This is a genomic window from Pseudomonas sp. GW821-FHT11G12 (genome assembly GCF_058808055.1).
Genome location: NZ_JBXARH010000007.1, coordinates 171,958 through 229,628 on the forward strand (window position 1 = coordinate 171,958; position 57,671 = coordinate 229,628).

A 57,671-nucleotide genomic window follows, 5' to 3' on the forward strand; every position below is an offset into this window, starting at 1 on the left:
CGGGGCCGTCGAGGTCGTCGTACTGGCCGCTGTCCACCGCCCAGAAGAAGATGTAGACGGCGATGGCCACGATCAGCAGCGCGGCCGGGATCATCACGTAGAGAGCTGGCATCTGTACTCCATGCCCGCGCGGCTCAGGCCGGCAGCGGGCGGGTTTCTGACGAGGCGCTGACGGCCGGCGTACTCGGCAGGCGAGTCAGGCGCAGGGCGTTGAGCACCACGGTCAGCGAACTGATCGACATGCCGACGGCGGCCCACACCGGAGTGATCCAGCCGAGGGCGGCGAACGGCAACATGAGGCCATTGTACAGCGCGGCCCACAACAGGTTCTCGATGATCACCCGCCGTGTGCGGCGGGCGAGCGAGAAGGCTTGCACCAAGGCGTCGAGGCGGTTGGACAGCAGCACCGCGTCGGCACTGGTTTTCGCAAGATCAGTGGCCGAGCCCATCGCCACGCTGATGTCCGCAGCGGCCAGCACCGGCACGTCGTTGACCCCGTCGCCGAGCATCAACACCTTGCGACCGGCCTTGTGCAGTTGTTGCAGCACTTGCAGCTTGTCGTCCGGGCGCAAACCGCCCCGGGCCTCGTCGATGCCCAGTTCGGCTGCGACACTGGCGACCATCGGCGAACTGTCGCCCGACAACAGCAGCGTGTGCCAGCCGCGCGCCTTGCACGCAGCGAGCAGGGCCGGGGCGTCGGCGCGCAGGCGATCATCAAGGACGAACCAGGCCAGCGGCCCCTGATCGTCACCGAGCAACAACCATTGGCCCGGTTCATCGGGCATCGACGGCACAGGCGCGCCGCTCAGATCGCAGACAAAATCGGCCTGACCGATACGCAAGCGCTGTGTTCCGACCAATCCTTCAAGCCCCAGCCCCGGCGTGCTGTGAACTTCTTCGGCGGCCAGCGGCGCCCGGCCAAAAGCCCGGGCAATCGGGTGTTCCGAGCGGTTTTCCAGCGCGGCGGCCAGGCTCAGGCATTGATCGCTGTCGAGGGTGCCGAGAGGGCGTATCGAACGCAGCACCAGACGCCCCTCGGTGAGGGTGCCGGTCTTGTCGAAGATCACCGTGTCGATCTGGTTCAGGCCTTCCAGCACATGACCGCGCGTCAGCAGCAGGCCGAGTTTGTGCAGGGTGCCAGTGGCGGCGGTGAGGGCGGTCGGCGTTGCCAGCGACAACGCGCACGGGCAAGTGGCGACCAGCATCGCGAGGACGATCCAGAACGCCCGCGACGAATCCAGCTCCCACCACAGCAGACCGATGGCGGCTGCTGCGATCAACGACAGCAACAGGAACCACTGCGCGGCACGGTCGGCGATTTCCGCCAGCCGAGGTTTTTCCGCCTGGGCGCGATCCAGCAGGCGGACGATGGCTGACAGCCGCGTGTCTTGGCCGAGCGCCTGCACTTCAACGGTCAGCGCACCTTCCACATTCAGCGTGCCGGCGGTGACTGCATCGCCCAATGTGCGCGGCTGTGGCAGGTATTCGCCGGTCAGCAGCGACTCATCAATACTCGACTGGCCGTCGAGGATCTTGCCGTCCGCCGGCAGCACAGAACCCGGTTGAACCAGCACCCGGTCACCGAGGCGCAGTTCGCTGAGCAGGATGCGTTCGCTCTGGCCGGCGTCGTCAAGGCGCAGGCATGAGGCCGGCAACAGATTGACCAGTTGTGCGGTGGCGGCGGCGGTGCGTTCCCGGGCGCGGCGTTCCAGATAGCGCCCGGCCAACAGGAACAGGGCGAACATGCCCACCGCGTCGAAATACAGCTCGCCGACCCCGGTGATCGAGGTCCAGATCCCGGCGACATAAGCCGCACCGATCGCCAGCGATACCGAGACGTCCATGGTCAGATGACGGGTGCGCAAGTCGCGCATGGCACCTTTGAAAAACGGCGCGCAGCTGTAGAACACAATCGGCGTGGTGAGGAACAGCGCGACCCAGCGCAAGATGGTGTGCAATTCCGGGCTGAGGTCGATGTTGAATTCCGGCCATGTCGCCATGGTCGCCATCATCGCCTGAAACCACAGCAGCCCGGCAACACCGAGCTGACGCAGGGCGAGGCGGTTTTCGTTGGCCAGTTGTTCGCTGGCGCGGTCAGCCTGATACGGGTGCGCGGCGTAGCCGATGTGGCGCAGTTCGCCGAGGATCTGGCTCAGCGGCAATTGCCCGTCAGCCCAGCGTACGTGCAAGCGATGGTTGGACAGGTTCAACCGCGCCTCGGCCACGGCGGGCAGCGTGCGCAGGTGTTTCTCGATCAGCCAGCCGCACGCGGCACAACTGATGCCTTCCATCAACAACGTGGTCTCGGCCAGTTCACCTTCGTGGCGGACGAAGGGTTGTTGCACGTCGGCGCGGTCGTACAGCGCCAACTCGTCGACCAGTTGCACCGGCAGTGCTTCAGGGTTGGCCGAGGCTTCGCTGCGGTGCTGGTAATAACTTTCCAGCCCGCCAGCGACGATGGCTTCGGCCACGGCCTGACAGCCGGGGCAGCAGAACTCGCGGGACTCCCCGAGCACGACGGCGGTGAAGCGGCTGCCCGAAGGGACGGGCAGGGCGCAGTGGTAGCAGGGGATGGGGGTGGTCATGGCATTGTCGAAGGGGTGAGCCCTTTTTTTCGGGTTGTCCGCTTGCCCTCACCCCAGCCCTCTCCCGGAGGGAGAGGGAGCCGATCGGTGGAGGCCGGATTAATGGGTTCAGTCAGCGTTATCGTCACTGGCATACATCGATTATGCAAACACCCGAGATCAGTGCCCTCTCCAGGGAGAGGGAGCCGATCGGTATAGGCCGGAAAAATGTGTTCAGTCAGCGCTATCGGCACTGGTGTACATCGAATTTATAAACACCCGAGATCAGTTCCCTCTCCTGGGGGAGAGGGCTAGGGTGAGGGGGCACTTGCAGGCTGTTTACTTCTTCAAATCCTCAGCACCCTGCAGCGGTTCATCACCCAGCAACAGATCCTTGTCATGGCTGACTACTTCTTCTTCAAACATCCGCCACACGTGATCGTCCTGCGAACCCAGCAGTTCCACAAAGCGCCGGCCTTCGATCTTGTCGCTCAACTGGCCAATGTAGCGGCCGGTTTCGGTTTCACTGCGGGTCAGGACAATCTTGCGATCCTTGTCCGGCTGGGTCGGCGAGATCAGGTTCAGTTCCAGGGTTTTCGGCTGGCTGTCGCCGCTCAGGCGCAGGTCGACTTCGCCGGTCACATCATCCAGGTGCACGGCAGCGCGCATCTTCAGGTTCTGCGCCAGCAGCTCACGATCCAGCGAACGGTTGATGCCTTTGCCGGCCTCGTAGTAGTTGTCGTTGACCAGGTTGTCCGGGTTGTTAACCGCAATGGTCACCATGGACAGCGTCAGGGTCACCGAACAGGCCAGAATCCCGATGATGATCCATGGCCAGAGATGCTTGTACCAAGGGCTTGCGGCGTTTGCTGCGGGCATGTTCAGTTCTCTCAACGATTTTGTGGGCCGATGAACCGGCTCTTGGCTTCTACGTGGACGCTGTCGTCATCGGCATCCTTGAGGATGAATTTCACCTCGTTGGTGCTCGACGGCAGTTGTTCGGGCGCGCTCGACAGCTCGACCGGCATGCTGAAGATTTCCCCGGCCGGCACCTTGATCTCGCGTTTGCCTTGCAGGCGCAGATCCGGCAATCCGGCGGCTTCCAGCACGTAGGTGTGGTCGCGCTGATCCTTGTTCATGATCTTCAGGCTGTAGACGTTTTCGATCCGGCCTTCAGCGTTTTCACGGTACAGCACGCGGTCCTTGCTGACGTCGAAGCCTACCAGCGAACGCATGAAGAAGGCCGTCACCAGCAGACTGATCATCGCCAGCAGCACCACGGCATAACCGATCAGACGTGGTCGCAGTTTATGGGTCTTCTGGCCGGACAGGTTGTGTTCGGTGGTGTAGCTGATCAGCCCGCGCGGGTAATCCATTTTGTCCATGATGCTGTCACAGGCGTCGATGCACGCGGCGCAGCCGATGCACTCGATCTGCAGGCCGTCGCGGATGTCGATGCCGGTCGGGCAAACCTGGACGCACATGGTGCAGTCGATGCAGTCGCCCAGGCCCTGAGCCTTGTAGTCGACGCCTTTCTTGCGCGGGCCACGGCTTTCGCCGCGACGCGGGTCGTAGGAGACGATCAGGGTGTCCTTGTCGAACATCACGCTCTGGAAGCGCGCATACGGACACATGTAGATGCACACCTGCTCACGCAGCCAACCGGCGTTGCCGTACGTGGCGAGGGTGAAGAAACCGACCCAGAAATACGACCAGCCATCGGCCTGGCCGGTGAAGAACTCGAACACCAGTTCGCGGATCGGCGAGAAGTAGCCGACAAAGGTCATGCCGGTGACGAAACCGATCAGCAGCCACAGTGCGTGCTTGGAGAATTTGCGCAGGAACTTGTTGGCGCTCATCGGCGCCTTGTCGAGCTTGATGCGCTGGTTGCGGTCGCCTTCGGTGACCTTCTCGCACCACATGAAAATCCACGTCCACACGCTTTGCGGGCAGGTGTAGCCACACCAGACCCGGCCGGCATACACCGTGATGAAGAACAGGCCGAACGCGGCAATGATCAGCAGGCCCGAGAGCAGAATGAAGTCCTGCGGCCAGAAGGTCGCACCGAAGATGAAGAACTTGCGTTCCGGCAGGTTCCACCACACCGCCTGATGGCTGCCCCAGTTCAGCCAGACCGTTCCGAAATACAGCAGGAACAGCGCCGCGCCGCCCATCATCCGCAGATTGCGGAACAGGCCGGTGAAAGCACGGGTGTAGATTTTTTCTCGAGAGGCGTAAAGGTCGACGCTGTTGTTCGCGTTCTTGTTGGGGGGCGTGACGTCGTGTACCGGAATCTGATTACTCATCATTGCATCCCACGGCAGTGGAAAAATGCCTCGGTCGATACGTGCCGGCCGGGGTCAAAAAGGGGTGTTGCGGTGGCGCAATGATACGCCTGTCATGCCGACGAACGGGTGCGACCTTTGGTCGCGTTGGGGAAAAATCTTGAATGGTGTAGCGAATGTAACAAAGCATGATGCAGATCAATTGACTATAGACGATGGCTGCTGCTGAGATCGCGACGGCTTTCTGTAGAAGCGCAGGCATTGCCGTCGCTTTTATCAGTCGGTCACGGCAAGCGGCCGCCGCCAAGGCTGTCGATCCCGCCGGTGCTGCGTTTTCTGTCGGCGCCGGCTTCGCTCACGACGGATCGCGCTTGTCGTCTCAGGTTGGCGCTGTCGTTCGCATCATTTTGTGACGTTTGTTCGCCAGCCTGGATCGTCTGATCAGTTTCCAGATTCTGATGTTGTTCTGTCATTGCATAGCTTCCTTGCCAGATGAGTCGTGAAGTCTTCATGTACAGCACAACGGCTGCAGGGGGACGTTATCGCTTGCCAGCAAATGTGCCCATCGAATTTCAATTGCGAGATGTGAAGCTGCGATGCTTCCTGCTGAGGTACGGGCCTTTCAGTCCCACGGATTGATGAGCGCAACGCCACTGGATTCAAAATCGGCGACGTTGCGGGTGACCACCGTCAGCCCATGGACCAATGCCGTCGCGGCGATCAAGGCATCGCTTTCATTGGCCTGATCCGGCACATGAAGGCGGGCGCAGCGTAGGGCGACGGCGGCATCGACTGGCAGGATTCGCGCATCGAAGGCCGGCATCACATGACGCTTGAGCCAGGTGCGCAGGACTTTTCCCTGAATCGGGTCGCGTCGCTCCATGCGAAGAACGCCGGTCTCCAGTTCCTTCAAGGTAATGGCCGAAATAAACATACGAGGGGCAATGACAGATCTGGCCCAGGCGACAACGTTTTTGTCGGCCTGGGGTTTGCGCAGTTCAGAAATCACATTGGTGTCGAGCAAATACATTCAGGACAGATCCACGGGGCGGTGAGTGATCACGGCACGCTCGGTTTCGAACTCGATGTCTGCCGCTTCCGGCATGACCAGCAGATCGACGATGCTCGCGTTGAGGCCGGTGAGTTTTTCGTACTCCTCAATGCTTAGCAGTACGTGGGCGGGCTTGCCACGATCAGTGATGATTACCGGCCCGTTGCGCGTGGCTTTTTTGGCACTGCTTGTGTCCTGATTGAATTCGCGGCTGGAAATGGTGGTGATGGCCATCATTGCGACCTCTCCTGAAGAAGATTTGTAGCAACGTTACTACCGCGTGCGATCCCCCACAACCTGGAAAGCCTGTCGAGCGCAACCACTGGTCGGCCCATCAAAGGCCAGAGACAAAAAGGCCCCGCCAATTCTCATTGGCGGGGCCTTTTTTTGCTTCAAGCGTTGGCCTTACTGCGCCTCGGCTTCCGCTGGTTTTTCACCATGGGACAGGCTGTAAACATACGCCGCCAGCAGGTGAACCTTGTCGTTGCCTTGCAGTTGTTCCTGGGCAGGCATCTGGCCCTGACGGCCGTAACGGATGGTCTGCTGCAGTTGCGCGAAGCTCGAACCGTAGATGAACGCGGCCGGGTGAGTCAGGTTGGGTGCGCCCATTGCTGGCGTGCCTTTGCCTTCCGGACCGTGGCAGGCCACGCAGTTGGTCGCGAACAGTTTCTGGCCGGCAACCGGGTCAGCCTTGGTGCCTTCCGGCAGCTTGCGGCCATCGAGGTTGGTCAGCACGAATGCCGCCACGTCGGCCACGCCTTGCTCACCGATCACTTCAGCCCAGGCTGGCATCACGGCGTGACGACCGCCCATGATGGTGGTCTTGATGGTTTCCGGCTCGCCGCCCCAGCGCCAGTCGGCGTCGGTCAGGTTAGGGAAACCATAAGCGCCCTTGGCGTCGGAACCGTGGCAGACCGAGCAGTTGGAGGCGAACAGACGGCCGCCCATCTTCAGGGCTTGCGGATCCTTGGCCACTTCTTCAATCGGCATGGCGGCGAACTTGGCGAAGATCGGACCGAACTTGGCGTCCGAACGAGCCATTTCCTTTTCCCACTCGTGAACGCCGGTCCAGCCGGTCTGACCGTTGGCGAACGCGGTCTGCTTGTCGTTATCGAGGTAGTTGTAGCCCGGCAGCAGACCTTTCCAGTTGCCCAGGCCCGGGTACAGCACCAGATAACCCAGAGCGAACACGATGGTGCCCACGAACAGCATGAACCACCATTTCGGCAGCGGGTTGTCGTACTCCTCGATCCCGTCGAAGGAGTGGCCGACCGTCTCGTCGGTCTGCTCGGCGCGCTGACCCTTGCGGGTCGACAGCAACAGCCAGGTCAGGGAAAAGATCGTACCGAGACTGAGGACTGTGACGTACAGACTCCAGAATGTAGTCATTCTTTGTTACTCCTAGAAGCTTGCTCGACGTGCTTGATGGCTTCGGGATCATCCGCGAAGGGCAGCAAGGTCGCGTCTTCAAACTCCGACTTGCGCTTGGGGCTGAACACCCACAACGCCAGACCGATGAAGGCAACCATCACGACAACGGTGCCCAGGCCTCGAATCATCCCGATATCCATCTAGATCACCGTTTGCTTTTGATGATGGTGCCCAGGCCTTGCAGATAGGCCACCAGCGCGTCCATTTCGGTTTTACCCTTCACAGCGTCTTTTGCACCGGCAATGTCTTCGTCGGTGTAAGGGACGCCGAGCGTGCGCAACACTTCCATTTTCTTGGCCGTGTCTTTGCCGTCGAGCTTGTTTTCCACGAGGAACGGGTAAGCCGGCATTTTCGACTCAGGCACAACGTTGCGCGGGTTGTACAAGTGCGCACGCTGCCAGTCGTCGGAGTAACGACCGCCGACACGGGCCAGGTCCGGGCCGGTACGCTTGGAACCCCACAGGAACGGGTGATCCCAGACGCTTTCACCGGCGACCGAGTAGTGGCCGTAGCGTTCGGTTTCGGCACGGAACGGACGGATCATCTGCGAGTGGCAGCCGACACAGCCGTTGGCGATGTAAACGTCGCGGCCTTCCAGTTCAAGGGCGGTGCGCGGCTTCATGCCTTCGACCGGCTTGTTGGTGACGTCCTGGAAAAACAGCGGAACGATTTGGGTCAGGCCACCGACGCTGACGGCGATGACCATGAAGAAGGCCAGCAGGCCAATATTCTTCTCGACAGCTTCATGCTTCATCAGTGAGCTCCAACTACGGCGATCTTGGCGGCGGCTTCAGCTTCAGCCGGGTCCGAGGCGCGAACGGTGCGCCACACGTTGTAGGCCATCAGGAACATGCCGCTGGCGAAGAACGCACCGCCCAGGGCACGAACGATGTAGCCAGGGTGGCTGGCCTGCAGCGCTTCAACGAACGAGTAGGTGAGGGTGCCGTCGTCGTTGATTGCACGCCACATCAGGCCTTGAGTGATGCCGTTGACCCACATCGAAGCGATGTACAGCACGGTACCGATGGTCGCGAGCCAGAAGTGCGCGTTGATCAGGCCGACGCTGTGCATCTGCGCGCGGCCGAACAGTTTCGGGATCATGTGGTAGATCGCGCCGATCGAGATCATCGCTACCCAGCCCAGAGCGCCGGCGTGTACGTGGCCGATGGTCCAGTCGGTGTAGTGCGAGAGCGAGTTGACGGTCTTGATCGCCATCATCGGACCTTCGAAGGTCGACATGCCGTAGAACGCCAAGGAGACCACGAGGAAACGCAGGATCGGGTCGGTGCGCAGCTTATGCCAGGCGCCCGACAGGGTCATCATGCCGTTGATCATGCCGCCCCAGCTTGGTGCCAGCAGGATGATCGACATCGCCATGCCCAGCGATTGGGCCCAGTCCGGCAGCGCGGTGTAGTGCAGGTGGTGCGGGCCGGCCCAGATGTACAGGGTGATCAGTGCCCAGAAGTGCACGATCGACAGGCGATAGGAGTAGATCGGACGTTCGGCCTGTTTCGGCACGAAGTAGTACATCATCCCCAGGAAGCCGGTGGTCAGGAAGAAACCCACGGCGTTGTGGCCGTACCACCACTGGATCATCGCGTCGGTCGCACCGGCGTAGGCCGAGTAGGACTTGAAGAAGCTGACCGGCAGCGAGGCGTGGTTGACGATGTGCAGCATCGCGGTCACGACGATGAACGCGCCGTAGAACCAGTTACCCACGTAGATGTGCTTGGTCTTGCGCTTGGTGATGGTGCCGAAGAACACCAGACCGTAGGTGACCCAGACAATGGCCAGCAGAATGGCGAGGGGCCATTCCAGTTCCGCGTATTCCTTGGTGGTGGTGTAACCCAGCGGCAAGGTAATGATCGCGCCGACGATGACCGCTTGCCATCCCCAGAAGGTGAAGGCCGCGAGGCTGTCGGAAATCAGTCGCGTCTGGCAGGTTCGCTGCACGACATAGTAGGAAGTGGCAAACAGTGCACAACCACCGAAGGCGAAAATCACCAGGTTTGTGTGCAACGGGCGCAGGCGTCCAAAGCTCGTCCACGGCAGGCCGAAGTTCAACTCCGGCCAGACCAGTTGCGAGGCAATGAAGACACCGAGCCCCATGCCAAGGATCCCCCAGACCACCGTCATGATGGCGAACTGGCGGACTACCTTATAGTTATAAGCAGTCGGACTGATTGCTGTGCTCATTCTAAGGTTCCACGGTTTGGGTGTTTTATTAGGATTAAAATCGGCCGCAAGTATGTAGAAAGCAGGGGGTCAATGCAACGCGCCATGACCTGGGTCAATGCTTTCCAACGCTGATTCTGCGGCCTTTCCATGCGCCGCGTAAGGACAAAATTGCCCTCGGGCAAAATGTCGCAGCGGACGAAAAAAGCGAGGGGTCCCGGTCGGATGTAACGGGGTGTGTTCGAACGCTCGGTTCGGGTGACGGACGGTAATCGGCACGACAGCCGGTATCTACCGGCCTTTGCGGCCATGTCAGTCAGCCGATTCGTTCAACGCCTCGCTCAGGGTCGACCTGGAACCGGCACGGGCCAGTCCGCATCGAGCAAGCGTAGACCCGAATCCGGGTAACCGAAAGGAGAGGGGGTGAAGGGGTGCGACAATGCGTCGCAAAGGGACTGGAAACTGCCGCACTGGAAACGTGCGGCAGTGTTGTACGCAATGATTACTTTTTATTGTCCTCAGTAATCAGTTTTTCTGTATTCAATCCATGGCTCAAGCTGTACACATAAGCCGCCAGCAATTGCACTTTATCGTTACCCAGCAGCTCGTTCTGAGCTGGCATGTGGCCCTGACGACCATGGCGAATGGTCTGTTCAAGTTGGGTCAGGCTGGTGCCATAGATGAATCCGGCCGGGTGCGTCAGATTCGGCGCACCCATGGCTTCAGTGCCCTGGCCGGTTGCCCCATGACAGGCTACGCACATGGTGCTGAACGTTTGCTGTCCTGCTTGCAGGTCGGCCTTGTTGTCCGCCGGCAGTGGCAGCCCGGCCAGTTCGTGACGCACGTACGCCGCGACGTTTTTCACCCCGGCCTCACCGAGCGACTCGCCCCAGGCCGGCATCGCCGCGATCCGGCCACCCATGATGGTGGTCTTGATCGTCTCGGCACTGCCGCCCCAGCGCCAGTCCTGGTCGGCGAGGTTAGGGAAGCCGAAGGCACCCTTGGCGTCCGAGCCGTGGCACACCGAGCAGTTGGAGGCGAACAGACGACCACCCATTTTCAGCGCCTGCGGATCCTTCGCCACTTCTTCCACCGGCATCGCGGCGAATTTGGCGAAGATCGGCCCGAATTTGGCGTCGGCCTTGCTCATTTCCTTTTCCCACTCGTGGACGCCGGTCCAGCCGTCCTCGTAGCCGGGCAGGATGCCTTTCCAGTTGCCCAGACCCGGGTAGAGGATCAGATAGCCCACGGAAAACACCAGCGTGCCGGCGAACAGCATGAACCACCACTGCGGCAGCGGGTTGTCGTACTCCTCGATGCCGTCGAAGCTGTGGCCCATGGTCTGGTCGACGCTGCCCTTAGTCTCGCCCCGACGGGTGCCGACCAGCAGCCAGGTCAGGCCGATCAGGCTGCCGATGGTCAGTACGCAGATCCACGTACTCCAGAAGGTGGTCATGGCCGGGTACTCCTTGTTTCAGATGCTTGGGTTGGGTCGGGTTGCGGCTCGTCGGCAAACGGCAGCAGGCGCGCTTCGGCGAATTCCGGTGTGCGCTTGCGGTTGAACACCCACAGGGTCAGGCCGACGAAGGCCACGAACACCACGACCGTGCCGAGGCCGCGTATCAGCCCCGCGCTCATTTCAAAGACCATGGCTCACCTCTTGCTCTTGATCGCAGTGCCAAGCACCTGCAGGTAGGAGACGAGGGCGTCCATTTCGGTCTTGCCCTTGAGGCTGGCCACCGCACCGCTGATGTCGTCATCGGTGTAGGGCACGCCGAGGGTGCGCATGACCTTGAGCTTGGTTTCGGTGTGGCTGCTGTCGACCGGTTGGGTGACCAGCCATGGGTAGGCCGGCATTTTCGATTCCGGTACGACGTTGCGCGGGTTGTACAAGTGCGCACGGTGCCAGTCATCCGAGTAACGCGCGCCAACCCGGGCCAGGTCCGGACCGGTACGTTTCGAGCCCCACAGGAACGGGTGATCCCACACGCTTTCGCCGGCCACCGAGTAGTGGCCGTAGCGTTCGGTTTCGGCGCGGAACGGACGGATCATCTGCGAGTGGCAGCCGACGCAGCCTTCGCGGATGTAGATGTCGCGGCCTTCCAGTTGCAGCGCGGTGTAGGGCTTCATGCCTTCCACCGGTTTGTTGGTCACGTCCTGGAAGAACAGCGGGACGATCTGGGTCAGGCCGCCGATGCTCACGGCGAACACCATCAGCAGCATCAGCAGGCCGACGTTCTTTTCAATCGTTTCGTGTTTCATGGCGGACTCCTCAGGCCATCTGCGCGGCAGCAACGACGTCAGCAGGCTGCGAGGCCCGCACGGTGCGCCAGGTGTTGTAAGCCATCAGGAACATGCCGCTGAGGAAGATCGCCCCGCCAATCAGCCGCACGACGAAGCCTGGGTGGCTGGCCACCAGGGTTTCGACGAAGGAGTAGGTCAGCGTGCCGTCCTCGTTCACCGCACGCCACATCAGGCCTTGTGCAATGCCGTTGACCCACATCGAAGCGATGTAGAGCACGGTGCCGATGGTCGCGAGCCAGAAGTGCGCGTTGATCAGGCCGATGCTGTGCATCTGCTCTTTGCCGAAGATTTTCGGGATCATGTGGTACAGCGCGCCGATGGAAATCATCGCCACCCAGCCCAGAGCGCCAGCGTGTACGTGGCCGATGGTCCAGTCGGTGTAGTGGGAGAGGGCGTTCACCGTCTTGATCGCCATCATCGGACCTTCGAAGGTCGACATGCCGTAGAACGCCAGCGACACCACCAGGAAGCGCAGGATCGGGTCGCTGCGCAACTTATGCCAGGCGCCCGAGAGGGTCATCATGCCGTTGATCATGCCGCCCCAGCTCGGTGCCAGCAGTACCAGCGACATCACCATGCCCAGCGACTGCGCCCAGTCCGGCAGCGCGGTGTAGTGCAAGTGGTGCGGGCCGGCCCAGATGTACAGGGTGATCAGCGCCCAGAAGTGCACGATCGACAGGCGATACGAATACACCGGACGTTCGGCCTGTTTCGGCACGAAGTAGTACATCATCCCGAGGAAACCGGCGGTGAGGAAAAAGCCTACGGCGTTGTGGCCGTACCACCATTGCACCATCGCGTCGGTCGCGCCGGCGTACACCGAGTAGGACTTGGTGAAACTCACCGGCAACTCAAGGTTGTTGACGATGTGCAGGATCGCCACGGTGATGATGAACGCGCCGAAGAACCAGTTGCCCACATAAATGTGCTTGGTCTTGCGCTGCATGATCGTGCCGAAGAACACGATGGCGTAGGCGACCCAGACGATGGTGATCAGGATGTCGATCGGCCATTCCAGCTCGGCGTATTCCTTGGAGCTGGTGTAACCCAGTGGCAGGCTGATGGCCGCCAGCAGGATCACCAGTTGCCAGCCCCAGAAGCAGAACGCGGCAATTTTCGGCGCGAACAGTTGGGTCTGGCAGGTGCGCTGCACCGAGTAGAACGAACTGGCGAACAAGGCACAGCCGCCGAACGCGAAGATCACCGCGTTGGTGTGCAGCGGGCGCAGGCGTCCGAAGCTGGTCCACGGCAGGTTGAAGTTGAGTTCGGGCCAGACCAATTGAGCCGCGAGAAAAACCCCGAGCCCCATGCCGACGATGCCCCACACCACCGTCATAATGGCGAATTGGCGGACCACCTTGTAGTTGTAGGCGGTACTGATAGAAGTGTTCATGGTTCCCCATCCACGGTTCAGCCGAAGTGAGCGCGCGCAGAAAACGCCGCGAATCCTTCGCCTGGAGTTATAGGCAGACTAAAAGCGAGGCAAGCATGGACAAACAGCACAAGGCCAGTATTGACGGGGATCAATGGGCGCAGTACCTGCGGGATCACGGGTGGCTTTGGGATGCGGCTGTTGGTGAGGCTTCGGTGACGCTCATCCTCGCGCATGGGGCGGGGGCGCCGATGGATAGCGACTGGATGAACGATATGGCTGGGCGCCTTGCTGGGCTGGGGGTGAACGTGTTGCGGTTTGAGTTTCCTTATATGGCGCAGCGGCGGGTTGATGGGGTCAAGCGACCGCCGAATCCCGCGGGGAAATTGCAGGAGTGCTGGCGTGAGGTTTATGGCTTGGTGCGACTTCATGTCGCTGGGGTTTTGGCGGTTGGCGGGAAGTCGATGGGGGGGCGGATGGCCAGTCTGCTTGCCGATGAGCTTGGCGCGGATGCGTTGGTTTGTCTTGGTTATCCGTTTTATGCGGTGGGGAAACCGGAGAAGCCTCGGGTTGAGCATTTGGCTGCTTTGCAGACTCGGACGTTGATTGTTCAGGGGGAGCGGGATGCTCTTGGCAATCGGGACGCTGTCGAGGCTTACGATCTATCGCCGGGTATTGAGGTGTTCTGGTTGGCTTCTGGGGATCATGATTTGAAGCCGCTCAAGGTTTCCGGGTTTACGCATGAGCAGCATTTGGCTTTGGCGGCGGAGAGGGTTGCCGGGTTTCTTCGTTGAGGTTTGGTTTTGGGGTGTATATCCGTTGCTGCGGTTATGGCTGCTTAGGGTTCCGCCCTTACGGCGGGTCACTTTTGGCAAACGCCCCAAAAGTAACCAAAAGGTCTTGCTCCTACGTCCGGCCCGCTCGCTGAGGCTCGGGGTTCCTTCGCTCCGGGATTCATCCGGGGGGCATCGCCTACGGTTTGCTTCGCTGCACCTCCTCTCGATGTGTTTGGCTTCGCCAAACGGTCGCTGCGCTCCCACCCCCGGATAAATCCCTCCACTCAGCCTTCCGACGTCGCCCGTGGATCAAGATCAAAAGCTGCAGCCGAGCTAACGCTCATCCTGTTGAGTGGTTAGGAGCCGATTGAAGTGCTGTTCAAAACCTGAGTTCAACTCGGTATCCCACGTCGGCGTACCTCGCCCAAACACCTCCGTCAGTCCCCTCTCCCTCGGGGAGAGGGCTAGGGTGAGGGGTAAGGATTTCACTGACACACCACAAAAACTGAAAGCCCCCCAGCCCGGAATTTCCAGCGAATAAACACGATCGCGTCACCACGTTTAAAGTACACGAACCGTTACGCCATAAGGGCTACAACACCTTGCGTCGTTGCCTACGCGTACGCCAGAATCCGCCGGCTTACGCGGTTTGGAAAGGGCTATATCGTTTCCCTGTCACTGAAAAACAGTGATCGGGTTTGGTAGCCCGCTTCGAAACCGTCGTATGGCGTCACCATATGCAGTCCCTTGTTTGGGGCTCAGTTTTTTATGGTGGGCATGCGCGGGGCTCCTTTGTGAGCGCCGGGTTTCCCGTTTCGACCGGTCTACCAACCCGCGTATGGCCACCACCCTTCGTTTGGTAGCGAGGGTGATGGCTCCTCAATATTCGAAACTGGAGTTAAATCTATGTTCAAAGCCACACCAAACCCACCAGAAACTGATCCAACCCCTCACGACCCCGAGCTTGAGTCCCAGAAGACAAAAGAAGCCGCCGACCGCGCACTCGACTTTTACCTCGGCCCCGAAATTCCGAAGTACTTCCCACCCAAGGCCCGTCCCATCTACATGGTCGATCCCACGCTCGATGACGAAACACTGCTCGTCGAAGCCAGTGAGTCACTGTCGTCAGCCAACGCCATGGCCGGCAATATCGCCAACTCGGTAAAAGGCCCGGAACGCAAACCGCTGCTGGCGCTGCAACAGCTGATCATGTTGAACGAGCTGCTGGTAAATCGACTGCTGGACAGGCTGCGTTTGCCTCAGTAATCGCGATTAACGCCAATCCAAAACAAAAAACCGGATAGCTCTCACTATCCGGTTTTTTGTTATTAGCCATCCAATCAGCAGTCACATCTAGCTCCCCATCAGCGTTGCACAAGCAATAGGTCACCGAGGTCTTTGGGTTGGTGGTAGATGACCATGGTTAGCCCTGCTTTTGGCTGTGAGCTTCTATATCAGTGAGCAAAAGGGTGCTGGTAGGGGTGAGGGTTTGGCTTACTCGCAGTTTGGGACGGCGAGGGGACTTAGGGGGATCGGCACTTGGAGGGGCATTGAGCCAGTGCGATGATTTACTTAGCTGAGAACTCGCCTGACTGAGAACTATTGGAGTTGGATATGGAAGCGCAAGACGAGATGGTTTGCTACGGATGCATCGGGGATATTCACCTCGAAACTATCATCAAGGCTGAGGGGTTGAGCGGGAAGTGCCTGTATTGCAAAAAAAAACGCAAAGCTATTACGGTCAGCAGATTGGCTGATTTAGTAGAAGGCGTAATTCGTGAATTTCTCAGGCCAACCAATGATTTTGAAAGAGGCGACGATCTGTATTATTACGTCTCAGACCTTCTTGGCTGCCCGGATGAAGACGGTGAATTGGTGAAGGACGTATGTGCGGAACTCACCACATGTTCATTTGCGGAGCTAAAAGACGGAGGTGAGAGCCGTTTTAACGAAGAAGACCTTTTCCTTCCACGTGATAGGAGACCCGTTCAAGCCGAACGAAAGTGGAATGAATTCCGGACTGGCATCATGCACAAAAGCCGGTTTTTCAACCAAGGTGGAAAAGACTTTCTCACTTGGTTATTTGGCAATATCGACTCGTTTGAGACCTACAAGCGGTCAGATCCACTCAATCATGTCGTCCGTACCATTAAAGCTGATGACGATCTGGAGCTTTTTCGAGCCCGCCTCTGCGAGACTCCTGAGGTAACGCAGAAAATAGTCATGGATCCAGCATCACAAATGGCGGCACCACCGCGAGACCGTGCGGCCTCGGGACGAATGAACCCTGAAGGCGTTCCTGTGTTTTATGGGGCGTTTGACCGGGAAACCTGTATCGCGGAACTCAGGCCACCTGTAGGCGGAAGCGTTATCAGTGGTCAGTTTCGCTTAACGCGGGATGTTCGTGTGCTCGATTTTAAGGTTTTAGAAAAAGCGTATGAGCCCGCTTACACCAGTATGTTTGATCCTGATTATCGCCTAAAGCAGGACCGCAAAAAATTCCTCCGAATGCTTCACGAAAAAATTAGCAGTCCCGTTTTACCAAAACAAGAACGAGAGTATCTGACAACTCAAGTGATCGCAGAGTACTTGTCGACGCAGCATTCGCCGGCGATTGACGGTGTCATATTTAAATCGGCCCAGTACGAGGGTGGATTGAATATTGTGCTTTTTTCTCATGTTGTGGCTGTAGAGCTAGCTTTTGCCCCTTTAACACCATCCAGTCACCTGAAATTAAAAACTGCAGGGATTGAATATGTCCCAGGGACACTGATAGAACACCAAATCGGGAGTGTCGTTTTCACTCCCGCTTATGAGGTCGGAATAAAAGATGGCGAGCCCCGCCCTGTCATACTTGAATCCGATGATGACGACGATTGGGACTGGTGAAGAGTACCAAGGAGTTCCCACATCCTGTATTGCGGTAGAAAGGCTTTACAAAGCATTTACTACAATCATTGGATAGCTGGCTGACGAGCAGGAGTCAAAGGAAACATCCTCCCTCCAAAGGGCTTCAGCACTCAGTGGCTTTTACTCGTCATTCAGCACAGACAACACCTTGTATGGTGGGCGACACAAGTCGCCTGCCAGTAAACCAATCACATTTTGCGTATCGCTTCATCTGCTTTGAGAACGAACTCAAATCCGATACCTACCTCTTTCAAAACCTCGGTCACGCGATCAATGAACTGTTCGGCTTGCTCAGGCAGCTCGTACAAGCCGTTGATACGAATTTTCGGTTTTTTACCTTTGGACGGCGGATAGCTTTCGAGTATTTCGCCGCTCTCGATGAGCGCGATGTAGGTGTTGATCTTCTCTTGGAGCAACAACAGGTGCTCGCCTTGTTCGGCTTTGTCGCCCCACTGGAGGTGGTCGGTGATGACGAGTACGACGTTGTCGGGCTCCCACTCGGGTACGGCGATGATGTCGACGACTTTTGTTTCGGTGATAGACATGTCTGCTCCCTCAGAGGATCGATCAGCGTGTAGGGGCTGGATGTTTTGGAGTGGCGCCGCTGTCACTGATTGCGATTTTTGAATCCGCTTTGAGCACGAACTCGAATCCAATACCGGCTTCTTTCAGAGTCTGTGCAACGCGATCGATGAATAACACGCCTTGCTCGGGTAACTCGTATTTGCCTTGAACACGGATAACAGACGATTTGCCGAGTGCTCCGGGGATCTCGGTGTAGATTTCACCGCTTTCGATGAAGGCGATGTAGTTGTTGATTTTCTCCTGCAGCACTAGCAGGTGCTCGCCTTGTTCAGTCTTGTCGCCCCATTCGAGATGGTCAGCGATGCCCAGGATGATCTTGTTGTTGTCCCATTTCGGGATGCCCCACATGTCGATGGTTTTGGGGTCTGTTACGGGCATTTCAGTTCCTAAAAAACAAAAAAGGATAGCTCTCGATGATCGTTTTTTTGTTATCACCCACTCAATCAGCAGTTAAATCGCTCCGCCAACGAGCAATGAGCCTGACGAATTCAGCAACGCCGAATTCTGCTGCTTTGTAACAGCCAACTCGCCAGAGATCACAAATTCATCGAACGCTTTCTGTCCATCAACCACGGCTTGCCGGACATCAAGAAAACTCAGTTCATCGCGAACAGGTTTTCTGTCGTTCTTTCTGGTGGTGGTCATTGGTGTTTCCCGATTTTGAATTCTTAATGAGTGCGAACGATGGGGCCTGCTCCTTTGGTGCACAAGTCAGTCGATTCCGGTTTTGCTGTAGGTCGGGGAGGGCATAAACGCAATTTTGCGAGCGCGTTTAAAGTACACGAACCGTTACGCCATAAGGGCTACAACACCTTGCGTCGTTGCCTACGCGTACGCCAGAATCCGCCGGCTTACGCAGCTTGGAGAGGGCTATATCGTTTCCCTGTCACTGAGAAGTGACTGGGTTTGGTAGCCCGATTCGAGTTGTGGTTATTGCGACACCTTCAATGCTGTCTCTTTTTTGAGGTTCAGCATTTTATGGTGGGCATGCGTGGGGCTCATTCGTGAGCGCCGGGTTTCCCAATTCGACCGGTCTACCAACCCGCGCATGGCCGCCACCCGCCGTTTGGTAGCGAGGGTGATGGCTCCTATTTTTTCGAATTGGAGTTTTATTCATGTTCAAAGCCACACCCAATCCGCCAGAAACCGATCCAACCTCCAACGACCCAGCGCTAGAGTCCCAAAAGACAAAAGAAGCCGCCGACCGCGCACTCGATTTTTACCTCGGCCCCGAAATCCCGAAGTACTTCCCACCCAAGGCCCGTCCCATCTACATGGTCGATCCCACGCTCGATGACGAAACGCTGCTCGTCGAAGCCAGTGAATCACTGTCGTCAGCCAACGCCATGGCCGGCAATATCGCCAACTCGGTAAAAGGCCCGGAACGCAAACCGCTGCTGGCGCTGCAACAGCTGATCATGTTGAACGAGCTGCTGGTGAATCGATTGCTGGACAGGCTTCGTTTGCCGCAGTAGTCGTCAATTGCCGTAAATAACAAACAAAAAACCCCGGAAGCTTTCGCTGTCCGGGGTTTCTTTATTGCCAGAACAATCAGCGGTTAAACCGCTCCACCAACGAGTATTGCGTGTTGGCAGTCTTCGTCAGCTCTTCACTCAACAGCGCCGAGTTATGCGCCTGTTCCGAGGTCTGGTCCGCCAGTTCCGAGATGTTGCTGATGTTGCGGCTGATTTCCTCGGCCACCGCACTTTGCTCCTCGGTCGCGGCGGCGATCTGGGTGGTCATGTCGGTGATGTTGGCCACCGCTTCGCTGATGCCCACCAGTGCCTGATCCGCTTCCAGTACCCGCGCTACACCTTCTTCCGCCTGGCGATGCCCGGCTTCCATGGTTTGTACGGCGCTGGACGCAGTCTGTTGCAGCTTGGCGATCAGGGCGTGGATCTGGCCGGTGGATTCGCTGGTGCGTTGTGCCAGTTGGCGGACTTCGTCGGCGACCACGGCAAAACCACGGCCCATCTCGCCGGCACGCGCTGCCTCAATCGCAGCGTTGAGGGCCAGCAGGTTGGTCTGGTCGGCGATGCCTTTGATCACGTCGACCACGCCGCCGATTTCGTCGCTGTCCTTGGCCAGTTGGGTGACGGTCAGGCCGGTTTCACCGACGACGACCGACAGACGCTGGATGGCTTCGCGGGTTTCGCCGGCGATGTCGCGGCCGCGACCGGTCAGGCGATTGGCTTCCTGGGTGGCGTCGGCGGTGCGTTGTACGTGGCTCGCCACTTCCTGGGTGGTGGCGGCCATCTGGTTGACGGCGGTGGCGACCTGTTCGGTTTCCACGCGCTGGCGTTCCAGGCCGATGGAGCTGTTGTGCGCCAGACTGTCGGACTGTTTGGCCTGATCGGTCAGGTGCTCGGCGGTGTCCTGCAGACGGGGCAGGCAGGTTTTCAGGCGGGCTTCCTGGCTGAGGATCGACATCTCCAGACGCGCCTGGGCGCCACGGCTGTCGGTGTACATCTGCGCGATCAGCGGGTCGGAGGTGGTCTGCTCGGCCAGACGCAGCAGGCGCTTGAGCCCGCGTTGTTGCCATTGCAGGCCCAACAGACCCAGCGGCACCGACAGACCGGCGGCGAGGGCGAAGCCCCACTGCGAGTTCAGGGTGGCGCCGATCATGAAGCTCAACTGGCTGACCAGAATGAACGGCAGCCAGTCCTGCACAATCGGCAGCCATTTGTCGCTCGAAGGAATCGCCGACTTGCCCTGGTTGATGCGTTGGTAGAGCGCTTCGGCACGGCGGATCTGTTCGGCGGACGGTTTGACCCGCACCGACTCGTAACCGACCACCTGACTGCCATCGAACACCGGCGTTACATAGGCGTTCACCCAGTAATGATCACCGGTCTTGCAGCGATTCTTGACAATGCCCATCCATGGCAAGCCTTGTTTCAGTGTGCCCCACATGTGCGAAAACACCGCAGCCGGGACGTCGGGGTGACGAACCAGGTTGTGCGGCGCACGGATCAGTTCCTCACGCGAAAACCCGCTGATTTCGACGAAAGCGTCGTTGCAGTAGGTGATCACGCCCTTGGCGTCGGTTGTGGAAATCAACCGTTGCTGAGCCGGGAAAGTCCGTTCGCGTTGTGTAATGGGCTGGTTATTACGCATGGTTTTTCAATCCGCAAGGCTTTGAAAGGTTGTCGGCGGGGTCGGCGATTTGTTGAAGTTTTTTTTCATTTATAAGTACGGCGTCGCAAAACGGGGCTTGCTTCAACCTGCGAGCATCGGATAGGTGAACAGGCCGAAATGCAGCAGGTTCAGACCAAAGTGCGTCATGATCGCCGCGCCGAGCCCGCCAAAACGGTAGGCCAGACCATAGCTGACACCCGCCAGGCCCGCCAGCAACACCCATTGCCAGCCGGCGCCCACATGCACCAGGCCGAACAGCAGGGACGCCAGCAGCAGCGCGAGGTTTTCGCCGTAGGGCAAGTGTTTGAAATGCCGGCTGAGGCCGCCCTGTATATAGCCGCGAAACAGCGCTTCTTCGACCAGTGTCACCAGCAGCAGGTTGTTCAGCACCCACAGCCACGCCTGATCCGGCCATTTCGGCGCCCAGGTGATCATGCCCAGCAACACCGCGCCGCCCAGCGCCAGGATCACGCTCAACGTCAGTGCCAGTGCGGTGGCGTAAACGGTCAGGCGCAACGACCGCCGTGCGACGATCCATGGGCAGACCAGCAACAGCCAGAAGCCAATCAGCGGTTTGTCCAGATTCACGAACATCGAGAACGGCACGGCGTTGTCAGTGAAGCGCTGCGCCGGAATGGCCCGGCCGTTATAGAAGCCCGGCAGCCAGTGCAGGGCCAGCGCCACGGCCAGCACGATAAACAGGCCATGGCCGAGAAAACGCCCGACCGGCACGGTTTGCTGGCGCACGGCGTAACCGGCGAAAACCAGCAGTGCAATGGAGATCAGCGCCAGCCAGCCGAGCTGGCCAAAGCTCAGCGCCAATCCGTAACCAAGGCTGAGAAGCCCGAGATAGAGCCATGGCAGAGCTGTCATGGAAAGTCCTTGTGCACGATTTGTGGACAGGCTTTCTACACGGGTGGGGGCGAGGGGACAAGTGAAGGTGTAGGGGAAAACCGGGACGCAGGCCCTGTGGGTTGGTCCCCACAGGGCCTGTGCTGCGCACGAATCAGCGCAGATTGAGCTTCGCCGCCGCGCGCTCAGTGATTTCAGTGCGCAGTTTCAGCGAAGGCGCCGCACGTTTGCGCGCCTCATCGACAACAGCACTCGGCGCCGTCTCCGGGCTGCCCGAATCAAACGGCGGCGCCGGTGCATATTCCAGCTGCAACTGCACCAGTTGCGCCGTGTCGACGCCGACCAGTTCTTGCGCCAGCGTCAACGCAAAATCGATCCCGGCCGTGATGCCGCCCCCGGTAAACAGATTGCCGTCACGCACCACCCGATCCTTCACCGCAATTGCGCCCAGTGTCGGCAACAGATCGTGATAAGCCCAGTGCGTGGTCGCCCGTTTGCCCTGCAACAGACCCGCCGCCCCAAGTACCAGCGAACCCGTACACACCGATGTCACGTACCGCGCCTGCGCAGCTTGTGTCTTGATGAACGACAGCGTCTGCTCATCTTCCATCAACGGCCCGACGCCTGCGCCGCCGGGAACGCAGATCACATCCAGATCCGGGCAGTCCTCGAACGTGGTGGTCGGTTTCAGCACCAGCCCGGTGCTGGCGGTGACCGGCACCAGATCCTTCCAGATCAGGTGCACCTGCACGTCCGGCAACGAGGCCAGCACGTCATACGGGCCGGTCAGGTCGAGTTGCTGCACCTGGGGAAACAACAGAAAACCGATCTGCAACGCCATGATTCATCTCCGTGAAAAGGGGTGGACGGCTTCACTGTAGGCGCGTAGGTTTTGGCGCATACGCCAATCAGCCCACGAATTACGCCAAATGCCGAAAACCATCCACGTCCTCGCGTTCGCCAATGTGCAACTGCTCGATGTCACCGGGCCGCTGCAGGTCTTCGCCTCGGCCAACGACATTGCCCGCCAGCAGGGTCTGCCTGCGCCGTACGCGCCAACGGTGATTGCCAGCAGTGGCGGGGCGGTGAACTCTTCGGCCGGGTTGGCGATGCTGGCCGAGCCGTTGCCGAAGCAGCCCAGCGATACGCTGATCATCGCCGGCGGCTGGGGCGTGTACGCGGCCTCCGAAGATGTCGAGTTGGTGAGTTGGGTGCGTGAACATGCGAGCGGCTGCCGGCGCGTGGCTTCGGTCTGTACCGGCGCATTTCTGCTGGCGGCCAGCGGCTGGCTCGACGGTCGCCGCGTCGTCACCCACTGGACCCGCTGCGAGCAACTGGCACAGCAACACCCGCGCTTGCAGGTCGAACCGAATCCGATCTTCATCAACGACGGCCCGGTCTGGACCTCGGCAGGCGTCACCGCCGGCATCGACCTGGCGCTGGCCATGGTCGAAGACGACCTCGGTCGCGACATGGCCCTGGACGTCGCCCGGCAACTGGTGGTGTTCCTCAAGCGACCGGGCGGGCAGTCGCAATTCAGCGTGACGCTGTCACTGCAAAAACAGGGCAACCGCTTCGATGATTTACATGCGTGGATCGCCGAACACCTGACCTGCGATCTGGGCATCCCGACCCTCGCCGAACAGGCCGGCATGAGCGAACGCAGCTTCGTGCGCCACTACCGCGCCGACACCGGCCAGACCCCGGCGCGGGCCATCGAACTGATCCGCGTCGAAACCGCCCGCCGGTTGTTGAGCGATACGGGATTGCCGATCAAACGGGTCGCGGCCAATTGTGGATTTGGCAGTGAAGAGACGTTACGCCGCAGTTTTCTGCGGGCCATGGGTGTGACGCCGCAGGCGTATCGGGAGCGGTTTTCGGTCAGCGCTGGAGCAGATCCAGTAATGCCTTGAACGTCTCGCCCGGCGCTTCCTCAGGAATGTTATGCCCGACACCCGCCAGCACCCGCCGCTCATAAGGCCCGGTGAAGTGGTGCGCATCTTCATCGTCCGCCGGGGCCGGGCCAACGCCATCATCGGCACCGCACAGCGAAATCGTCGGCACGCCGATCGCCGGTTGTTTCTCCAGCGCCTGCTCCATCCACTCGAGCGCTGGATCGCCCGGCGCATACATGAAGCGATGGCGATAAGAGTGAATCACCACCTCAACGAAATCAGGGTTGTCGAACGCCGGTGCACTCAACGGATAACGCTCGGCGTTCCGCGCCCAGGTCGGCGACCACAACTGCCACAGCAACTCGCACAGCGCCCGACGATTCTGCGTCAGCCCTTCAACGCCACGGGGCGTGTGGAAGTAATACTGATACCAGTAGCGATGCTCGCTCTGCGGATCCAGCGGCTGGACCGAGTTCGGTATGTCTTGCAGGTTGTAGCCATCGCCCGTCACCAACTCACGCACGCGTTCGGGAAACAGCGCCGCAACGATGCACGCCGCCCGACCGCCCCAGTCGTAACCGCACAACGTCGCTTGCTCGATCCCCAGCGCATCCATCAGGTCCAGCAGATCCTGAGCCAGCGCCGCTTGCTGGCCGGAGCGCAGCGTGTCCGGGCTGTTGAAACGCGTTGGCCCATAGCCGCGCAGGTACGGCACGATCACCCGGTAACCCTTGGCGGCGAGGGGCGGAGTAATTTCGTCGTAGGCGCGGGGGGAGTAGGGGAAACCGTGGAGCAGGATGACCGGCGTGCCGTTTTCCGGGCCGTGATGCTCATAGGCGATGGTCAGACTTTCAGTCTTGCAAAACTGCATCACGGCTTGGGTCATCTCACTCTCCCGTTATCCGAACAACACCTTCTGCCAATGGTCTTCGCTGATGATGGCTATCGGCACGCCGCTGTCGCGAAGCTCAACGGCTTTCTTGATCTTGGTGCCGTAGCTGCTGTGAAGCCATTGATCATTACCGATGCTGCCCACCACCAGATAATGAATCTTTTTGCTGACAGAGCCCCCGATCAGTCCACCTCGCTCGACAATCAGCGCCTCACAATCCTTGCGGGGGCCGTAGGCCATGACACCGGTGAACAGAAAGACACGATCAGCACAGCTCAATGCTGGAGCAGGGTTGTCGAGAGGAAGAGAGGTTGAGGCAACGAAGGGTTGCTGTGCGCCGACTGGAAGACCTGCGAACTGATGAAGCATTTCCAGCAGTTCGACCGACTCTTCTGCATCAAGAACACCATCACTCAGCATGTCGGCGAGACGCTTATAAAGGATGTTGACGACCGGATCACTCAGATGGATCAAGTGCGATTCAATCCAGCTCTTGAGAAACTCAGCCTCCTGCTGATTGATCTTGCCGTCCGCTGCAAGCCCGGCGGCGATTCCAGCCAGCGCGTCGACGGAGCGACGGTCGATTCGGGCCTGATGAAAGAAACTGCTGTTCTGAAACTCCTGATGCAGATCGACCATTACGCTTCTCCTTAAGCCTCGGCTTCCGCCACCTGATTGAAATACTTGCTGCGATCCGGCGTAAACGTCACCACCATCTTCGTCCGCGAGCAGGTCATGACTCGTTCTGCACCCAGATCGATATCCAGATCTTCCCCGCGCAACCCTTGCCACTGCGCCAGATACTTCAGCGATCCGTACTTTTCATTCTTTTTCAGGCTGCGACTGACCCCGCCTTTCCAGCCCAGCACCGGAAGTTCATCGGCAGTGCAACGTTGGGCGAGGTCGGGAAAGCGGGCGGCGCGCTGGCGGCCGATTTCCCAGCATTTGATCAGGCCCTTGTCGGCGGCTTCCCACAGTTCGTCGCGGGTCAGGCCCGTGCGCAGAGGGGCGTCGATCTGGCGGTGGATGCGTTGGCTCATTCTGGTTCCTTGAATCGGGTTTTTATTGGACAGCTCCGCTGTGCCCGTTGCGGTGGATGGTAGGGGGGGATGTAACAGCTGGCAACAAAGTATTTCGGGGTGTAAGTGCGAGTTGCGGGGGAGGGAATGTTTGGGATTTGTTTAGTGGATGTAGGCGTCTGGTTTTGCGAGTTGTGGCGAGGGAGCTTGCTCCCGTTCGGCTGCGCAGCAGTCGCAAAGCCGGGCTATGCAGTCTTTCAGGAGAAATGTGGGGGCAGGGCTTGGGACCGCTGCACGATCCGGCGGGAGCAAGCTCCCTCGCCACGGCTGCTGTGATTCTGTTTATTTACGTGTAGGGATTAGCCACGATCAGAGCGAGTGCGGGGCATATTTCCTACAGACTCTGATGGCTTTACGGCTGCCAGTAATTCTTCTCCCCACTCAACTTGCGATCGAGAAAACTCGCCGCACTGATCAGTGCCAGATGGGTCAATGCCTGGGGCGTGTTGCCCAGATGCCGGCCACGGTTGTCGAATTCCTCCGCGTATAGTCCCAACGGATTGGCATAACGCAGCAGTTGCTCGAATTCCAGGTGGGCTTTTTCCACCTGTCCGGCGCGGGCCAGGCATTCGACGTACCAGAACGAGCAGGCGGCGAAAGCGCCTTCGGTGCCCGATAATCCATCGATCCCCGTATCGTCATTGCGATAGCGGTAAACCATGCCGTCGCGCACCAAGTGTTTTTCGATGGCTTCAAGCGTCGCGAGCCAGCGCGGATCCTTTGCGCTGACGAAGCGCACCAGCGGCATCAGCAGCATCGAGCCATCCAGCGCGGTGCCGCCCTGGTACTGCACAAAATGCCCGTGTTCTTCATTCCAGAAGTTGTCCCAGATGTCGGCGTGGATTGCCTGACGGGTCTGGTCCCAGCGAGCGAAAGGCGCCGGCAGCGAGCGTTTCGAGGCCAGGCGGATCGCCCGGTCCAGCGCCACCCAGCACATCAGTCGCGAGTGCAGAAAGTGATGTTGCTCACCGCGCATTTCCCATATGCCTACGTCTTTGGTCTGCCAGGTCTCACACACCTGATCGACCACTTCCATCACATGTTTCCAGCCTTCGTGGGAAATCGCGTCGCCGTACTTGTTGACCAGATAAACGGCGTCCATCAGTTCGCCGAAGATATCCAGTTGAATCTGGTCGTACGCGCCATTGCCGATGCGCACCGGTTTTGCGCCGCCATGCCCGGACAAATGCGTGAGTTCGGTTTCCGGCAGTTCCTGGCGGCCGTCGATGGCGTAGAGGATGTTGAGTTTCATCGGCTGGCCGCTGCAATCGCTGACCCGCCCGCGCAGCCAGCGCATGTAGCCGTTGGCTTCGTCGACAAAGCCCAGGCGCATGAAGGCGTAAACGGTGAACGAGGCGTCGCGGATCCAGGTGTAGCGATAGTCCCAGTTGCGTTCGCCGCCGGGGGTTTCCGGCAGGCCGAACGTGGCGGCGGCGAGGATTGCGCCGTGCTGGCGCGAGGTGAGTAGCTTGAGGGCGAGGGCAGAGCGGTTGACCATTTCCCGCCAGCGACCGCGATAGTTGGACTGGCCGATCCAGTCGCGCCAGAACTTCAGCGTGCGCTCGATGCACAGCTTGGCGGCCCCTTCGGCGAAGCGCGGATCGTCGCTGGCGCCGAGCATGAACGCGGCGGTCTGATCTTGTTTGAGGGTGAATTGCCCGACTGCCGCATCGTGATCGACGCTCAAGGTTTGATCCGAGGCCAGCCGCAGTGTCGGCTGCCCGGTGGCGCTGAACAGTACATCTTTCTTGTCGATTGCGGCGCGAGTTTGAGCGCGAGCGTAGTCATGCCGGACGGCACAACGCAGGTGAAATGTCGCCTGCCCGCTGACCACCCGAACCCGGCGGATCAACAGCGGCAAGGCATCGTCGTTGTCGCCAATCGGCAGCAGATCGGTGATTTCCACCACGGCATGATCGCTGAGCCAGCGGGTTTGCAGGACGTTGGTGTCCGGCAGGTAAATCTGCTCGCGCCGGGCATCGGGCAGGTCCGGGGCCAACTGGAAAATCCCCGCGTCGGGCGTATCCAGCAGCGAACAGAAGATCGACGGGCTGTCGAACTCCGGCCAGCAGAAGAAATCCACGCTGCCCTTGTCATTGACCAGCGCTGCGCTGCGCATGTCGCCAATGATGCCGTGGGCGTCGATGGGGCTTTGTCGTTCAGGGTGATGCTCGGCCATGGTCGTCTGGCTCCGAGGCGAAGGCTTACCTAGCTGACTGATGGCCGGCGACGAGAGTTCATCCGCGTACATGAAATGATCGACAGCTTTGCGCGGCAGCGATTGGCCTTGCACGCCACAGGGACTTCACATTCCACCAACAATTGCGCGCTTTCCCGTCCGTCAGGCTTTGTGGCAAGTTGGCCGCCCCTGATGAGGCTGTATCCGATGGCAAACCCTTACCGCGAACTGTTCAACGCCCCCGGCGCCCGGGCCTTTGTGATGGCCGGGATGATCGCGCGCATGCCGATTTCCATGACCGGCATCGGCGTGATCACCATGCTCTCGCAATTGACCGGCGGCTATGCGCTGGCAGGCGGGGTGGCGGCGACGTTTGCCTTGGCTACGGCGTTCTGCGCACCGCAGGTGTCGCGGCTGGTGGACCGTTACGGTCAGGGGCGGATTCTGCCGGTGTCGGCGCTGATCGGTGGCGGGGCGTTGCTGATGTTGCTGCTGTGCACCCGTTTGCAGGCACCGACCTGGACGCTGTTCATCTGCGCTGCGCTGGCCGGTTGCATGCCGAGCATGTCGGCGATGGTGCGGGCGCGCTGGACGGAAATCTATCGCGGCCAGCCGCAATTGCAGACGGCGTATGCGCTGGAATCGGTGCTCGACGAAGTCTGCTTTATCGTTGGGCCGCCGCTGTCGGTGGGGCTGTGCGTCGGCGTGTTTCCCGAGGCCGGGCCGCTGGCGGCGCTGTTGATGCTGGCGATCGGCGTGACGGCGTTTGTCGCCCAGCGCAGCACCGAGCCGCCGGTGCATCCCCACGAATCAGAGCATCAAGGCTCGATCATTCGTTCGACCGACGTGCAATGGCTGCTGCTGTTGATGGTCGCCATGGGCATGATCGTCGGCGTGGTCGATGTGGTCAGCGTTGCGTTCGCTCAGCAACAAGGGCAACCGGCAGCGGCGAGCATCGTGTTGTCGGTGTACGCCATTGGTTCCTGTCTGGCGGGCATCGCGTTTGGTGCGATGCGCTCGAAACTGCCGTTGCCGCGCCTGTTTCTGTATGGCGGTCTGGCGACGGCGGTGACCACGCTGCCGCTGTTGCTGGCGACCAATATTTTCGGTTTGTCCTTGGCGGTGTTCATCGCCGGGTTGTTCTTCTCGCCAACCTTGATCGTGGCGATGGCGTTGATCGAACGCATCGTGCCGCCGGCCAAACTCACCGAAGGCCTGACCTGGTTGGTGACCGGTCTGAGCATTGGCGTGGCCATCGGTGCCGCCGGTTCCGGTGCATTGGTGGATGCATTCGGCGCCCGCAGCGGCTTCTGGCTGGCGATTGCTGCGGGTGCGGTGGTGCTGTGTTCGGCGGTGCAGAGCTTCCGCCACCTCAAGTGATCGGGGTTACCAGCCCCGGCCCGAATTCACCCAGAAATTCACTGATAACGAAGTCGACACCGATTCCACCTGATGGAACCAGCCTTCCGGCAGAAACAACAGGTCGCCGGCCTCCAGCGTCACCCGCAGGAAGGTCACGTCGCGGGCCTTGGGGAAGCGCTCATAGTCCGGCTCATCCGGGTTGAAGTCGCAGCCGTCCAGACCGCCCTCGGGTGCGGTGGACCAAGTACCCAACGCTTCACGATGATGCGGCGCGGCGAGGGTGAACTTTTTCTGGCCCCAGACCTGGGCGAACAGGTTGTCGGTGTCGTCGCGGTGCAACGGGGTCAACGTGCCTTTGGGGCCGATCCAGATGCGCGGTGGGATGAACAACGAAGCGTCGAAGTAGGGCGGATATTGAATCTGTTGCATCAACGCCGCCGGCAGAATGTTGTTGCCCATGTAGGCCGGTGGTTCTCCGTCCGCACCTTTGACCGCCGGGCTGTCCAGCGAGGCGATGAAGTCGGCCATCGACGTGGAGCGGAAATCCCGTTCGGTCGAGAACGTCTTTTTCACGTAATCGCCGTGGCGGGTGATGCCTTGCAGTTCGGCGAAATGCACCAGTGATTCTTCGCGGCTGAGCCTGAACAGCGGCCAGTCCTGCAGGGCATTGCTGATCACTAGCGGAACGCCGTTGGGCAGGTAACGGCTCTCGAATTCGATCGGCGACAACTCGCTGCGCGGTCGCCGTTCGACGACGGTTTGCGCTGGCAGGCTGGCGGTGAGTTTTTCGCTGAAGCGCGGCGGCGTCGGGTACCGCTTGTTCATGTCGACCTTTTCCACCGGCGCCGCACCCCGGCGAGCGTGGTCGATGATCTGCGGCAGCATCGTCGCCAGGCCCATGTTGCCGCTGATCTTCAGTCGGCCGCTGGCGAACAATTCCTCGACGTTGGCGATGCCGGCCATGATCCCGAGAAAATCCTGCTCAGCGACTTCGATGGTTACGTCGGGGCTGGCATGGCGACCGGCCTCGGTGCGGCTGCTCGCGCTGACCTCGGACCAGAACGCCTGTGACCCCAGCACGAATTGGAAAACGCCTTCGATACCGACCGCGCCGGCATTGGCGAACAGCTTGCCCAGGATGGTCTGCAGGTCCACGGTGAATCCTCTTTGTTGTTTTGGTCTGAACGGTTAACGAGCATTTGTAACGGTAATTTACAAACTGCCGACTAATTTGCCCGGGCATCAATCCGTACCCTTTGAAGAGACATTTTTCCGAGGGATGCGTGGTGACCAAGTTGACCCTGCTGTGCCTGCCGTATTCCGGCGCCAGTGCCATGGTCTACAGCCGCTGGCGGCCGAAGCTGCCGCAGTGGCTGCAATTGCAACCGGTGGAATTGCCGGGGCGCGGCGCCCGGTTCGGCGAACCGCTGCACACCGACATGCGTGCGTTGGCCATGCAACTGGCCAGGGAGCTGCGCCCGACACTCAAGGCCCCTTACGCACTGTTCGGCCATAGTCTGGGCGCCTTGCTGGCCTGCGAAATCGCTCACGCCTTGCGCGCGTTGGGCTGCCCGGAACCGGTGGCGCTATTCGCCTCGGGCACTGCGGCGCCGACGTTGCGCGCCGACTACGACCGCGGCTTTGCCGAGCCGAAGACGGACGCCGAGCTGATCGATCAACTGCGCACGCTCAACGGCACCAGCGAGGAAGTGCTGGCCAATCAGGAGCTGATGAGCCTGACGCTGCCGATCCTGCGCGCCGATTTCCTGCTCTGCGGCAAATTCCAGCCGTTGCAGCGGCCGCTGCTCAACTGCCCGGTGCATGTGCTGGGTGGCAAGGCCGACAAGGCGACTACGGAGCAGTTGATCGGCTGGAGCAAGGAAACCCGTGGCAGCTTCTCGGTGGACATGCTGGCCGGCGGGCACTTCTTCATTCATGAACACGAAGCCAAGGTGCTGCGGGTGATCAAGGATCAACTCGACGTGCATCATCGTCGGCACGGCTTGATGGCCGCCGTTTAACCCGAATTCATTGCTGTCCGGAACCCTGTGAGGGGCGAGCAGGCTTGCTCCCGCAGGGTTTTTTATCGCCCGCAAATCCCCGCTGCACCTCCCTTCTGATAGTTCTTCTCAATCGCTAATTTTTCCGCTTTGCATTCGTTTTATAGGGACGACGTGCCTTTGTGCTGCCAGCCTACTGATTCGGATACCAAGAAATGAATGCTGAAGACTCCTTGAAACTTGCTCGCCGGTTTATCGGGTTGCCCCTGGAAAAGCGCCAGATGTTCCTCGCGGCCCTGCACAAGGAGGGCGTGGATTTCGCCCGTTTTCCGATTCCCCAAGGGGTCGAGGCCGATGATCGGCAGGCGCTGTCCTACGCGCAGCAGCGTATGTGGTTTCTCTGGCAGCTGGACCCGCACAGCGGCGCCTACAACTTGCCGGGCGCGGTACGCCTGACGGGGCGCTTGAGCCTGACTGCGCTCGAGGCGGCGTTTGCCAGCCTGGTGGCGCGTCACGAAACCCTGCGCACGGTGTTCCAGCGACAGGCCGACGACAGTCTGCTGCAAGTGCCGGCCGACGCGCCGCTGGTGATCGAACACGTAGATTTCAGCGGTCTCGCCGCGCCCGAGCGGGAAGCCGCGGTAGCCGACGCCGCTCAGCAACAATCCTTGCAGCCATTCGATCTGGCCGTCGGCCCGCTGCTGCGGGTCAAGTTGCTCAAGCTCGACGAACAGGAGCACGTGCTGCTGCTGACCTTGCACCACATCGTTTCCGATGGCTGGTCGATGAACGTGCTGATCGACGAATTCATCCGTTGCTATGACGCCCATGAAGCCGGGGAGTCGCCGCAACTGGCGCCGTTGCCGATCCAGTACAGCGACTACGCACTGTGGCAGCGCCGCTGGCTGGAAGCGGGCGAACAGGCGCGGCAACTGGAATACTGGCAGGCGCAACTGGGCGATGAGCACCCGGTGCTGGAGCTGCCAACCGATCACCCGCGCCCGGCAATGCCGAGCTATCGCGGTACGCGTTACGAATTCGCCATCGACGGCGCGCTGGCGGAACAACTGCGCAGCAGCGCCCAACAGCACAACATCACCTTGTTCATGTTGCTGCTCGGCGCCTTCAACGTGCTGCTGCATCGCTACACCGGGCAGTCGGACATCCGCGTAGGCGTGCCGATCGCCAACCGCAATCGGGGTGAAATCGAAGGCCTGATCGGCTTCTTCGTCAACACCCAGGTATTGCGTACCGAACTGGACGGGCAGACGCGCGTCGGCGATCTGTTGCGCGCCGTCAAAGAGACCGCGCTTGGCGCCCAGGCTCATCAGGACTTGCCGTTCGAGCGGCTGGTCGAAGCGCTGAAGCTGGAACGCAGCCTAAGCCACACGCCGCTGTTTCAGGTGATGTACAACCATCAGCCGCAAGTCGCCGACATCAGCACGGTGAGCACCGCGTCCGGGCTGGAACTGGGCGTCATCGAATGGCAGGGGCGCACCACGCAATTCGATCTGACCCTGGACACTTACGAGAAGGGCGGCCGGCTGCACGCCGCGCTGACCTACGCCAACGATCTGTTCGACCCACAGACCATCACGCGCATGGCGCAGCACTGGCTGAACCTGCTGCGTGGCATGGTGCAGAACAGCAATCAGCGCATCAGCGATCTGCCGTTGCTGGAAGCGGCCGAATACCAACGCATGGTGTTCGACTGGAACAGCGCGCAGGCCGGCACTGCCGAGGCGTCGAGCATCCATCGCTTGATCGAGCAACAAGTTGCCGCCCAGCCGGACGCGCTGGCCGTGACCTTTGGCGAGCAAACCTTCACCTACGCCGAGATCGATGCGCGGGCCAATGCGCTGGCGCACAAACTGATCGAATGCGGCGTCGGCCCGGAAGTCCGGGTCGGCGTTGCCATGCAGCGTTCCGACAGTTTGCTGGTGGCGTTGCTGGCGGTGCTCAAGGCCGGTGGCGCCTACGTGCCGCTGGACCCGGATTACCCGGCGGATCGCGTCGCCTACATGCTTGAAGACAGCCGCGCGCTGGTGCTGCTGACCGAGCAGGCCGTGGCCGAGACGCTTTCCGTCAACGCCGAAACCCAAGTCCTGTTGCTGGACCGGATCGCCGCCGAACTGGCGGCGTATCCGTCCAGTACGCCAGTCACGGCGGTGACGCCGGACAACCTCGCCTACGTGATCTACACCTCCGGCTCCACCGGCAAACCGAAAGGCGTGGCCATCGCGCACCGCAACGTGCAGGCCTTGATCGACTGGTCGCGCACGGTCTACAGCCGCGATGACATCCAAGGTGTGCTGGCGTCGACGTCGGTGTGCTTCGACCTGTCCGTGTGGGAGCTGTTTGTCACCCTCGCCAACGGCGGCTCGGTGATCATCGCGCGCAATGCCCTGGAGCTGCCGCAACTGCCGGCACGCGATCAGGTGCGGTTGATCAACACCGTGCCTTCGGCGATCAATGCCTTGCAGCGCGACGGTGCGATCCCGTCGAGCGTGCGCATCATCAACCTCGCGGGTGAACCGCTGAAGCAAAGCCTGGTCGAGGCGCTGTATCAACAGGCCAGCGTCGAACACGTCTACGACCTGTACGGCCCGTCGGAAGACACCACGTATTCGACCTGGACCCGTCGTGCGGCGGGCGGTACGCCGAGCATCGGTCGTCCACTGACCGGCACCGCCAGTTACCTGCTGGACGCCGATCTGCAACCAGTGCCGCAAGGCGCAGCGGCCGAACTGTATCTGGCGGGTGCCGGTATTACCCGTGGCTATCTGGGCCGCGCAGCGATGACCGCCGAGAAGTACGTGCCCAATCCATTCGCCAACAACGGCGAGCGGCTGTACCGCACTGGTGACCTGACCCGTTATCAGGCCGATGGCGCGTTGCAATACGTCGGCCGGATCGACCACCAGGTGAAGGTGCGCGGTTTCCGCATCGAGCTCGGCGAAATCGAAGCGCGGCTGTTGCAACAGGACGCGGTGCGCGAGCTGGCGGTGCTGGCTCAGGAAGGCGCCAGCGGCCAACAATTGGTGGCCTACATCGTGCCGACCGACGCGGTCGTGCTGGTGGCGGATGCCGATGCACAGGCGAGCCTGCGCGAAACCCTGAAAGCAGCGTTGCGCCAACATTTGCCGGACTACATGGTGCCGGCGTATCTGCTGTTCCTCGAACAACTGCCGCTGACGCCCAACGGCAAACTCGATCGCAAAGCGCTGCCGGCCGTCGATGGCAGCCAGCAACAACGCGAACACGTGGCGCCACGCAGCGCCCTGGAAAAAGCCCTGGCGGCGATCTGGCAGGATGTGTTGTCGATTGAAAACGTCGGCCTCGAAGACAACTTCTTCGAACTCGGCGGCGACTCCATCGTATCGATGCAAGTGGTCAGCCGCTCCCGTCAGGCCGGGATTGTGCTGAGCCCCAAAGAACTGTTCCAGCACCAGACTATCCGCAGCCTCGCGCAAGTCGCCCGTCAGGGCCAACAGACGCTGATCGACCAAGGCCCGGCCGTGGGCGCCGTGGCGCTGGCGCCGGTGCAGCAGTGGTTCTTTGAGCAAGACATTCCTCAACGTCAGCACTGGAACCAGTCGCTGTTGCTGACGGCGCAACAGCCTGTGGACGCTGGCGCGCTGGATCGCGCGCTGAGCCAGTTGCTCAACCATCACGACGCGCTGCGCCTGCGCTACGAGCCGACTGCCGAGGGTTGGCAGCAGGCGTATGCCGCGGCAACCGGCGAGTCGGTGTTGTGGCAACGCGACGCGCAATCGCTGGAAGACCTCAAGGCCTTGTGCGACGAAGCCCAGCGCAGCCTGGACCTGAGCAACGGGCCATTGCTGCGAGCGTTGCTGGTGAATATGGCCGATGGCGGCCAGCGTTTGCTGCTGGTCGCGCATCACCTGGTGATCGACGGTGTGTCGTGGCGCGTTTTTCTGGAAGACTTGCAAGCCGCTTACACCCAGTCCCTGAGCGGCGCGGCGAGCGCCTTGCCAGGCAAGACCAGTTCGTATCAGCAGTGGGTTGCACGCCTGCAAGGGCACCTGCCGACTTTCGCCGAAAGCCTCGATTACTGGCAGGCGCAACTGCGTGACGCACCGCATGCCGAACTGCCTTGCGAGCGTCCTGACGGCGCACTGGAAAACCGTTTCGAAGACAAGGTCGAACTCAAGCTCAGCGCTGAACAGACCCGCAAGTTGCTGCAACAGGCCCCGGCGGCCTATCGCACCCAGGTCAACGACCTGCTGCTGACTGCGCTGGCCCGAGTGGTCTGCCGCTGGAGCGGCCAGGCCAGCACCCTGATTCAACTGGAAGGTCACGGTCGTGAAGACCTGTTCGATGACGTCGACCTGACCCGCACCCTTGGCTGGTTCACCAGTCTGTTCCCGGTCAATCTGCGCCCGGCGGACAACCTGGGCGCTTCGATCAAAGCCATCAAGGAACAACTGCGTGCCGTGCCGGACAAAGGCCTGAGCTACGGCGCACTGCGTTATCTGGCGGACGCGCAAACGGCGGCGTCACTGAACAGCGACGTCAAACCGCGTGTCACCTTCAACTACCTCGGCCAGTTCGACCGTCAGTTCGATGAGGCAGCCCTGTTTGTGCCGTCCGGTGAAGGTGGCGGTGAAGCGCAGGATCCGTCGGCGCCGTTGGCCAACTGGCTGACGGTCGAAGGCCAGGTGTACGGCGGCGAGCTGGCGCTGAACTGGGGCTTCAGCCGTGAGATGTTCGACACGGCGACCGTGCAGCAACTGGCAGATCAATACGCCCTTGAACTCAACGCTTTGATCGACCATTGCTGTGCGCTCGAAGCGCCGCAAGCGACACCGTCGGACTTCCCGCTGGCGCGCGTGACGCAGGCGCAACTCGATGCGCTGCCGGTGCCGGCCGGTGAGCTGGACGATCTCTATCCGCTGTCGCCGATGCAGCAGGGGCTGCTGTTCCATACCCTGTACGAGCAAGCGGCGGGCGAGTACATCAACCAGATGCGCGTCGACGTTCAAGGCATCGATCCACAGCGTTTCCGCGATGCGTGGCAAGCCACCGTCGATGCTCAGGACATCCTGCGCAGCGGGTTTGTCTGGCAGGGCGAGCTGGCCGAGCCGGTGCAAATCGTCCACAAGCAGGTGCAATTGCCGTTCACCGCGCTGGACTGGCGCTCCCGTGACGATCAGCCACAAGCCCTCGCGGCGCTGGCCGATGCCGAGCGCCAAAAAGGCTTCGACCTGACCTGCGCGCCGCTGCTGCGTCTGGTGCTGGTGCAGACCGGCGCCGAGCAGTGGCACCTGATCTACACCCATCACCACATCCTGATGGATGGCTGGAGCAACTCGCAGTTGCTCGGCGAAGTGTTGCAGCGCTACAGCGGGCAGATTCCGGCGAATGCCGGCGGACGCTATCGCGACTACATCGCCTGGCTGCAACGTCAGGACGCTCGACTCAGCGAAAACTTCTGGGGCGAGCAACTGGCCGCCCTGCAAGAGCCGACCCGTCTGGCCCGCGTGGCCTCGACCAGCGACAGCCAGAGCGGTCACGGCGATCACTTCCAGACCCTCGACGTGGCGCAAACCCGTGTGCTGGAAACCTTCGCCCGCCAGCAGAAAGTCACCGTCAACACCTTGATCCAGGCCGCGTGGCTGCTGTTGCTGCAACGCTACACCGGTCACGAAACGGTGGCGTTCGGGGCCACGGTTGCCGGGCGTCCGGCGGACCTGCCGGGCATCGAGCAGCAAGTTGGACTGTTCATCAATACCTTGCCGGTGATTGGTGCGCCGCGTCCCGATCAAAGCGTGGGCACCTGGCTGCAAGCCGTGCAGGGGCAAAACCTCAGCCTGCGCGATTTCGAGCACACGCCGCTGGCGGACATTCAGCGTTGGGCCGGGCAGGGCGGTGAAGCGCTGTTCGACAACATCCTGGTGTTCGAAAACTACCCGATTGCCCAGGCCCTGAAGCAAGGCGCCGATCAGGGCGTGGTGTTCGGCGAAGTCGCCAACCTGGAACAGACCCACTATGCGTTGAGCGTCGCCGTCACCCTCGGTGAGCAACTGGCGCTGCACTACAGCTTCGATCGTGGCCATTTCGCCCACGCTGCCATCGAAGGCATCAGCGCGCACCTGCTGCAATTGCTTGAGCAGTTTGCTGTGTCGGCCGAGCGCAGCCTCGGTGAAATCGCCTTGGCCGACGCCGGCGAACACGCCCGTCAACAGGCTGATAACCACCCGCAGCCGTACCCGGTGGACATCGCTGTGCACCAGCGGATCAGCGCCCTGGCCGCCGAGCGTCCGCAGCGCACCGCAGTGATTTTCAACGGTCAGCACTTCAGTTATGGCGAGATCGATCAGCGCGCCAATCAACTGGCCCACGCGCTGATTGCCCGCGGTGTCGGTGCCGAAACCCGGGTCGGCGTGGCCTTGCCGCGCAGCGAAGCGGTGATCGTCGCCTTGCTGGCCGTACTCAAGGCGGGCGGTGCCTATGTGCCGCTGGACACCAGTTATCCGCGCGAGCGTCTGGCGTACCTGATCGAGGATTCGGGGCTGGCGTTGCTGATCAGCGATTCGTTGGTGTCGGCACAATTGCCGGTCGCCGAATCGGTGCCGGTGCTGGAACTGGATCGCCTCGACTTGCGCGAGTGGCCGATCAAGGCACCGCAGGTGCAGCTCGATCCGGACAACCTCGCCTACGTGATCTACACCTCCGGTTCCACCGGTAATCCGAAGGGCGTCAGCGTTGCCCATGGCCCGTTGGCGATGCACTGCCAGGCCATCGGTCAGCGTTATGAAATGCGTGACAGCGACTGCGAATTCCACTTCATGTCGTTCGCCTTCGACGGTGCCCACGAGCGCTGGCTGACCAGCCTGACCCACGGTGCCTCGCTGCTGATCCGCGACGACACGCTGTGGACCCCGGAGCAGACGTACAACGCAATGCGCGAACACGGAGTGACCGTGGTTGCGTTCCCGCCGGTGTACTTGCAACAACTGGCCGAACACGCCGAGCGCGAGGGCAACCCACCCAAGGTGCGTATCTACTGCTTCGGCGGTGACGCGGTGCCGAGCGCCAGTTTCGAACGGGTCAAACGCGCCCTCGATCCGGACTACATCATCAACGGTTACGGGCCGACCGAAACCGTAGTCACGCCGCTGATCTGGAAGGCCGGTCGCGAAGTGCCGTGCGGTGCGGCCTACGCGCCGATCGGCAGCCGTATCGGTGACCGCAGCGCCTATGTGCTCGACGCCGATCTGAACCTGTTGCCGCAAGGCATGGCTGGCGAGTTGTACCTCGGCGGCACGGGCCTGGCGCGTGGTTACCTCAACCGTCCGGGGCTGACAGCCGAGCGTTTTGTCGCGGATCCGTTCAGCCACACCGCTGGCTTGCTGTACCGCACCGGCGACCTGGTGCGCCAGCGTGCCGACGGCACCTTCGACTACCTGGATCGCATCGACAATCAGGTGAAAATTCGTGGTTTCCGGATCGAACTGGGGGAAATCGAAGCCTGCCTGCAAGCCCTCGACGGCGTGCGGGAAGCGGTAGTCGTGGCGCAGGAAGGCAGCGCCGGCAGCGGCAAGCGTCTGGTGGCCTACGTGGTCGGTGATTCGGCGCGCGAAGATTTCGCCGAAGACCTGCGTGAGCAACTCAAAGCCACACTGCCGGCGCATATGGTGCCGGCCTACGTGCTGCGTCTGGAACGCATGCCACTGACGCCGAACGGCAAACTCGACCGCAAGAACCTGCCGAAACCGGATGTCAGCCAACTGCAACAAGCCTACGTCGCGCCGCAAACCGTGCTGGAGCAACAACTGGCGACGATCTGGCAGGACGTGCTGAAACTTCAGCAGGTGGGTGTCAGCGACAACTTCTTCGAACTGGGTGGCGATTCGATCATCTCGATCCAGGTGGTCAGCCGTGCGCGGCAGGCCGGGATCCGCTTCACGCCGAAAGACTTGTTCCAGCACCAGACCATCGCTGCACTGGCGGCGGTGGCCAAGGTTGGCGAGCAGGCGCAAGCCATCGATCAGGGCCCGGTGACCGGCGCGCTGCCGTTGCTGGCGGTGCAACAGGCCTTCTTCGAACAGAACATCCCTGAGCGTCAGCACTGGAACCAGGCGGTGATGCTCAAGCCGACTCAGCCGTTGCAAGCAGCGGCACTGGAGCAGGCGCTGGAATCGCTGGTCGCGCACCACGATGGTTTGCGCCTGAGCTTCGTCGAGCAGGCCGATGGCTGGCACGCCGAGTACCGTGGCGTCGACAGCCGCAACGATGCTCTCCTGTGGACGGTCGATGTGGCCGATGCCGCCGCGCTGGAAGCGGTGGCCAACGAGGCGCAACGCAGCCTCGATCTGCAAGCCGGGCCGCTGCTGCGTGCGGTGCTGGCAAACCTCGACGACGGCAGCCAGCGGTTGTTGCTGGCGATCCATCACCTGGTGGTGGACGGCGTGTCGTGGCGGATTCTGTTCGATGATCTGCAAAGCGCTTACCGGCAGATCGCAGCCGGCGAGCCCCTGCAATTGCCGGCCAAAACCAGCGCCGCCAAGGCTTGGGCCGAGCACCTGCAAACCTACGCCCGCAGCAGTGAGCTGCGTTCCGAGCTGGCGTACTGGCAGGACCAGCTTCAAGGTGCCGATGTCGCGCTGCCGCTGGACAACGCCGACGGTGGTCTGCAAAACCGTCATGCGCTGACCGTGCGCACCCGTCTGGACAAGGCCCTGACCCGTCAGTTGCTGCAGGACGCTCCGGCGGCCTACCGCACCCAGGTCAATGACTTGCTGTTGACCGCACTGGCCCGCGTGATGGTGCGCTGGACCGGCGCCGACAGTGCATTGATTCAACTCGAAGGCCATGGCCGTGAAGAGCTGTTCGACAGCATCGACCTGACCCGCACCGTGGGCTGGTTCACCACCGTGTACCCGGCCAAACTGACGCCGGTTGCAGAACTGGGCGCGTCGCTGAAACAGATCAAGGAACAACTGCGCGCGATCCCCAACAAGGGCATCGGTTTCGGTGCGCTGGCGTATCTGGGCGAGGACGCTGATCGCGCCTCCCTCGCGCAACTGCCGGTTCCGCGCCTGACCTTCAACTACCTGGGCCAGTTCGACGGCAGCTTCGACGCAGCCGACGGCGCGCTGTTCGTGCCGTCCAGCGAAGCGGCGGGCGATGAACTGAATGCCAATGCGCCGCTGGCCAACCAGTTGGCGCTCAACGGCCAGGTGTATGGCGGCGAACTGAACCTGGGCTGGACGTTCAGCCATGAGATGTTCGATGAGGCAACGATTCAGCGTCTGGCCGATGATTACGCCCAGGAACTGCAAGCGCTGATCGCGCATTGCTGCCAGGCCGATCATCACGGTGTCACGCCGTCGGACTTCCCGCTGGCGCGCTTGAGCCAGGCTCAACTGGACGGCTTGCCGCTGGCGCCACAGCTGATCGAAGACGTTTATCCGCTGTCGCCGATGCAGCAGGGCATGCTGTTCCACGCGGTGTATGAAGAATCCACCGGCAACTACATCAACCAGATGCGCCTGGACGTCGAAGGCCTCGACCCCGAGCGTTTCCATCAGGCCTGGCAGGCCGCCGTCGATGCGCACGACATTCTGCGCACGCGGTTCGTCTGGCAGGGCGAGCTGGATGCGCCGGTGCAAGTGGTCAGCAAGCACGCGCAAATGCCTTACAGCCTGCACGACTGGCGTGCGCAGCCGCAGCGGGAAGACGCGTTGCAGACCCTGGCCGACGCCGAGCGTCAGAGCCTGGACCTGAATGCATCGACCCTGCTGCGTTTGGTGATCGTGCGCATCGATGACCAGCGTCATCACTTGATCTACACCAACCACCACATCCTGATGGATGGCTGGAGCAACTCGCAGTTGCTCGGCGAAGTGCTGCAACGCTACAGCGGCAAGTTCAGTGCCGCGCACGCAGGTCGCTACGGCGATTACATCGGCTGGTTGCAGCGTCAGGACGCGGCGGCGAGCGAGGCGTTCTGGCTGCCGGCGTTGCGTACGCTGGACGAGCCGACGCGCCTGGCTCATGCCATCGCCCGGCCAAAAGATGCGCCTGTGGTGCAAGGCTATGGCGACCATTATCGCGTGCTGGACGGCGAGCAGACCGCTCGCCTGGGTGAGTTCGCCCGTGCTTCCAAAGTCACCGTCAACACCCTCGTCCAGGCTGCATGGCTGCTGGTGCTGCAACGCTACACCGGCAAGGCCAGCATCGCGTTCGGAGCCACCGTGGCGGGGCGTCCGGCGGACTTGCCGGGGATCGAGCAACAGATCGGTCTGTTCATCAACACCTTGCCGGTGATCGCCAGCCCACGGCCCGAGCAATCGCTCGGCAGCTGGCTGCAAGCGGTGCAGGCGCAAAACCTCGCGCTGCGCGAGTTCGAACACACCGCGCTGTTCGATATCCAGCGCTGGGCCGGGCAGGGCGGCGAAGCGCTGTTCGACAACATTCTGGTGTTCGAGAACTACCCGATTGCCCAGGCGCTGGAGCAGGGCGCACCGCAAGGCCTGCGCTTCGGTCCGGTGGCCAACCACGAACAGACCAACTACCCGCTGACCCTGGGCGTGAGCCTGGAAGGCACGCTGGAAGTGCATTACAGCTTTGACCGCGAACACTTTGCCGACGCCACCGTCGAGCAACTGGGTGCTCAGTTGAACCACGTACTGATGCAGATGGCCGGCGGTTCCGATCAACGTTGCCTGGGCGACCTGCAACTGCTCGATGCGGCTGCACGGGAGCTGGCGCTCAACGATTGGGGTTATTGCGCAGGGCACTACCCAACTGCGCTGCACGTGCATCAATTGTTCGAACAGCAAGTACAACGCGCGCCGGATCAGGTCGCGCTGTACTTTGCCGATCAGCGTCTGACGTACGCCGAACTCAACCAGCAGGCCAACCGCCTGGCGCACACCTTGCGTCAGCGCGGCGTCGGTCCTGACGTGCTGGTGGGGATCGCGGTCGAGCGTTCGCTGGAGATGATCATCAGCCTGCTGGCGGTGCTCAAGGCCGGCGGCGCGTACGTGCCGCTGGACCCGCAATACCCGAGTGATCGCCTGACCTGCATGATCGAAGACAGCGGCCTGCTGCTGTTGCTGAGCCAGAGCCATTTGCTGGAGCGTCTGCCGCAGGTCGCAGGCGTCGAGGTGCTGTGTGTTGATCGTCAACCAGAGCAGCTCGAAAGCGCTGATCTGCCGAACCTGACCCTGGCCGATAACCTCGCGTACGTGATGTTCACATCGGGCTCCACCGGACGTCCGAAAGGCGTGGGGATCAATCAGGCGTCGCTGACCAAGCACGCCTACGTGACCGTGGACCTGATGGCGTTGACCGCGCAGGACTGCGTGCTGCAATTCTCGACGTTCAACTTCGACGGTTTCGTCGAGCAGCTGTACCCGGCGCTGATCACCGGTGCTTCGGTGGTGCTGCGCGGCACCGAGATCTGGGACAGCGAAACCCTGTACAGCGAGATGCTCGACAAGCGCATCAGCGTGATCGATCTGACCACCGCCTACTGGGGCATGCTGGCCAAGGACTTCGCCGAAGTCGGCCCGCGTGACTACGGCGTGTTGCGTCAGGTGCATGCCGGCGGTGAAGCGATGCCGCCCGAAGGCATGGCGGCCTGGAACAAGGCCGGTCTGGCCCACGTTCGTTTGCTCAACACCTACGGCCCGACCGAAGCCACCGTGACCGCCACGTCGCTGGATTGCGGCGACTATGTGACCGGTGCCGAGCCGACGCCATCGACCTTGCCGATTGGTTCGGCGTTGCCGGGCCGTTCCATCTACCTGCTGGACATCGCCGGCCAACCGGTGCCGGTGGGCGCGGTGGGCGAGCTGATGATCGGCGGCGAATTGCTCGCTCGCGGTTATTTCAACCGTCCGGACCTGAGCGCCGAGCGCTTCATGCCGGATCCGTTCTCGGTGCAGCCGGGGGCACGTCTGTATCGCACCGGTGACCTGGCGCGGTTCCGTGCCGACGGGGTGATCGAGTACATCGGGCGTGTCGACCATCAGGTGAAGATTCGTGGTTTCCGTATCGAGCTGGGTGAAATCGAAGCGCGTCTGCTGGATGCCCGGAGCGTCCGCGAAACGCTGGTGATGGCGGTGGCCGGACCAAGTGGTCAGCAACTGGTGGCCTACGTGGTGCCGACCGATGCCGAGTCGGTCATGGCTGACAGCGATCTGCAAAGCGAACTGCGCCGTGCATTGCGCGAGCAGCTTCAGCAAACCTTGCCGGACTACATGGTGCCGACGCACCTGTTGTTCCTGGCGAAAATGCCGCTGTCGCCCAACGGCAAACTTGATCGCCACGCCTTGCCGAAACCCGATGCGGCGCAAGCGCAGCAGGATTACCTGGCGGCCACCAATGCCGCCGAGCAAACGCTGGTGGACATCTGGCAAGCGGTGCTGGGCCTGGCGCAAATCGGTGTGACCGACAACTTCTTCGAACTGGGCGGTGATTCGATCGTCTCGATTCAAGTGGTCAGCCGCGCCCGTCAGGCGGGTATTCATTTCAGTCCGAAAGACCTGTTCCAGCACCAGACCATTCAAGGTCTGGCCAGTGTCGCGCGGGTCGGCGAGGGCGGTTTTGTCATCGACCAGTCGCCGGTCACCGGTGCGTCGCTGTTGCTGCCGGCGCAATTGCAGTTCTTCGAAGAAGGCGTGGCCGAGCCGCATCACTGGAACCAGTCGGTGCTGCTCAACACCTCGCAGACCCTGGACGCTGGGCATCTGAAGGCCGCCCTCGACGCGTTGATCGAACACCACGATGCACTGCGCTTGTCGTTTGCGTCTGTCGATGGTCAGTGGATCGCGCAACACCTGGCAGTCGGCGAGCAGCCGGAGGATCTGCTGTGGCAAACCCAGGTCGCAGACGCCGCAGAACTCGAAGCGCTGGGCCTTGAAGCGCAACGCAGCCTCGCCCTCGGCGGGCCGTTGTTGCGCGCCGTACTGGCGACCCTGGCGGACGGCAGTCAGCGGCTGTTGCTGGTGATCCATCACCTGGTGGTCGACGGCGTTTCGTGGCGTGTTCTGCTGGAAGACTTGCAAGGGCTTTACCAGCAAATCAGCAGCGCTCAACCGGTGAAACTGCCGGCCCGGACCAGCGCGTTCAAAACCTGGGCCGAGCGCCTGCACGCTTATGCGAGCAGCGAAACGCTGCTGGCCGAGCAACCTTACTGGCTCGAACAGCTGCAAAACGTATCCAGCCAGTTGCCGGTGGATCACGCCGACGGCAGCTTGCAGAGTCGTCATGAACACACGGTGCAGACCCGACTCGGCGCGGACCTGACCCGCCAACTGCTGCAAGACGCGCCAGCGGCCTATCGCACCCAGGTCAATGACCTGTTGCTGACCGCACTGGCACGGGTGATCAGCCGTTGGACCGGTGAGGATTCGACGCTGATTCAGCTCGAAGGCCATGGCCGCGAAGACCTGTTCGCCGACATCGACCTGAGCCGCAGTGTGGGCTGGTTCACCAGCCTGTTCCCGGTCAAGCTGACTGCCAGCGCAGAACTCGGCGCTTCGCTCAAAGCGGTCAAGGAACAACTGCGCGCCATCCCGAACAAAGGCATCGGCTTCGGTGTGTTGCGTTATCTGGGCAGCGACGCGGTCCGTGAAACCCTGCGTGCCTTGCCGCAACCGGCGATCACCTTCAACTACCTGGGGCAGTTCGACAGCAGCTTCGATGCTGGGCAGGCAGCCCTGTTTACGCCGTCCAGTGAAGCACGCGGTGTGGAGCAGAGCCTGGACGCCTTGCTCAGCAGTCCGTTGACCCTCAACGGCGGCATTTACGGCGGCGAATTCAGCCTCGGCTGGACCTTCAGTGAGCGCATGTTCGAGCGCGGCACCGTTCAAGCCCTGGCCGACGATTACGCGCAGGAACTGGCGGCACTGATCGAACATTGCTGCCGCGACGGCGTGCACGGTGTGACACCGTCGGACTTCCCGCTGGCACCGCTGAGCCAGACACAACTCGATGGGTTGCCGCTGCCGTCGTCGTTGATCGAAGACATCTACCCGCTGTCGCCGATGCAGCAAGGCATGCTGTTCCACACGCTGTACGAGGAAGAGGCGGGCGATTACATCAACCAGACCCGCGCCGATGTGCAGGGCCTGGATGTCGAGCGCTTCCGTGCCGCCTGGCAGGCGGCGTTGCAGGCGCATGACGTGCTGCGCAGCGGTTTCCTGTGGCAGGGCGAACGCCCGGTGCAAGTGGTGCACAAACAGGTCGAACTGCCGTTCAACGTGCAGGACTGGCGTGGTCGCCGCGACTATCAGGCCGACCTCGACGCACTGGCCGCGCAGGAACGCAAACAGGGCTTCGAGCTGACCGCCGCGCCGTTGCTGCGCCTGTGTCTGGTGCGCATCGACGATGACACCTACCACCTGATCTACACCAACCATCACATCCTGATGGATGGCTGGGGCAACTCGCAGTTGATGGGCGAAGTGCTGCACCGCTACAGCGGTCAGCCGCTGGCGCAATCGGTGGGGCGTTATCGCGACTACATCGCCTGGCTGCAACGTCAGGACGCCAGCGTCAGCGAGTCGTTCTGGAAAACCCAGTTGGCCGACCTGCAAGAGCCGACCCGCCTGACCCAGGCCATCACCCGTCGTGACGACCTGATGGTTGTCGCGGGGTATGCCGATCATCAGCGCGTCATGAATGCCGCTGCCACCCGGCAACTGGCCGAGTTCGCCCGCGAGCAGAAAGTCACCCTCAACACCCTGGTGCAAGCGGCGTGGCTGCTGTTGCTGCAACGCTACAGCGGTCAGGACACGGTCGCGTTCGGTGCGACGGTGGCCGGGCGTCCGGCGGATCTCAAAGGCATCGAGCAGCAGATCGGGCTGTTCATCAACACCCTGCCGGTGATCGGCACCCCGCGCGCCGAGCAGAGTGTCGGCCAGTGGCTGCACACCGTGCAGACGCAAAACCTGAGCCTGCGTGAGCACGAACACACGCCGCTGTTCGAGATCCAGCGCTGGGCCGGCAAGGGCGGCGATGCCCTGTTCGACAGCATTCTGGTGTTCGAGAACTACCCGGTATCGGAGGCCATGCAACAGGGTGCGCCGGCCGGATTGCGCTTCACCGACGTCACCAACCACGAGCAGACCAACTACCCGTTGACCCTCGCCGTGAGCATGGGCGACACCCTGTCGCTGCACTTCAGCTACGGCCGTGCGCATTTTGCCGAAGTCGACATTGCGCGACTGGGCGAACACTTGCACAACCTGCTGACGCAGATGATGCAGAGCGGCGCTTTGGCGTTGGGCCAACTGGAATTGCTCTCCTGCGAGGAGCAACAGCAGCAGGTCGAACAATGGAACGCGACGGCCACCGAGTACCCGCTGTCGCGCAGCGTGCATTCGCTGATCGAGGATCAGGTGCGCGCCACGCCAGACGCTTTGGCGCTGGTGTTCGGCGAGCAACGCCTGAGCTATGCCCAACTCAACGCCCGCGCCAACCAGTTGGCTGCGGTGTTGATCGAACACGGTGTCGGCCCGGAAGTGCTGGTCGGTATTTCGGTTGAGCGTTCTCTGGAAATGGTTGTCGGCCTGCTGGCGATTCTCAAGGCGGGCGGTGCGTATCTGCCGCTGGACCCAGAGTACCCGCAGGATCGTCTGGCCTACATGTTCGAGGACAGCGGGATTGCCTTGCTGCTGACCCAAAGCCATCTGCTGGCGCAACTGCCGGTTCCGGCGGGGCTGCGCAGTCTGGTGCTGGATCAGGAAGGTGATTGGCTGGAAGGTCGCAGCGAGGCCAACCCGGAGCTGAACATCGATCCGGAAAACCTCGCCTACGTGATCTACACCTCCGGCTCGACCGGCAAACCGAAAGGCGCGGGCAACCGTCATTCGGCGCTGGTCAACCGCTTGTGCTGGATGCAGCAGGCTTACCAACTGACAGCCGATGACAGCGTGCTGCAAAAGACCCCGTTCAGTTTCGACGTGTCGGTGTGGGAATTCTTCTGGCCGTTGATGACCGGTTCATCGTTGGTGGTCGCGGCTCCGGGCGCACACCGTGATCCGGCGCAGTTGATTCAGGTGATCACCGAACAGCGCATCACCACGCTGCACTTCGTACCGTCGATGTTGCAGGCGTTCCTGCAAGACCCAGCGGTGGTCGAATGCACCAGCCTGACGCGGATCGTGTGCAGCGGCGAAGCGTTGCAGGTCGATGCGCAACAGCAAGTGTTCGCCAAACTGCCGAACGCCGGGTTGTTCAACCTCTACGGCCCGACCGAAGCAGCGATCGACGTCACTCACTGGACTTGCCGCGACGAAGGTCGCGACAGCGTGCCGATCGGTCAGCCGATTGCCAACCTCAGCACCTACATCCTCGACAACAGCCTGGCGCCGTTGCCGGTCGGTGTGATCGGCGAGTTGTATCTGGGCGGCGAAGGCCTGGCCCGTGGTTACCACCGCCGTCCGGCGCTGACCGCCGAGCGCTTTGTCACCAGTCCGTTCGGTGACGGTCAGCGCCTGTACCGCACCGGCGACCTGGCGCGCTATCGCGCCGACGGTGTGATCGAGTACGCCGGGCGTATGGACCATCAAGTGAAGATCCGTGGTCTGCGCATCGAACTGGGCGAAATCGAAGCGCGTCTGGCCGAACACGATGACGTACGCGAGACCGTGGTCATCGCTCAGGACGGCTCGTTGCTGGTGGGTTATGTGGTGCCAAACGACGCCCGTCTGGTGGAAGCCGACGAGGCCAGCCGCAGCGAACTGTTCCAGCGCCTTAAAGAACACCTCGCCCGGAACGTTCCTGACTATATGGTTCCGCTGCACTGGGTGCTGCTGGCGAAAATGCCGGTCAGTCCGAACGGCAAACTCGAACGCAAGGCGCTGCCCAAGTTCGATGCCAGCCAGGCGCAGCAGGCCTTTGTCGCGCCGTCCACTGAACTGCAACAACAAGTGGCGGCCATCTGGCAGGACGTGCTGCAACTGGAGCGCATCGGCCTCAACGACAACTTCTTCGAACTGGGCGGCCACTCCTTGCTGGCCGTCACCGTGGTTTCGCGCCTGCAACTGGAACTGGGCCTGAAGCTGACACCGCAATTGATTTTCCAGCACCCCGCGCTTGGCGATTTCGTCAGCCAGCTGGACGCCGCCGATGAGCAAGTCGATATGTTGAAACTGAGCAAGCTGGAATCCCTGCTTGATGAAATGGAGGAGGCTTGATGGATAGGAATGTCGCACTGAAGATTGCCAGGCGGTTTATTTGTCTGCCCCTGGAAAAGCGCACGCTCTATCTTGAAAAGATGCTCCAGGAAGGGGTTTCTCCCGCGAACCTGCCGATTCCGCAGACCCGCGAGGAGTTCACCGCGATCCCGTTGTCGTTCGCTCAGGACCGGCAATGGTTTGTCTGGCAGATGGACCCGCACAGTGCGGCCTACAACATCCCGACGGCGCTGCAGTTGCGCGGCGTCCTCGACGTGCCGGCGCTGGAGCGTGCGTTCAACGCCGTGATCGCCCGTCACGACAGCCTGCGCACGACCTTCGGTCAGGACGACGAGGGCGCGGTGCAGGTGATTCACGCGCAGCTGCCGCTGACCATCGCGGTGGATGCGCTGGATAGCGCGGCGGATCCGGCGCAACGCGAGCAGCAGATTCAGGCCTACATCAACGAACAGTTGCACCTTCCGTTCGATCTGCAGACCGGCCCGCTGATGCGCGCCAGCCTGCTGCGTCTGGCGGATGACGACCATGTGCTGGCCGTCACCGTGCACCACATTGCGGCCGATGGCTGGTCGATGCGGGTCATGGTCGAAGAGCTGGTGCAGTTGTATTCCGGTTATGCTCAGGGGCGCGACGTCAGCCTCGCCGAATTGCCGATCCAGTACGCCGACTACGCCATCTGGCAGCGGCACTGGATGGAGGCGGGCGAGCGCGCGCGGCAACTGGCTTACTGGCAGGAACAACTGGGCACCGACCATTCAGTGCTGCAACTGCCGACCGATTTTCCTCGGCCGTCGGTGCAGAGCTTCCGTGGCCAGCGGCTCGACGTAACCCTCGACAATCAATTGGCTGCCGGTCTGAAAACCCTCGCCCAGCGCGAAGGCATGACCGTGTTCATGGTCTTGCTGGCCTCGTTCCAGGCCTTGTTGCACCGCTACAGCGGCCAGAACGAAATCAGCGTCGGCGTACCCAACGCCAACCGCAACCGGGTCGAGACCGAGCGCTTGATCGGCTTCTTCGTCAACACCCAGGTGCTCAAGGCCCGCATTGACCCGCAGGCGAGTTTTCGCAGCCTGTTGCAACAGGTCAAGCAATCGGCGATGGGCGCCCAGGCGCATCAGGAACTGCCGTTCGAACAGTTGGTGGAGGCCCTGCAACCGGAACGCAGCCTGAGCCACAGTCCGCTGTTCCAGGTGATGTTCAACCACCAGAACCTCGCGACCGGCGAGTCGCAGCAAGGCGCGCGTCTGCCAGGGCTGCAAATCGATCCGCTGAGCATGGCCAGCCAGACCGCCCAGTTTGACCTGAGCCTGGACACCTTCGAGACCCCGCAAGGTCTCGGCGCACAGCTGACTTTCGCCACCGACCTGTTCAGCGCCGCGACCATCGAACGGATGGCCGCGCATTGGCAGAACCTGCTGGCAGCGGTTGTGGCCGACGCGAGTTGCTCGCTGGCCGAACTGGTGTTGCTCGACGCCGCAGAACGCGACGTGATTGTCGAAGGCTGGAACGCCACTGCCACGGAATACCCGCTGTCACGCAGCGTGCATTCGTTGATCGAAGATCAGGTACGCGCCACTCCGGACGCCTTGGCGCTGGTGTTTGGTGAACAGCGTCTGACTTACGCCCAGCTCAATGCCCGCGCTAATCAATTGGCAGCGGTGTTGATCGAACACGGTGTCGGCCCGGAAGTGCTGGTCGGCATCTCGGTCGAGCGCTCGCTGGAAATGGTCGTCGGGCTGCTGGCGATTCTCAAGGCCGGCGGTGCGTATCTGCCGCTGGATCCTGAGTACCCGCAGGATCGTCTGGCCTACATGTTCGAGGACAGCGGCATTGCCTTGCTGCTGACCCAAAGCCATCTGCTGGCGCAACTGCCGGTTCCGGCGGGGCTTCGCAGTCTGGTGCTGGATCAGGAAGGTGACTGGCTGGAAGGCCGCAGCGAGGTCAACCCGGAGCTGAATATCGATCCGGAAAACCTCGCCTACGTGATCTACACCTCCGGCTCGACCGGCAAACCGAAAGGCGCGGGCAACCGCCATTCGGCACTGGTCAACCGTTTGTGCTGGATGCAGCAAGCGTATCAGCTGACAGCCGATGACAGCGTGCTGCAAAAGACCCCGTTCAGTTTCGACGTGTCGGTGTGGGAATTCTTCTGGCCGTTGATGACCGGTTCATCGTTGGTGGTCGCCGCGCCGGGCGCGCACCGTGATCCGGCGCAACTGATTCAGGTGATCACCGAACAGCGCATCACCACGTTGCACTTCGTGCCATCAATGTTGCAGGCGTTCCTGCAAGACCCGGCGGTGGCCGAATGCACCAGCCTGACGCGGATCGTGTGCAGCGGTGAAGCCTTGCAAGTCGATGCGCAGCAGCAGGTGTTCGCCAAGTTGCCGAACGCCGGGTTGTTCAACCTCTACGGCCCGACCGAAGCGGCCATCGACGTGACCCACTGGACGTGCCGCGACGAAGGCCGCGACAGCGTGCCGATCGGTCAGCCAATCGCCAACCTCAGCACATACATCCTCGACAACAGCCTGGCTCCGCTGCCGGTCGGCGTGATCGGCGAACTGTACCTGGGCGGTGAAGGCCTGGCCCGTGGATACCATCGTCGTCCGGCGTTGACCGCTGAGCGTTTCGTCACCAGTCCGTTCGGTGACGGCCAGCGCCTGTACCGCACCGGTGACCTGGCGCGCTATCGCGCCGACGGCGTGATCGAGTACGCCGGGCGCATGGACCATCAGGTGAAGATCCGGGGTCTGCGTATCGAACTGGGTGAAATCGAAGCGCGTCTGGCCGAACACGATGACGTGCGCGAAACCGTGGTCATCGCTCAGGACGGTTCGTTGCTGGTGGCCTACGTGGTGCCCGACGATGAAGCGCTGTTGAATGCGGATGACGCCACGCGCAGTGCGAAAAACCTCGAGCTCAAGGCGCATCTGGGGCAGAGTCTGCCGGAGTTCATGGTGCCGCAGCACTGGGTCTGGCTGGAAAAAATGCCGGTCAGCCCCAACGGCAAACTCGAACGCAAGGCGTTGCCGAAGTTTGATGCCAGCACCCTGCAAAACACCTTTGTGGCGCCGCAGACTGAACTGCAAAAACACGTCGCGGCGATCTGGCAGGACGTGCTCAAGCTCGAGCGCGTCGGCCTGACCGACAACTTCTTCGAACTGGGCGGGCATTCGCTGCTGGTGACCCAAGTGGTGTCGCGCATCCGCCGCACGCTGGATATTCAGGTGCCGCTGCGCACGCTGTTCGAACACAGCAGCCTGGAAGCGTTTGTCCGTGTCCTCGATGCAGATCAACAGGCCACGCAAACCCCGATTCCACAGGTCAGCCGCGAGCAACCGCTGGCGCTGTCCTACGCACAGGAACGTCAATGGTTCCTGTGGCAGATGGACCCGCAAAGCGCCGCCTACAACATTCCCACCGCGCTGCGCCTGCGCGGCGAACTCGATCGTGCGGCACTGGAGCAAAGCTTCCAGGCGCTGATCCAGCGCCACGAAAGCCTGCGCACGGCGTTTGTCGATACCGACGGGCGCGTGCAGCAAGTGATCCGGCCGAGCGGGCAGGTGGCGTTGCACGAGCAGACGCTGGCCAACGCCACGGATGAGCAGATCAAAGCCTTCGTCGAACAACAGACCCAGCAGGCGTTCGACCTGTTGGCGGGCGAGTTGCTACGTGTGGCCTTGCTGCGCATCAGTGACACCGACCATGTGCTGGTGCTGACCCTGCACCACATCGTCTCCGATGGCTGGTCGATGCAGGTGATGATCGAAGACCTGATCGCCTGTTACGCGGCGTTCAGTCAGGGCCGCGCGGCCGAGTTGCCGGCGCTGGCGGTGCAGTACGCCGATTACGCGGTGTGGCAGCGCGAATGGATGGACAACGGCGAGCGCGAACGCCAGCTGACGTACTGGAAGACCCAGTTGGGCAGCGAACAACCGCTGCTGGAAATGCCGGCCGACCATCCGCGTCCTGCCGTGCAGAGCTTTCGCGGTGCACGCCTGAACGTGACCTTCGAACCGGCGCTGGGTGACGCACTCAAGGCGCTGGCGCGGCGTGAAGGCGTGACCGTGTTCATGTTGCTGCTGGCCTCGTTCCAGACCCTGTTGCACCGTTACAGCGGTCAGTCGGATATCCGCGTCGGGGTGCCGATTGCCAACCGCAATCGTCTGGAAATCGAGCGACTGATCGGCTTCTTCGTCAACACCCAGGTGCTGCGGGCCGAGTTCGATCCGGCACTGGATTTCGCCCGGTTGCTGCAACAGGTGAAGCACACCTCGATTGCCGCGCAGATGCATCAGGACCTGCCGTTCGAGCAACTGGTCGATGCCTTGCAGCCTGAACGCAATCTGAGCCACAGCCCGTTGTTCCAGGCGATGTTTAACCACCGCACCGAAGCCGAGTCCGATCTCGTCGCGCAATTGCCGGGGCTGAACCTGCAAAGCCTGAGCTGGGAACACCGGACCGCGCAGTTCGATCTGGCGCTGGACACCGGCGACAGCCCGGAAGGCCTGGATGCGTCCTTTACCTATGCCACTGATCTGTTCGAGGCGAGCAGCATCCAGCGCCTCGCCGGGCATTGGCTGAACCTGCTCAAAGCCGTCGTGGCCGACGCGGCGCGTCCGCTGGCCGAACTGGTGTTGCTCGATGGTTCAGAGCGCGACTTGATTGTCGAAGGCTGGAACGCTACCGCCACCGAATACCCGCTGTCGCGCAGCGTGCATTCGTTGATCGAGGATCAGGTACGCACCACCCCGGACGCCTTGGCGCTGGTGTTTGGTGAACAGCGTCTGACTTACGCCCAGCTCAATGCCCGCGCTAATCAATTGGCAGCGGTGTTGATCGAAAACGGTGTCGGCCCGGAAGTGCTGGTCGGGATTTCGGTCGAGCGTTCGCTGGAGATGGTTGTAGGCCTGCTGGCGATTCTCAAGGCTGGCGGTGCGTACCTGCCGCTGGACCCTGAATATCCGCAGGATCGTCTGGCCTACATGTTCGAGGACAGCGGCATTGCCTTGCTGCTGACCCAAAGCCATCTGCTGGCGCAACTGCCGGTTCCGGCCGGGCTGCGCAGTCTGGTGCTGGATCAGGAAGGTGATTGGCTGGAAGGTCGCAGCGAAGCCAACCCGGAGCTGAACATCGATCCGGAAAACCTCGCCTACGTGATCTACACCTCCGGCTCCACCGGCAAACCGAAAGGTGCGGGCAACCGCCATTCGGCACTGGTCAACCGTTTGTGCTGGATGCAGCAAGCGTATCAGCTGACAGCCGATGACAGCGTGCTGCAAAAGACCCCGTTCAGTTTCGACGTCTCGGTGTGGGAGTTCTTCTGGCCGTTGATGACCGGCTCCTCCTTGGTGGTCGCGGCTCCGGGCGCGCACCGTGATCCGGCGCAACTGATTCAGGTCATCACCGAACAGCGCATCACCACGCTGCACTTCGTACCGTCGATGTTGCAGGCGTTCCTGCAAGACCCAGCGGTGGTCGAATGCACCAGCCTGACGCGGATCGTGTGCAGCGGCGAAGCGTTGCAGGTCGATGCGCAACAGCAAGTGTTCGCCAAACTGCCGAACGCCGGGTTGTTCAACCTCTACGGCCCGACCGAAGCGGCCATCGACGTGACCCATTGGACGTGCCGCGACGAAGGTCGCGACAGCGTGCCGATCGGTCAGCCGATTGCCAACCTCAGCACCTACATCCTCGACAACAGCCTGGCGCCGTTGCCGGTCGGTGTGATCGGCGAGTTGTATCTGGGCGGCGAAGGCCTGGCCCGTGGTTATCACCGTCGTCCGTCGCTGACTGCCGAGCGCTTTGTCACCAGTCCGTTCGGTGACGGTCAGCGCCTGTACCGCACCGGTGACCTGGCGCGCTATCGCGCCGACGGTGTGATCGAGTACGCCGGGCGTATGGACCATCAGGTGAAGATCCGTGGCCTGCGCATCGAGCTGGGCGAAATCGAGGCGCGACTGGCTGAGCACGATGACGTGCGTGAAACCGTGGTCATCGCTCAGGACGGTTCGTTGCTGGTGGGTTATGTGGTGCCGAACGATGAGTCGCTGCTTGAGGCGGACGATGATCGTCGTCAGGCCTTCCAGCGCCGTCTCAAGGAACACCTGAGCCAGAACCTGCCGGAATACATGATCCCTCAACACTGGCTGTTGCTGGCGAAGATGCCGGTCAGCCCCAACGGCAAACTCGAGCGCAAAGCTCTGCCGAAGGCCGATCTGAGCGTCAGCCAGAAAGCCTACAGCGCGCCGACCAGCGAGATCGAGCAAGCGCTGGTGGCGATCTGGCAGAACGTGCTGGGCCTGGAGCAGGTGGGCATTCACGACAACTTCTTTGAGCTGGGCGGTGACTCGATCATCTCGATTCAGGTGGTCAGCCGCGCGCGTCAGGCCGGGATTCATTTCAGTCCCAAGGATCTGTTCCTGCACCAGAACGTGCAGAGTCTGGCAGCCGTGGCCAAGGTCGGTGTGGCCGGTCCGAGCATTGATCAGGGCCCGGTGACGGGCGACAGTCCGTTGCTGCCGTTCCAGCAATTGTTCTTCGACAGCGCCATGGCCGAGCCGCATCACTGGAACCAGTCGGTGTTGCTCAAACCGCGCGAAACGCTGGAGGCCGCCCACGTCGAACAAGCGTTGCAGGCGCTGCTGGTGCAGCACGACGCCTTGCGATTGGCGTTCAGTCAGCGTGACGGTCAGTGGTCTGCAACTCACCGTGCACCGGGCGCCGAACCGCTGCTCTGGCAACACGCGGTGGCGGATGATGCCGCGCTGGAACAACTGGGCGAACAGGCGCAACGCAGCCTCGATCTGGCAAACGGCCCGTTGTTGCGGGCACTGTTGGCGACCCTCGCCGATGGCAGCCAGCGCTTGTTGTTGGTGATCCATCACCTGGCGGTCGACGGGGTGTCGTGGCGGATTCTGCTGGAAGACCTGCAACAGGCGTATCAGCAGTTGCAGGCCGGTCAGGCACTCAAACTGCCGGCCAAGACCAGCGCTGCGAAAACCTGGGCGCAACGTCTGCAAACCTACGCCGCCAGCCCGGCACTGCAAACGGAGTTGGGTTTCTGGCAGGCGCAGTTGCAAGGTGCGAAGGTTGAACTGCCGCTGGATCACGCGGATGGCGCGCTGCAAAACCGCTACGCCGCGAGCGTCGAAACCCGCCTCGACAAAGAGCAGACCCGCCAACTGCTGCAACAGGCACCGGCGGCGTATCGCACACAGGTCAACGACCTGTTGCTGACCGCGCTGGCGCGGGTCATTTCCCGCTGGACCGCCAGCGAATCGACCCTGATTCAGCTCGAAGGCCACGGCCGTGAAGACCTGTTCGATGAACTGGATCTGAGCCGCACCGTGGGCTGGTTCACCAGCCTGTTCCCGGTCCGGTTGACCCCGACTGGTGATCTCGCCGGTTCGATCAAGGCAATCAAGGAGCAACTGCGCGCGATTCCGGCCAAAGGCATCGGTTTCGGTGCGCTGCGTTATCTGGGCGACGACGCGGCGCGTCAGACCCTGCAAGCGTTGCCGATGCCGCGCATCACCTTCAACTACCTGGGTCAGTTCGATGCCGGTTTCGCTGACGATGGTGGCGCGCTGTTCAGCCCGGCCAACGAACCGGCCGGCGCCGAACAGAGCCCGTTGGCGGCGCTGGGTAACTGGCTGACGCTCAACGGTCAGGTGTATGGCGGTGAGTTGAGTGTCGGCTGGACGTTCAGTTCGCAGATGTTCGACACCGCGACCATTCAGGCGCTGGCCGATGCCTACGCGCAGGAACTGAAGGTATTGCTGGAGCATTGTTGCCAGATCGACAACCACGGCGTGACGCCGTCGGACTTCCCGCTGGCGCACCTGACTCAGATGCAGCTCGATTCGCTGGCACTGGCACCGCAACAGATCGAAGACATCTATCCACTGTCGCCAATGCAGCAGGGCATGTTGTTCCACACCCTGTACGAGCAACAGGCCGGCGATTACATCAATCAGATGTGCGTCGACGTTCAAGGCCTGGACATCGAACGCTTCCGTGCGGCGTGGCAAGACGCGCTGGATGCCCACGATGTGCTGCGCAGCAGCTTTGTCTGGGACGGTGAATTCCAGCGTCCGGTGCAAGTCATCCACAAGCACCTGACCGTGCCGTTCAGCGTGCTCGACTGGCGTGACCACGCGGACCTGCCGCAAGCCATCGCCGCCCTGGCGCTGGCCGAACAGCAGCAAGGTTTCGAACTGGGCGCCGCGCCCTTGTTGCGTCTGCGGGTGGTGCGTACCGCTGCCGATGCCTGCCGCCTGATCTACACCAGCCATCACATCCTGATGGATGGCTGGAGCAATTCGCAGTTGCTCGGCGAAGTGCTGCAACGCTACAGCGGTCAGCCACCGGCCGGTGGCGCGGGTCGTTATCGCGATTACATTCAGTGGCTGTCGCGACAGGACGCGCACGTCAGCGAAGCGTTCTGGAACGCGCAACTGGCCGACCTGCAAGAGCCGACCCGACTGGCGCGCGCGTTTACCGCAGTGCAGCCGGTCAAGGGTCATGGTGAGCGTTTCCATGTGCTGGACGAGGTGCGCACCCGCCAGCTCAACGAGTTTGCCCGTGGCCATAAAGTCACCCTCAACACGCTGGTGCAAAGTGCCTGGCTGTTGCTGTTGCAACGCTTCACCGGGCTCGACACCGTCAGCTTCGGTGCGACCGTGTCCGGGCGTCCGGCGCAACTGGCCGGCGTCGAGCAACAGATCGGCCTGTTCATCAACACCTTGCCGGTGATCGCCAGTCCGCGTGCCGAGCAAACGCTGAGTGCCTGGTTGCAACAGGTACAGGCGCAGAACCTCGCACTGCGCGAGCAGGAACACACGCCGCTGTTCGAGATTCAGCGCTGGGCCGGGCAGGGCGGTGAAGCGCTGTTCGACAACATTCTGGTGTTCGAAAACTACCCGGTGTCCGAAGCGCTGCAACAAGGTGCGCCGCAGGATCTGCGCTTTGGCGAAGTAGCCAATCACGAACAGACCAACTACCCGCTGACCCTGGCGGTCAGCCTCGACGCCCAGCTGTCGCTGCACCTGAGTTTCGACCGTGAGCAATTCGACGGGCGTTCGGTCGAGCAACTGGCGACCCAGCTCGATCACCTGTTGCAGCAGATGGTGCAGGCACCGGCGTCGACCCGTCTCGGCGAACTGGCACTGGCGGCCGGGCCGATGCTCCCCGCCATCGACGCGCCGGCCAGCGAACATTGCGTGCATCAGTGGTTTGAACAGCAAGTGGCGCAAACCCCGGACGCCATTGCCCTGATATTCGAAGACCGGCAACTGAATTACGCCGAGCTCAATGCGGCTGCCAACCGCGTGGCCCACGGCTTGTTGCAACACAACGTCGGCAGCGATGTGCTGGTGGGGATTGCGGTTGATCGTTCGATGGACATGATCATCAGCCTGTTGGCCGTGCTCAAGGCGGGCGGCGCCTATGTGCCGCTGGACCCTGGTTACCCGGCCGACCGGCTGCTGGCGATGATCGAAGACAGCGGCCTGCGCCTGATGCTCAGCCAGCAACACCTGCTGGAGCGGCTGCCCGCGGTGGCCGGTGTGCGCACGCTGACGGTGGACGGCGATGCGTGGCCGTTGCTCGACAGCAACCCGACACCTGTCGTGCAT

At 61.5% G+C, this 57,671-nt stretch carries 35 protein-coding genes (2 of these 35 only partly in view); 9 read left to right on the forward strand and 26 right to left on the reverse strand.

What is annotated here, in order from left to right; genetic code table 11:
* The 15 genes from ccoS to ccoN (AC1RR7_RS20965) form a co-directional block, all read right to left on the reverse strand.
* Positions 1-112, reverse strand: the 5' portion of a protein-coding gene (ccoS, locus tag AC1RR7_RS20895) for a cbb3-type cytochrome oxidase assembly protein CcoS (protein ID WP_007951659.1). Its footprint begins 101 nt before the window's first position; the window shows 112 of its 213 coding nt (coding positions 1-112); its start codon is at positions 110-112; its stop codon lies off the left edge, out of view.
* Between the two features lie 22 nt (positions 113-134).
* Positions 135-2,585: a heavy metal translocating P-type ATPase gene (locus AC1RR7_RS20900; RefSeq protein ID WP_493158328.1), complete on the reverse strand. Its 2,451-nt coding sequence runs from the start codon at positions 2,583-2,585 to the stop codon at positions 135-137.
* A 318-nt stretch (positions 2,586-2,903) separates the two neighbouring features.
* Positions 2,904-3,443, reverse strand: coding sequence for a FixH family protein (locus tag AC1RR7_RS20905; RefSeq protein ID WP_493158329.1), 540 nt, complete (start codon positions 3,441-3,443; stop codon positions 2,904-2,906).
* Positions 3,444-3,454: 11 nt separating this feature from the next.
* Positions 3,455-4,870: a cytochrome c oxidase accessory protein CcoG gene (gene ccoG, locus AC1RR7_RS20910; RefSeq protein WP_493158330.1), complete on the reverse strand. Its 1,416-nt coding sequence runs from the start codon at positions 4,868-4,870 to the stop codon at positions 3,455-3,457.
* Between the two features lie 263 nt (positions 4,871-5,133).
* Positions 5,134-5,322, reverse strand: coding sequence for a hypothetical protein (locus tag AC1RR7_RS20915; RefSeq protein ID WP_102622554.1), 189 nt, complete (start codon positions 5,320-5,322; stop codon positions 5,134-5,136).
* 149 nt (positions 5,323-5,471) lie between these two features.
* Positions 5,472-5,879, reverse strand: a complete 408-nt coding sequence (locus tag AC1RR7_RS20920) for a type II toxin-antitoxin system VapC family toxin (RefSeq protein WP_493158331.1) — start codon at positions 5,877-5,879, stop codon at positions 5,472-5,474.
* The gene (locus AC1RR7_RS20925) at positions 5,880-6,134 is read right to left on the reverse strand and encodes a type II toxin-antitoxin system Phd/YefM family antitoxin (protein WP_065259746.1); all 255 of its coding nucleotides are present in this window, start codon (positions 6,132-6,134) and stop codon (positions 5,880-5,882) included. It abuts the gene before it with no gap.
* Between the two features lie 171 nt (positions 6,135-6,305).
* Positions 6,306-7,289, reverse strand: coding sequence for a cytochrome-c oxidase, cbb3-type subunit III (gene ccoP, locus AC1RR7_RS20930; protein WP_096822486.1), 984 nt, complete (start codon positions 7,287-7,289; stop codon positions 6,306-6,308).
* Positions 7,286-7,471: a CcoQ/FixQ family Cbb3-type cytochrome c oxidase assembly chaperone gene (locus AC1RR7_RS20935; RefSeq protein ID WP_003175465.1), complete on the reverse strand. Its 186-nt coding sequence runs from the start codon at positions 7,469-7,471 to the stop codon at positions 7,286-7,288. Before AC1RR7_RS20935 ends, ccoP (AC1RR7_RS20930) begins: the two co-directional genes overlap by 4 nt.
* A 5-nt stretch (positions 7,472-7,476) precedes the next feature.
* Complete coding sequence (ccoO, locus tag AC1RR7_RS20940; protein WP_007905434.1) at positions 7,477-8,085, reverse strand: cytochrome-c oxidase, cbb3-type subunit II; 609 nt, start codon at positions 8,083-8,085, stop codon at positions 7,477-7,479.
* Positions 8,085-9,527: a cytochrome-c oxidase, cbb3-type subunit I gene (ccoN, locus tag AC1RR7_RS20945; RefSeq protein WP_085711942.1), complete on the reverse strand. Its 1,443-nt coding sequence runs from the start codon at positions 9,525-9,527 to the stop codon at positions 8,085-8,087. The genes ccoO (AC1RR7_RS20940) and ccoN (AC1RR7_RS20945) overlap by 1 nt, the downstream gene beginning before the upstream one ends.
* Before the next feature lie 481 nt (positions 9,528-10,008).
* Complete coding sequence (gene ccoP / locus AC1RR7_RS20950) at positions 10,009-10,962, reverse strand: cytochrome-c oxidase, cbb3-type subunit III (protein ID WP_102622551.1); 954 nt, start codon at positions 10,960-10,962, stop codon at positions 10,009-10,011.
* Positions 10,959-11,156 carry a cbb3-type cytochrome oxidase subunit 3 gene (locus tag AC1RR7_RS20955; RefSeq protein WP_085609010.1) on the reverse strand — a complete coding sequence of 66 codons (198 nt, stop codon included), beginning with the start codon at positions 11,154-11,156 and terminating at the stop codon, positions 10,959-10,961. The genes ccoP (AC1RR7_RS20950) and AC1RR7_RS20955 overlap by 4 nt, the downstream gene beginning before the upstream one ends.
* A 3-nt stretch (positions 11,157-11,159) precedes the next feature.
* Entirely contained in the window at positions 11,160-11,768 is a 609-nt protein-coding gene (gene ccoO / locus AC1RR7_RS20960) for a cytochrome-c oxidase, cbb3-type subunit II (protein ID WP_007960355.1), read from the reverse strand.
* A gap of 10 nt (positions 11,769-11,778) precedes the next feature.
* Positions 11,779-13,203 (reverse strand): cytochrome-c oxidase, cbb3-type subunit I, encoded by a 1,425-nt coding sequence (ccoN, locus tag AC1RR7_RS20965; protein WP_007960356.1) that lies wholly within the window; start codon positions 13,201-13,203, stop codon positions 11,779-11,781.
* 95 nt (positions 13,204-13,298) lie between these two features.
* Here ccoN (AC1RR7_RS20965) and AC1RR7_RS20970 point away from each other — a divergent pair, with 95 nt between their 5' ends.
* From AC1RR7_RS20970 to AC1RR7_RS20980, 3 genes are all read left to right on the forward strand, one after another.
* A complete protein-coding gene (locus AC1RR7_RS20970) occupies positions 13,299-13,976 on the forward strand; it encodes an alpha/beta family hydrolase (protein ID WP_493158332.1) in 678 nt (225 codons plus the stop codon).
* A gap of 888 nt (positions 13,977-14,864) precedes the next feature.
* Positions 14,865-15,224, forward strand: a complete 360-nt coding sequence (locus tag AC1RR7_RS20975; RefSeq protein ID WP_493158333.1) for a DUF6124 family protein — start codon at positions 14,865-14,867, stop codon at positions 15,222-15,224.
* A 348-nt stretch (positions 15,225-15,572) separates the two neighbouring features.
* Positions 15,573-16,847, forward strand: coding sequence for an RES family NAD+ phosphorylase (locus AC1RR7_RS20980; protein ID WP_493158334.1), 1,275 nt, complete (start codon positions 15,573-15,575; stop codon positions 16,845-16,847).
* Between the two features lie 209 nt (positions 16,848-17,056).
* Here the strand turns inward: AC1RR7_RS20980 and AC1RR7_RS20985 are convergent, their stop codons facing one another.
* From AC1RR7_RS20985 to AC1RR7_RS20995, 3 genes are all read right to left on the reverse strand, one after another.
* Entirely contained in the window at positions 17,057-17,413 is a 357-nt protein-coding gene (locus AC1RR7_RS20985) for a DUF6572 domain-containing protein (RefSeq protein ID WP_493158335.1), read from the reverse strand.
* Positions 17,414-17,435: 22 nt separating this feature from the next.
* Entirely contained in the window at positions 17,436-17,831 is a 396-nt protein-coding gene (locus AC1RR7_RS20990) for a DUF6572 domain-containing protein (protein ID WP_493158336.1), read from the reverse strand.
* A gap of 72 nt (positions 17,832-17,903) precedes the next feature.
* On the reverse strand, positions 17,904-18,098 hold the full coding sequence (locus AC1RR7_RS20995) for a hypothetical protein (protein WP_493158338.1): 195 nt from the start codon (positions 18,096-18,098) through the stop codon (positions 17,904-17,906).
* Positions 18,099-18,568: 470 nt separating this feature from the next.
* On the opposite strand from AC1RR7_RS20995, the gene AC1RR7_RS21000 reads away from it, so the two are divergent.
* Entirely contained in the window at positions 18,569-18,928 is a 360-nt protein-coding gene (locus AC1RR7_RS21000) for a DUF6124 family protein (RefSeq protein ID WP_493158340.1), read from the forward strand.
* 76 nt (positions 18,929-19,004) lie between these two features.
* Here AC1RR7_RS21000 and AC1RR7_RS21005 read toward each other — a convergent pair whose 3' ends face one another.
* From AC1RR7_RS21005 to inhA, 3 genes are all read right to left on the reverse strand, one after another.
* The gene (locus AC1RR7_RS21005; RefSeq protein WP_493158341.1) at positions 19,005-20,570 is read right to left on the reverse strand and encodes a methyl-accepting chemotaxis protein; all 1,566 of its coding nucleotides are present in this window, start codon (positions 20,568-20,570) and stop codon (positions 19,005-19,007) included.
* Between the two features lie 102 nt (positions 20,571-20,672).
* A complete protein-coding gene (locus tag AC1RR7_RS21010) occupies positions 20,673-21,464 on the reverse strand; it encodes a CPBP family intramembrane glutamic endopeptidase (protein ID WP_096822475.1) in 792 nt (263 codons plus the stop codon).
* 133 nt (positions 21,465-21,597) lie between these two features.
* Entirely contained in the window at positions 21,598-22,284 is a 687-nt protein-coding gene (gene inhA, locus AC1RR7_RS21015; protein WP_273540412.1) for an isonitrile hydratase, read from the reverse strand.
* Between the two features lie 88 nt (positions 22,285-22,372).
* On the opposite strand from inhA, the gene AC1RR7_RS21020 reads away from it, so the two are divergent.
* Positions 22,373-23,356 (forward strand): GlxA family transcriptional regulator, encoded by a 984-nt coding sequence (locus tag AC1RR7_RS21020; protein WP_493158343.1) that lies wholly within the window; start codon positions 22,373-22,375, stop codon positions 23,354-23,356.
* Here the strand turns inward: AC1RR7_RS21020 and AC1RR7_RS21025 are convergent.
* The 4 genes from AC1RR7_RS21025 to AC1RR7_RS21040 all read right to left on the reverse strand — a co-directional run bounded on the left by AC1RR7_RS21025 (position 23,325) and on the right by AC1RR7_RS21040 (position 27,488).
* Positions 23,325-24,224, reverse strand: coding sequence for an alpha/beta fold hydrolase (locus AC1RR7_RS21025; RefSeq protein ID WP_493158344.1), 900 nt, complete (start codon positions 24,222-24,224; stop codon positions 23,325-23,327). The two genes, AC1RR7_RS21020 and AC1RR7_RS21025, sit on opposite strands and share 32 nt — an antisense overlap.
* A 12-nt stretch (positions 24,225-24,236) precedes the next feature.
* Positions 24,237-24,869: a BRCT domain-containing protein gene (locus AC1RR7_RS21030; protein WP_273540407.1), complete on the reverse strand. Its 633-nt coding sequence runs from the start codon at positions 24,867-24,869 to the stop codon at positions 24,237-24,239.
* 11 nt (positions 24,870-24,880) lie between these two features.
* A complete protein-coding gene (locus AC1RR7_RS21035) occupies positions 24,881-25,270 on the reverse strand; it encodes a hypothetical protein (RefSeq protein ID WP_273540406.1) in 390 nt (129 codons plus the stop codon).
* Positions 25,271-25,661: 391 nt separating this feature from the next.
* A complete protein-coding gene (locus tag AC1RR7_RS21040; RefSeq protein WP_493158345.1) occupies positions 25,662-27,488 on the reverse strand; it encodes a glycoside hydrolase family 15 protein in 1,827 nt (608 codons plus the stop codon).
* Positions 27,489-27,695: 207 nt separating this feature from the next.
* Between AC1RR7_RS21040 and AC1RR7_RS21045 the strand changes: the two genes are divergently transcribed.
* Positions 27,696-28,868 carry an MFS transporter gene (locus AC1RR7_RS21045; RefSeq protein WP_096822469.1) on the forward strand — a complete coding sequence of 391 codons (1,173 nt, stop codon included), beginning with the start codon at positions 27,696-27,698 and terminating at the stop codon, positions 28,866-28,868.
* Positions 28,869-28,874: 6 nt separating this feature from the next.
* Here the strand turns inward: AC1RR7_RS21045 and AC1RR7_RS21050 are convergent, their stop codons facing one another.
* A complete protein-coding gene (locus AC1RR7_RS21050) occupies positions 28,875-30,005 on the reverse strand; it encodes a cupin-like domain-containing protein (RefSeq protein WP_096822468.1) in 1,131 nt (376 codons plus the stop codon).
* A gap of 128 nt (positions 30,006-30,133) precedes the next feature.
* Between AC1RR7_RS21050 and AC1RR7_RS21055 the strand changes: the two genes are divergently transcribed.
* The 3 genes from AC1RR7_RS21055 to AC1RR7_RS21065 all read left to right on the forward strand — a co-directional run.
* A complete protein-coding gene (locus tag AC1RR7_RS21055; protein WP_096822467.1) occupies positions 30,134-30,871 on the forward strand; it encodes a thioesterase II family protein in 738 nt (245 codons plus the stop codon).
* Between the two features lie 194 nt (positions 30,872-31,065).
* Positions 31,066-48,030, forward strand: coding sequence for a non-ribosomal peptide synthase/polyketide synthase (locus AC1RR7_RS21060; protein ID WP_493158347.1), 16,965 nt, complete (start codon positions 31,066-31,068; stop codon positions 48,028-48,030).
* Positions 48,030-57,671, forward strand: the 5' portion of a protein-coding gene (locus AC1RR7_RS21065) for a non-ribosomal peptide synthase/polyketide synthase (protein WP_493158348.1). 3,864 nt of this gene lie beyond the right edge of the window; the window shows 9,642 of its 13,506 coding nt (coding positions 1-9,642); the start codon lies at positions 48,030-48,032; its stop codon lies beyond the right edge, outside the window. The genes AC1RR7_RS21060 and AC1RR7_RS21065 overlap by 1 nt, the downstream gene beginning before the upstream one ends.

Coding starts and splice junctions, on each gene's coding strand:
- AC1RR7_RS20905 (WP_493158329.1), bottom strand. CDS start 3,443: ATGCCCGCAGCAAACGCCGCAAGCCCTTGGTACAAGCATCTCTGGCCA.
- AC1RR7_RS21045 (WP_096822469.1), top strand. CDS start 27,696: ATGGCAAACCCTTACCGCGAACTGTTCAACGCCCCCGGCGCCCGGGCC.
- AC1RR7_RS20990 (WP_493158336.1), bottom strand. CDS start 17,831: ATGCCCGTAACAGACCCCAAAACCATCGACATGTGGGGCATCCCGAAA.
- AC1RR7_RS20980 (WP_493158334.1), top strand. CDS start 15,573: ATGGAAGCGCAAGACGAGATGGTTTGCTACGGATGCATCGGGGATATT.
- AC1RR7_RS20975 (WP_493158333.1), top strand. CDS start 14,865: ATGTTCAAAGCCACACCAAACCCACCAGAAACTGATCCAACCCCTCAC.
- AC1RR7_RS20985 (WP_493158335.1), bottom strand. CDS start 17,413: ATGTCTATCACCGAAACAAAAGTCGTCGACATCATCGCCGTACCCGAG.
- inhA (WP_273540412.1), bottom strand. CDS start 22,284: ATGGCGTTGCAGATCGGTTTTCTGTTGTTTCCCCAGGTGCAGCAACTC.
- AC1RR7_RS20955 (WP_085609010.1), bottom strand. CDS start 11,156: ATGGTCTTTGAAATGAGCGCGGGGCTGATACGCGGCCTCGGCACGGTC.
- AC1RR7_RS21030 (WP_273540407.1), bottom strand. CDS start 24,869: ATGGTCGATCTGCATCAGGAGTTTCAGAACAGCAGTTTCTTTCATCAG.
- AC1RR7_RS21000 (WP_493158340.1), top strand. CDS start 18,569: ATGTTCAAAGCCACACCCAATCCGCCAGAAACCGATCCAACCTCCAAC.
- AC1RR7_RS21020 (WP_493158343.1), top strand. CDS start 22,373: ATGCCGAAAACCATCCACGTCCTCGCGTTCGCCAATGTGCAACTGCTC.
- AC1RR7_RS20925 (WP_065259746.1), bottom strand. CDS start 6,134: ATGGCCATCACCACCATTTCCAGCCGCGAATTCAATCAGGACACAAGC.
- AC1RR7_RS20920 (WP_493158331.1), bottom strand. CDS start 5,879: ATGTATTTGCTCGACACCAATGTGATTTCTGAACTGCGCAAACCCCAG.
- ccoN (WP_085711942.1), bottom strand. CDS start 9,527: ATGAGCACAGCAATCAGTCCGACTGCTTATAACTATAAGGTAGTCCGC.
- ccoO (WP_007960355.1), bottom strand. CDS start 11,768: ATGAAACACGAAACGATTGAAAAGAACGTCGGCCTGCTGATGCTGCTG.
- AC1RR7_RS21060 (WP_493158347.1), top strand. CDS start 31,066: ATGAATGCTGAAGACTCCTTGAAACTTGCTCGCCGGTTTATCGGGTTG.
- AC1RR7_RS20915 (WP_102622554.1), bottom strand. CDS start 5,322: ATGACAGAACAACATCAGAATCTGGAAACTGATCAGACGATCCAGGCT.
- AC1RR7_RS21005 (WP_493158341.1), bottom strand. CDS start 20,570: ATGCGTAATAACCAGCCCATTACACAACGCGAACGGACTTTCCCGGCT.
- AC1RR7_RS21025 (WP_493158344.1), bottom strand. CDS start 24,224: ATGACCCAAGCCGTGATGCAGTTTTGCAAGACTGAAAGTCTGACCATC.
- ccoN (WP_007960356.1), bottom strand. CDS start 13,203: ATGAACACTTCTATCAGTACCGCCTACAACTACAAGGTGGTCCGCCAA.
- AC1RR7_RS21035 (WP_273540406.1), bottom strand. CDS start 25,270: ATGAGCCAACGCATCCACCGCCAGATCGACGCCCCTCTGCGCACGGGC.
- AC1RR7_RS20900 (WP_493158328.1), bottom strand. CDS start 2,585: ATGACCACCCCCATCCCCTGCTACCACTGCGCCCTGCCCGTCCCTTCG.
- ccoP (WP_096822486.1), bottom strand. CDS start 7,289: ATGACTACATTCTGGAGTCTGTACGTCACAGTCCTCAGTCTCGGTACG.
- AC1RR7_RS20995 (WP_493158338.1), bottom strand. CDS start 18,098: ATGACCACCACCAGAAAGAACGACAGAAAACCTGTTCGCGATGAACTG.
- ccoP (WP_102622551.1), bottom strand. CDS start 10,962: ATGACCACCTTCTGGAGTACGTGGATCTGCGTACTGACCATCGGCAGC.
- ccoO (WP_007905434.1), bottom strand. CDS start 8,085: ATGAAGCATGAAGCTGTCGAGAAGAATATTGGCCTGCTGGCCTTCTTC.
- AC1RR7_RS21040 (WP_493158345.1), bottom strand. CDS start 27,488: ATGGCCGAGCATCACCCTGAACGACAAAGCCCCATCGACGCCCACGGC.
- ccoG (WP_493158330.1), bottom strand. CDS start 4,870: ATGAGTAATCAGATTCCGGTACACGACGTCACGCCCCCCAACAAGAAC.
- AC1RR7_RS20970 (WP_493158332.1), top strand. CDS start 13,299: ATGGACAAACAGCACAAGGCCAGTATTGACGGGGATCAATGGGCGCAG.
- AC1RR7_RS21010 (WP_096822475.1), bottom strand. CDS start 21,464: ATGACAGCTCTGCCATGGCTCTATCTCGGGCTTCTCAGCCTTGGTTAC.
- AC1RR7_RS20935 (WP_003175465.1), bottom strand. CDS start 7,471: ATGGATATCGGGATGATTCGAGGCCTGGGCACCGTTGTCGTGATGGTT.